This is a genomic window from Microtetraspora sp. AC03309 (genome assembly GCF_020826795.1).
Classification (GTDB): Bacteria; Actinomycetota; Actinomycetes; order Streptosporangiales; family Streptosporangiaceae; genus Microtetraspora; species Microtetraspora glauca.
The window spans coordinates 57,000-114,670 of record NZ_JADDIL010000007.1 but is presented as its reverse complement, the minus strand read 5'-3'; the positions used below and the strand labels follow the sequence as shown (position 1 = coordinate 114,670).

Genomic DNA, 57,671 nt, shown 5'->3' with positions numbered 1-57,671 from the left:
CGGCATTCCCGCCTGATCGTCGCCGTCGGGCGAACCGCGCGGGAAGCTCGGCGGTCGCGATCGAGCGGCCGTGGGGTCGCGCTTCATCTCCGTGGCACACGCCGTGGAACAGCGGGCCGGATTCTTTCCGGTTCCTTGTCGTGTCGCTGCTTGGCCGTTGGGCCGCCCCGCCCCGATTCTTGGGCTCGTGCGGCGCGTCGCGGCCCTGCTGCTGGGCCTTTCGATGACGGTCGCCTCCCTTACGGCCTGCGGGAGGGGCGGCGACCTCGTCATCGGCGTGCGCGTCGGATACCCCGGACTGGTCCTCCGGCTCCCGGGCGGGGAATACACCGGTTTCGACGTCGCGGTCGCCCAGTACGTCGCGCGCGAGCTCGGCTACCGCGACGGGCAGATCAGCTACACCGGTGACCTCGACCGGGCCGACATCGTCGTCGGCGCGAGCGGAGGCCGCGACACCGCCGGGCCCTACCTCGTCACAAGCTCGGACATCCTCGTCCGCGCGGGCGACCTCACGATCAGCAGGCCGAAGGACCTGCGCCGCAAGCGTGTGTGCGGCACCCGCGCGGACACGGCGCCTCTGGTCGGCAGGCTCGGCACCGCGTGGAAGGCCGCGTTCCTCGCGGAGGCGAACGTCCCCGCCGCGTGCGCTCCCCTGCTGGCCAAAGGAAGGATCGACGCCATCGTGGCCGACGCGCCGGTCCTCGTGGGGCTCGACACGCAGTACCCCGGGCGCTTCCGGCTCTGCGGCGCCTCGATCGCCGTCCACAGGTACGGCATCGACGCACGATCCGAGGGAGCGCGCGAGGAGATCGACGCCGCCCTCCGGAGGATGTTCGACGACGGCGCCTGGAACCGCGCCGTGATCCGCCACCTCGGCGTCCTGGCGGCCCGCTACACCGCTCCTCCCGCCCTGGGCATGACGTAGACGCGGCGCCGTAGCCCTGCTTCCGGCAGGATGGGAGGCATGTCCCCCCTGCCCGCGCCAGTGCCGTACGCCGTCTGGCCCTCGCCGATCTCCACCACCGACGTCGCCCGATCGGGGCTGTCCCTCGGCTTCCCCACGGTGCTGGACGACGACCTCTGGTGGGAGGAGGACCGCCCGACGGAGGGCGGGCGGCGCACCGTCGTCCATCGCGGCGCCGACGGGCTCCTCCGTGAGGTGCTTCCCTCGCCCTGGGACGCGCGCACCCGCGTCCACGAGTACGGCGGGCGCTCCTACGCGGTCGTCCCAGGCTGGGGGATCGTCTTCGCTCACCACCGTGACCAGCGGCTCTACCTCGCGGCCTCCGGGACGGAGCCATGGCCGCTCACGCCGGAGCCCGAGCGGCTTTGCGGGCTCCGCTATGCCGACCTCCTCGTGCACGACGGCCCGGACGGGCCCGAAGTGTGGTGCGTCCGCGAGCACCACCACGACGACGGTACGGTCACCCGCTCCATCGTCTCGATCTCCCTCAGGGACCATCTCTCCGGACCCGGCCCGGTCTCCGGCCTGAACGACCGTTCCTCCCGTGGCGGAGCCCTCCACTCCCCCGCCTCGTCCCCGATCGGCTCGCCCTCGTCGAGCGGGATCGTGGAGCGGGTGAGCGGGAGTGACTTCTACGCCTTCCCCACGATCTCCCCGGACGGACGGCACCTCGCCTACATCTGCTGGGACCACCCGCGCATGCCGTGGTCGGGAACCGAGCTGCGGGTGACCCGGATCGCCGACGGCCACACCTGGACCGTCGCCGGTGGCCTCGACGAATCGGTGCTCGCCCCGTGCTGGCGCGACGACCTGAACCTGTACTTCGTCTCCGACCGCTCCGGCTGGTGGAACCTCTACCAGGACGGCCTCCACGGCGGCTCCCCGCGCGCCCTCCACCCCGCGGAGGAGGAGTTCGCCGGACCACTGTGGCGGCTCGGCGGCCGGCCGTACCAACCGCTGGGCGATGGCCGGCTCGCGGTGCTGCACGGACGCGGCGACCTGCGCCTGGGCATCCTCGATCCGGAGACGGGGGCGCTCACCGACATCGAGGTGCCCTACTCCGGCTGGGACCCCGCGTTGGCCTCCGACGGGCGGACCGTCGGCGGGATCGCGTACGGCCCCCACCTCCCCCGGGCGGTCGTCCGGCTCGACGGCGGCGACGGCAGGGTCGAGTGGCTGTGCGGCGACACCGCCGAACTGCCCGAGACCGCCTACCTCCCCATGCCCCGGGCCGTCGAGATCGAGAGCGGCGCCGGTCGTGACGTCCACGCCTACCTGTACCCGCCGTCCGGTCCCGGTGCCGGAGACGCGGCGGCCACGCCGTACGTCGTGTTCGTGCACGGCGGGCCGACCGGGCACGCGACGACCGAGCTCAGCCTGGAGAAGGCGTTCTTCACCAGCCGGGGCATCGGCGTGCTCGACCTCAACTACGGCGGTTCCAGCGGGTACGGCCGGGCCTACCGCGAGCGCCTACGCGGACAGTGGGGCGTCGTCGACGTCGAGGACGCCGTGGCGGCGGCGCGGTGGCTCGCGGCCGAGAACCTGGCCGACCCGGCGCGCATCGCCATCAGGGGAGGCAGCGCGGGCGGCTGGACCGTCATGGCGGCCTGCTGCGCCTCCGACGTCTTCGCCGGAGGCGTGTCGATCGCCGGGGTCAGCGCCCTCGCCCCGCTCGCCGCCGCCACGCACGACTTCGAGTCGCGCTACATGGACTGGCTGGTCGGCCCGGAGACGTCGTACGCCTCCCGCGAACCGCTGGCCAGGGCCGGCGAGATCGACTGCCCCATGCTGCTGATGCAGGGGCTGGCCGATCCGGTGGTGCCCCCGGCCCAGTCGGAGGCGTTCGCCGACGAGCTCTCCGCGCGCGGCGTGCCCTGCACCTATCTCGCGTTCGAGGGCGAGTCGCACGGTTTCCGCCGCCACGAGACCAGAGCCACCGCCCTGGCCGCGGAGCTGTCCTTCTATCTGCAGATCTTTCACATCTCGGCCTGACCGTGCTGCTCTTGTGCGCGCGGCGGACGGGGTCGGCCGGACACGGCTCGCCGCCCGCAGGACGTCACCGGCACCAACGGGAGGTGTCAGACCCGGACCCCGAAAGCCGGGTCTGACACCTTGTGCCGAGACTCAGCCGCTGACGCGCAGCGTGCCGATCACAGCGGGTGAGGCCGCACCGGTGGGCTGGTTGTCATAGATCAACCTGCCCGTGGCGTCCCACACGCGCATGCGCAACTGATCGGCGCCGCCGGTGGTGGCGGCGTCGACCGCGGTGAGCTCGAAGGTCACCTTCGAGTTCCCCGCCTTCCCGGCGTCGCCGGCCTTGCCCACCTTCCCGGTCCCGCGCAGCGTGGCGGTGCCGTCCACCGCGACCAGCGTCTCGTAGGAGGCCCCGGTCAACTCGAACCCGGGAGCGGCGTAGCGCAACTCACCCTTCGGGCCGCCCTTCTTTCCGCTGTAACGGACGGCGACGGAGAAGGACCCCTCCCCGGCCTTGTCCTCACACGCGGTCTCCAGCAGGCAGGACCCGGCAGGTGACGTCACCGTCCCGGCGGCCGTCAGCGCACCGGACCGGTCATACACCCGCACGAACACCTTCCGCCCACCGGTGGTGTCGGCCTTCGCCGTCCCGCGGTCGTTGTCGGTGACGGTGACCGCGATCGGGTAGATGCCGGGCTCGGTGAAGACATACGGCAGGCTGACCGCACCCTTGCCCTTGTTCTCGCCCAGCGCCCCGGCCACCGTTCGAGTGCCGATGGTCCAGGTGGCGGTGTGGCTGTCGGCCGTACCGGGGTCGGTGAACGAGGCGTTCAACATGACCGGTTCGCCGACCTTCGCCACCACGGCCGGCTCCTTCAACGTCACCACCGGCGCCACGTTGGTCACCTGCACCTTCACGCCGGCTGTACCGGTCGCGCCCTTGTCATCGGTCACCGACAACACGACCGTGAACTCACCACTGCCGCTGAAGACGTGCGTCAGCTTCAACTGCCCGGCGGTCAGAGTCAGCGGCTGCGGACCCGTCCCGTCACCGTAGTCGGCGGTGAACGTCCAGCTGGTCGAGTCGGGATCGGTGAATGATCCCCGGCCGGTCCAGGTGGAGCCCTCGGTGACGGTGGCCGGACCGGTCAACGTCACCTTCGGAGCCTGGTTCGGCGTCTCGGCCGGAACCACGGTCGCGGTGAAGCTCGCCGTGCTCTCCAGGTCGCCGTCGTCCTTCACCTTCACCGTCACCGGATAGGTTCCGGCGGTGGCCCACTGGTGCTCCAGCACGATCTGCTGCCCGGTGACGGTTACCGGCTGCGGACCCGTGCCGTCGCCGTAGTCCACGCTCGCCGTCCACGACGTCGAGCCCGGGTCGGTGAACGTCACCGTCCGCTGCAGCGTCTCCCCGACGGTCACCGTGACATCCGGACCCGCCGACACCTGCGGCGCGGTGTTCGGCACCGCTTCCTCGATCACGAACGGGATCATCTGGCCGACGGGCGGATTCGTGCCGTCCTTCAGCAGCACGAGAAGGCTCCCCTGGACAGGCGCGGTGTACATCCTGCTCCACGTGATCGTCCCGCCACCGGGCTCGCGGGTCACCTCCGCCGGCGTCAGCTCCGCCGGCGACGGCGGCACGTTCACCACTACCTGCGCGGTGTGGTTGTCACCCGCGTCAGGATCGGTGAACGCCACCTTCAACTCAAACGGCTTGCCCACCGTCCCCTTCAGCGGAAGAGCGGGGGGCGTCTTGATCACCGGAGATGTGTTCGTCGTTCCGGTCCCCTTCAACGTCACCGTGAAGACCGGCGCGGCCTCGTTAGCCGTGGTGAAGGTCAGCTTCCCGTTGGCCTCACCCGCCTGCGTGGGCGAGAAGGTCACCTGAACCATGCACCAGGCGCCGACCTCCAGCTCCACCGGGCAGTCATTCGTCTGCGCGAACGGCCCCTCGGTCGCGATCGCCTTCAACGGCATCGGCTCGTTCGACCGGTTGGTCAACGACACCTGCTGCGGGTAGCTGGTCGTCCCCACCGGCACCGGATCCGACCAGGTGATCCCGCTGCTGCTCAGGAACGACGACACCTTCGCCGTGGTCGAAGCCACGTCGTTGGCCGGGACGGGATCACGCACCGACAGGCTGTACCCGTGGGCCTGTGTCTTGAGCTCGGTCCCGACCTCCGCATCCGCCGGCACGGTGACGGTCACCTCGACGGTGGCGCTCCAACCCGGCTCCAGGACCTTGGCCGTGTTGCGGAACCCTCCCTTGATCGCGGTGCAGATGCCCCGCCAGGTCTCACAGGTCGCGCCGGTGACGGTCTTGGGGATGAGCACGTCCAGCCGGACGTCGGTGGCGGCGTCGTCACCCTTGTTGGTCACCGTGGCCGTCCACGTGACCTTCGCGCCCGGCCCCGGCTCGGTCGGCGAGATCGTGTGGGTGACCTCCAGATCCGCCCGGGCGGTGGTGGGCGTCAGCAGGAACGCCCGGTTCTCCTGGGTGAAGCCACCCTCCTCCGCCGGCGCGGGTTCCCGAACGAAACCCTGCACCAGGATCTGGCCCGAGGAATTGACATCCTGCATCTCCGATGCGCCCACACATGGCCGGGTCGTCTTGCGTCCGTCCTCCGGGCACCACGGCCGGGACGACAGCACCTTCTCCAGCTGGTACTTCGTGCCGGCCATCCACATCACCGGCGGCTGATAAGCGTTGAGATAGGCCCCCGACTCGTGGCCGACGATCACCTCGTTGTCGTTGACCGCGGTCGCCTCACCCGCGCCCAGATCCGTCGGCCTGCCGTTCTTCCACACGTAGGCGCGCTTGGTCACCTTACCCTCGTCGCGGCCGCACCGCAGGGTGCCGACCACCAGGCCGGTGTTGTTGAGGTCCGAGGCGTAGCCGGCCGTCACGGCGCACCCCTCTACCGTGCCCGCGAGCCTGGTGAGCCTATCGTCGGCGTAGAGCGCCGGGGCGGAGTCTCGGGGACTGCCGTCGGTGTTCCGGCTGATTGTGTAGCCGCCCGTGATTGCGCCGCTGCCATTGATACGCGGAGCGGGGTGGGTGTAGTTCATCTCGTTGTCGTAGCCGGCGGGGGAGCTGACGTATTCGGAAGGCACCATGGTCGGGGCTCCCTGGCCCCACAGCACCGCACCGTTACCTGTACTGCCCAGCACATGACCGTAGTCGTTCAGGGCGGAGGCGCTGGTGCCCGACTGCGGCTCGGTGACCGAACCGTCGGCGCGCCAGACGACGGCGCGCCGTGAGTTGCCGCCGCTCGCCGACGCCACGGCCCAGCCGGCCACATCCCCGGCTTCGTTGACGCCCATGGCGCCGGCCTCGCACGTGACCGCACCATCGGTGCACGCCAGGCCGCCCAGCTCGGTGAACTCTCCGTCCTGCCAGCGCACCGCGCGCCGCTTGCCGTCCTTGTCGACGACGGTGGCCGCGACCTCACCGCGGTCGTTCAGCGTCTCGGCGTAGGTCTTCGACGCCTCCCCACCGGGCAGCGCGCCGATCTCGGTCACCTTGTAGGTCCCGAACCGTGCCTCCACCGTGTGTGGACCGTCCATGGTCAGCGTCAGCGCACCCGGACCACGCTCCTTGCCGTCGACCACCCACCCGATCGGGATGCCCCCGGCCTCGGGGGTGGCGGTCACCTTCACCTCCGTCCCGGCCCGGTACGTGGTCTGCGCCGGCGACGCCGACACCGAACCACCCGGCCCTGCCGACAACGTCAACGCGAACTCCCGCAGGTCCGGCTTGGCCACCTTCGCGGAGTTCAGCGTGGTCCGCACACCCTTGGCGGTCTCGGCCACGACCGTGACGGGATATACGCCGTCGGCCAGCGCCTCGGTCACACCGCCGTACTTCCCGTCATCGGCGGCGCCGTCCCCGCTGTTCCCGTCGTCCTTCAGCGTCACCTCCTGCTGGGTGCCGTCCCCCAGGGTCAGCACGGCCCGCACCGGCACGCCGGCGACCGGCTGCCCGCCATCGGTGACGGTGGCCTTCACCGCCACCTTGCCGTCTTCCGACGCCTCGGCCGTGGCCGCCACCCGCACCGGGTTGTCCAGGATCCAGGCACCCAGATCGGCCTTGACCGGCTCGGCGGCGGTGTTGGTGATCTCCAGCTTCCACGCCCCCGCCTGCGGAGCGGTGACGCTCAACCCCTGGACGACCTCCTTGGCCTCGTCGCTGCCCGCCGCGTAGGAGGCGGCCTCCTTGCCCGACGGATCCCGCAGCAGCAGCCCCACCGTCTCCGGCAACGTCCCGACGACCCCGAACCGGGTACCCGAGGGCACCTCCAGCGGCACGGCCGCCGTCGTGCCCGGCTCCACCGTGGCCTCGGGGAAGGCGAACAGCGAACTCGCGCCCCCGGCGTCATCGGCGTCGGCCGCAGCCTTCTCGTTCCCGGACGCGGGAGCCGCCTCCTTCTCGCCGGACGCGGGAGCCGCCTCCCGCAGTCCGGGCCCATCACCCGAGCCACCGGCCAGCAGCGACACAAGCCGCGGCTTGACATAGTCGTCGAAGGCCGCCTGCGAGCCGGTCATTTTCGTGTGCATGATGTGCATGGAGGGAGTGTCCGCGAGCATCCACCGGGCGCTCGACGGCGGAACAATCATGTCGGTGTCGGGGTGAGGAAGAGGAAGAGGTTCGGGAACCACGTCCCCCCCGACCTTGGTCCCGCAGAGCAACTCATAGCCCCTGCCCACGAGGTTGGAGACCCGTACGCCCTTCAGGTTCGTGGTCTTCTTGTTGAACTCCCCCTGCATGTACTCCTCGGAGTTCTCCCACGTGGCCGGATACCAGGGAGTCCTCCTGTTCCTCGCCTCCGCCCACTCCACGATTCTGTCGGCGCAGGGGCTTCCCTCGTTGGGGGTGCCCATCTGGATCAGCCGGTTCACCACCGGCTTTTCCTCGGGGGTCCACCCCATCTCCCAGGCTATGTACTCCCGGCTGATCGTCCCGCCCATGGAATGGACGACGAGCTGCACCCGCCAGGCGTCCTCGGACGTGCGTACGTCTTCGATCTCCAGCCCCAGCATCGCGGCGTTCAACGGCAGGGGGTGGGTCAATTGGCCTGGAGCCGAGAGCGAACCGGTGTTGAGCGTGGAGACCTTGCGCCACTTCCAAAGCGGATGCGCGGACTTCAGGAAGGCCCCGTACTTGTCCCATGTGGCCGCATTGCTGTTCCAGCCGTGTACCAGCACCACGGGCATCGGCCGGATGACGATCGGCTTGGTGTCCTGGCTCTCATCCCGGCCGTCGTTGAGCACCCGAACGGTCACCGAGCGGTCCGAATACGGTTGACCGTTACGCCAGGCGAGACCTTCGGTGTCGAAGGCCACCTGCTTCCTGACGGTCTCCCCCGCATCGAGGAGCAGCTCGAACCTCCCGTTGCGCACGACCTTCCCGGTCCCGTCCTCAACCACCTCCAGCGTCCGGCGCACCGGCATGACGTTGGGGTTGAAGAGGCTGACGGTGACGCGGACCTGATTGCCCTCGACCGTCCCCTTCTCCGGCACCGGAACCCAGTTCTTGGAGGGGAAGAGCCGCGTCTCGAGTTCGAACGATTCGATCTCGGGTTTGACGAAACCCAGATCCAGCAGGAAGGCATGGTCCGCGTCCGCCCCCTCGGGCCGCCCGAGGCCGACGATCTGACCGTTGTCGTTGATGCCGGTGGCCTCCCTCAGGGTCCAGCCCGAGTCCTGCGGCAGCACGAGGTTCAGATCGTTTCCCACGCCGCCTTGAAACAGAGCGGCATGCGCGTTGTACATTTTCTTGCCCGCGTCGGTGTACATCACACCCACGCCGATTCCGAACTCGTTGATCGCGTCTACCCGGCCGCCGTACGGGGTCCTCTGTATATGGTGAGTCCCTTCCTTGTCCCAGATTACGGGAATATCACCGCTGCCGTCCTGGGGGTGCCCGTCCACATGGCCTGCGACCACGCCTTCGCCATTGATGTCGTTGGCCTGAGTCCAGTCGGCGCCAGGGACCACCAGCTCGTCTCGGCTGGGGTCGATGGGCTGGTGGGGCCTACTCCGGAAGGCCCGAAAAGTGACGCCCGAACCAGGGCCGACGTCCATCCGACCGACCACCGAACCGGAGTTGTTCAGCGCCGTGGGCTCCATATAGAACTTATTTTTGGAACCCCACAGATTCAATGTGGAACCATCAGGGTTCTGTAAATAGCCCATGCCCGCGTATTGTCCGCGGTCGTTGATGGCGAAAGCCTCTTGGCGCGCGGGAGTTACATTGCCCTTTTTGACGAGGAAGGACTCCTTACCACTGGTGACAAGCACCGTGCCGTCGGCGCTGATCCCCCGAGGGACACTCGAGTTGATCTTGGGGTCAAGCCCGAGGAGTGCATGAAGATCCGTGACGATTCCACCGGAGGTCAGCCTGGCCTGAGGACGACCGAAATAGCCCTCCCATTTGGGGTCCCCGATCGCCCAGATGACCTCGCCGCCGTTGTTGATGTCACCGACGTCGACACCTCGCGTGTCCACGACAGAACCAAGATCGATGATCTTTGTCTCGGGCGCGGCGGCCATCGCTTTCAGGTCCGGAGACGATGCCGAGCCGGACGCGGCCAGTGCGGGTAAGGGGACGGCCAGGGAGCCGGTCAGCATGGCGGTCAAGCCGACCAGCCCGGCGATCAGAGGAGACGCGATCCGCCGAACGGAACCGCGATCGAATAACAGGTCCAAAAGGACGCCTCCACAACTACGGGTGCGCTTTCCTGCGCAGCGGTGAATGCTCTGACGCAGGGCTTGACGTCGGAAACGGGCCCCTCAACGTGAAACCGGACTCTCTCGAGGTCCGGGCAACTCAGCCACTTCTGCCCCGCTTCACCCGGCAGCGGGATGGGGATCGTCCTGGCAGCCGGATCACATCGCATGCCCGCCAAGGTCACAGGGCGGCGTCATGGCTTGAGTACGAGCACGTCGCGTGGATGCGACGCCGGTTTTCCTCCTACGGTCCGCCCGCCGTAAAGGCGAGATAAACGTGTAGCTCGGTGAGCCTCGCCAACGGGGCTTGCGGGTCACTTGTGGAGACTTGAAGCGGACCAGAGGGTTCTTGCGGACCAGCAGAGGGCGGTGGCGCCGGGCCACAGGCGTTGCCCGATGTCCCGTTCGCCGACGACGACCTCCGGCTGCGCCGCCTTCCTCCTCGCGCCGGAAGCGTCTGCCCGGCGGCGGTGTACAGGGCTGGGGAGGCGGTCTGGGACACGGCGATGCCGTGCGGGGCGGAGTCGGGCCGGTGGTCACGCCGATGGCCGGGTTCGGCCCGCCGGACAGGCGGGCCGCGCCGCCTCGGCCGACCGCCGAAGCCGACCGACGCCGAACTACTCACCCTCGCCGCGGCCCAGGTCCTGGTTCGGCATCCGCCTTGCGGCCCACCGGCTGCGCTCTGTCGCGCATAGCCCGCCCGGAAGCGTTCCCTACCTGCCCCGGCAATCGGGCCACGGAAAACGGCTCGACGCCGCTTCTACCCTGCTCAAGCAGGCGATCCGGGCCCTGGGCGCCGACAGCGACCTATGGACAGGTCCCGTCTGGATAGCCGACTCCGCCTCGGCAGAATGCGGCCGTCCCACTCCACCGGGCGACGCTCGAACCTGGCCGACTCCTTGGAGATCACCGGCTCCGACCCCTCAGGCTGGACACGTCATCCGATGCCCACGCCGACATGCCGCCGGGCCAAGCCGGCGCGCCACCTCGATATCTCGTGCGACTAGCGGGCGAACTCCGTCGCCCGGGACTCGCGTACGACCGTGATGCGGATCTGGCCGGGATAGGTCAGCTCCTCCTCGACCTGCTTGGCGACGTCCCGCGCGATCACCTGGGCCTGGATGTCGTCCACCGAGTCGGGGCGGACCATGACCCTGATCTCCCGCCCCGCCTGCATCGCGAAGACCTTGTCCACGCCGTCGTACGACTGGGCGATCTCCTCCAGCCGCTCCAGCCGCTTCACGTACGCCTCGAGCGACTCGCGCCGGGCTCCGGGACGGCTGCCGCTGATCGAGTCGGCCGCCTGGGTGAGGACCGCCTCGACCGTGCGCACCTCCACCTCGTTGTGGTGGGCCTCGATCGCGTGGACGACGTCCTCGTGCTCGCCGTACCGGCGGGCGATCTCCGCGCCGATCAGGGCGTGGCTGCCCTCGACCTCATGGGTCAGTGCCTTGCCGATGTCGTGGAGCAGCGCGCAGCGCTTCACCAGATCACGGTCGAGCCGCAGCTCGGACGCCATGATCCCGGCGATGTGCGCGGACTCGATCAGGTGCTTGAGCACGTTCTGCCCGTAGGAGGTGCGGTAGCGGAGCTGGCCGAGCAGCGTGATCAGCTCTGGGTGCATCTCGGTGATGCCGAGCTCGACCAGCGCGTCCTCGCCCGCGCGGACACACAGGTCACGCACCTCGGTCTTGCTGCGCTCGTACGCCTCCTCGATGCGCTGCGGATGGATGCGGCCGTCGAGGACGAGGCGTTCCAGCGTCAGCCGGGCGGTCTCCCGCCGGACCGGGTCGAAACACGACAGCAGCACCGCCTCGGGCGTGTCGTCGATGATCAGATTGACCCCGGTCGTGGACTCGAAGGCCCTGATGTTGCGGCCCTCGCGACCGATGATGCGGCCCTTCATGTCGTCGCCGGGCAGGTGCAGCACGCTGACCACGGACTCCGCGGTCTGCTCGGTGGCGACCCGCTGGACCGCGAGCGTCACGATCTTGCAGGCGCGCTTCTCGCCCTCTTTGCGCGCCTCACTCTCGATCTCCCGGACGATCAGCGCGGCCTCGCGCTTGGCCTGGTTCTCGATCTCCTTGACCAGCTCGCCCTTCGCCTGGTCGGCGGTGAGGCCCGCGACCCGCTCCAGGATCTTCCTGCGGTTGTCGGCGACGTGGTCGAGCTCGACCCGCCGGTCAGCGAGCTCCGTCTCGGTCTCGGCCAGCTTGCGCGCCCGCTCGGACTGCCTGCGCGCCTCCTCGTCGAGCCGCTGCTCCCGCTCGACCAGGCGGCTCTCCCGGCGTTCCAGGTCGGCGCGCAGTTCCTTGATCTCGCCCTTGAACGCGCGCGACTCCTCCTCGACCTCTTTGCGCATCAGGGCGGCGCTTTCGGCGAGGGACTCGGACTTTTTGACGATCTCGCCCGCGTCGCTCTCGGCCTTGCCCCGGATCTCATCGGCCTGGCGCCTGGCCTGCTCCAGCTCCGCGTTCACCTCGGCCTCGGCCGCGGCGAGCTGCTCCGGCGAAGGACCCTTGGGCCGGGGGATTCCCCCGGTGTGGCGCACGACCATGACGAGCGCGGCAATCGCTACGAGCGTCAGCAGCACCACCGCCAACGCCAGCACGATCACGATCGTATTCATGCGCGCCCACCCCTCCTCGCGTCGCAATGTCGAGCCAGCGAGGGGGTTACGCGCACAGCACGGCAGAACCCGGCGACGTCAGCGGAACGTCCTGAAATCCGGCAGCCCCGGAGGGCGGCCGACATGGCCGGCAAGCCGGTCAATCTTCCTCGTTCTGTCATCCACCGATATGGCAATCCGCACTGCGGAGTAACTCCTCACTGCGGTCGAGATTAAGCGTCAGCGAGGTAACGGGCAAGCAAAGGAGCAGCGTCAAATGGCTTTTCCTGGTCACATCTGACGGCGCGAAAAGTACACACCCCTCCACGCGGGACGTGTCGGCGCGCGCAGTCAGAACCACGCGCACGCGCCGTCCGGCCATCACCGCATGTCGCCGTCGGGGAGATCGTCGATCTCGGCGCCCTCGCTCTCCAACGCCTCGCGGACGACTCTGAAGGCGAGCCCGGGACCGTAGCCCTTGCGGGCGAGCATCCCGACCAGCCTGCGGGTGCGGGCCTGGGTTTCCACGCCCCGCGTGCCCGCGAGCTTGCGGGCGACCAGCCGCCGGGCGGTCTCCACCTCCTGCTCGGGGTCGAGCTGCTCGACGGCCTCCTTGACGGTGTCCTCGTCCACGCCACGATGGCGCAACTCCTGCGCGAGCGCCCGTCGTGCCAGGCCACGCCCGGCGTGCCGGGAACTGACCCACGCTGCGGCGAACGCCTCGTCGTCGATGAGGCCGACCTCGGAGAAGCGCTCCAGTACGGCCTGCGCCGCGTCCTCCGGAACCTCCCGCTTGCGCAGGGCTTCGGCGAGCTGGGCCCGGGTCTTCGGCGCCATGGTGAGCAACCGCAGGCAGATCGCCCTGGCCACCGCCTGGGGATCCGCCGCCGGCGCCTGAGCGGCCGGGGAGTCCTCATCCGGGCCGTCGGGCGACCAGTCCGATCGCCTCGACCGCCCCTTCTTCCGCCTGGCGCCGCCGGCACGGCCAGCACGATCGGCAGGGTCATCCCCGAAGCCACCGTCATCGTCGGCACCGAAAGTACCGAAGGCACCGAACGCTGGGCCTAGTCCGCCGAACGTGCCGTCAGCCCCAGAATCCCTCGCCCCACCGGCCCCGGAACCCCTCGCGCCACCGGCGCCGAGCCCTCTCGCCCCACCAGCGCCGGAACCCCTCGCCCCGCCGGCGCCGAAGCCACGAGCACGGCCCCTGACGGAGCCACCGGCATCGCCAACGCCATGGGATGGATCGGCGGAGTGCTCAGGGCCCCACGGACCGGAGTTCCAGTCGGCCGGGTTGAGCTCCCCCGTCGGCCCGGAGTTCCCGCTCCCACGGACCGCCTCATCCGCAGGACCGGAGCCCCGGCCCCGCCGCCTCAGGTCGCTTGCTGGATCGGAGCGTCGACCCGGCAGGTCCGACTCGCCCGCAGGAGCGGAATCCCGGCCCTGCCACCCCGCAACGCTCGAACAGCCTGGGTCCTCGTCCCCCGGGCCCGGCTCAGCGGAGGGGCCGGGGAACTCGTCACGCCTCATGGCTGCGCTCAGACGTCACCGGGCTTGGGCGTGGACGCCTTGGACCCGCGCCCTCCGGACGGAGCGGCCGCGGCCGGCACGGGGGCGGGAGCAGGAGCCTCCGCGGCGGCGTCCAGGCGCGGCCCGACACCGAGCTTCTCCTTGATCTTCTTCTCGATCTCGTTGGCGATGTCGGGGTTGTTCTTCAGGAAGTTGCGGGCGTTCTCCTTGCCCTGGCCGAGCTGATCGCCCTCATACGTGTACCAGGCGCCGGCCTTGCGCACGAACCCGTGCTCGACCCCCATGTCGATGAGGCCGCCCTCGCGGGAGATGCCGATGCCGTACAGGATGTCGAAGTCCGCCTGGCGGAAGGGGGGCGCCATCTTGTTCTTGACGACCTTCACCCGGGTGCGGTTGCCGACCGGCTCGGTGCCGTCCTTGAGGGTCTCGATCCGGCGGACGTCCAGCCGGACCGACGCGTAGAACTTCAGCGCCTTACCACCCGTGGTGGTCTCCGGCGAGCCGAACATGACGCCGATCTTCTCGCGGAGCTGGTTGATGAAGATGGCGGTGGTGCGGGTCTGGTTGAGGGCACCGGCGACCTTGCGGAGGGCCTGGGACATCAGGCGCGCCTGGAGGCCGACGTGGCTGTCGCCCATCTCACCCTCGATCTCGGCCTTGGGCACCAGGGCGGCCACCGAGTCGATGACGATGATGTCGACCGCGCCGGAGCGGATCAGCATGTCGGCGATCTCGAGGGCCTGCTCACCGGTGTCCGGCTGGGAGACGAGCAGCGCGTCGACGTCGACGCCGAGCTTCTTCGCGTACTCCGGGTCGAGGGCGTGCTCGGCGTCGATGAAGGCGGCGATGCCGCCGGCCCGCTGCGCGTTGGCCACGGCGTGCAGCGCGACGGTCGTCTTACCGCTGGACTCCGGCCCGTAGACCTCGACGATGCGGCCGCGCGGGAAGCCGCCGATGCCGAGAGCGACGTCGAGGGCGATCGCGCCGGTGGGGATCACTTCGACCGGGGCACGCGCGTCGTCGCCGAGGCGCATGACGGAGCCCTTGCCGAACTGCCGCTCGATCTGTGCGAGGGCGGTCTCAAGGGCCTTCTCGCGGTCGTTGATTGCCATTGGGTGCCCCCTGGAGGGTCGTGGTCTGTTCGGTCACCGGAAAGCTACGGGGTGCCACCGACAATTTCCGGAGTTCCGGAAGCCGTCCTCGGAAACCGGCACCGGACGCCCCGGGAAACCCGGAAGGCGCCTGCGGCTGCCCACCCGACGCGGCACACCCCTGCGGCGGCCGTTCAAATATAGCCGAACGACTGTTCGATCACATCGGGAACCGTGCGGCGCGTCGCTCCCTCTTCCGGCGCGGTCCACGATCTACGGCAGGCTCCGACCGGGCGAGCGGCGGGCGCCGAACCGGGCGAGAGGGATCCACCACCCCAACCGCGAAGTCACATTCCCGGGCATTCCGGCGCCGCTGTTGCCTGGCCGGTGACCTGCGGCGATCCTGGAGGAAAGCCGGTTCTTCCCCAAGGCGGCGATGTGACGAGCACCAGCACCTACGGACCGCAACGCCGTACGCACCTGGAGACACTCGCCGGGCAACTCCCTGAACGTGGAATCGTCGGCCGCATGCTGGGCGGTGACGACCCCGTTCTCTGGGTGTGGCATCCGCGCACCGGACATCAGACGATCGTCTTCGCCACACCGACGATCGACGGCTGGATGTTCCTGTGGTCTCCGGACGGCCAGGAGAGCGCCGAGGACCCGGCAAGGACCGCCGACGCCGTGACGAAGCTGCTCTCCCGCACCGGCTGAACGCCGCTCTCACGGCAGTCCCTGAGCGACTTCTCCGGACCGCCGCCGGACGAGCTCTCCACGCTGAGCTCGCCCAGCGGTTCTCCCAGCCGTCCCAGCCGTCTCCCGCCCGGAAGACGGCCGGGCTTCTTCCTCCCGGCGGGCCACATGGCCAGCCGTCTCGGCCGCTCGCCCTGCCGGCCGTACCGGATCTAGAGCCCCTGGTCCGGGCCGAACACCTCATAGTGGATGCGCTCGGCCGGGACGCCCCGGTCGAGCAGCCGCGCACGCACCTCGCGCATGAACGGAACCGGCCCGCACAAATAGGCGCGCGTGCCGTCGAGGACCTCGACGCCGGCCAGATCCACCAGACCCGTGCGCTCGGCGGGCCAGCCCTCCTCCGGCTCCTCGTACCAGACGTGCGTGACGGCCTGCGGGATCTTCTCGGTGAGCAGTTCGAGCTCGCCGCGGAAGGGGTGGCTGCGCGGGGTGCGGTCGCCGTGCACCACGGTCACCGGCCGCGTGGTCGCGCGCGCGGCGAGGTGGGCCAGCATGCTGATGATCGGGGTCGCGCCGACGCCCGCCGAGGCGAGCAGGATCGGGCAGTCCCCCTCGTCAAGCATGACGTCGCCGAAGGGCGCGCTCACACGGAGGACGTCTCCCTCGCGGACGTTGGCGTGCAGCCAGGTCGACACCTCGCCTTCCGGGTTGTCCGCGACCCGCTTCACCGAGATCCAGTAGTCGGATCCGCCCGGCGCACAGGACAGGCTGTACTGCCGGATCTGCCGGGCTCCGTCCGGGAGTTCCACCTGGACGGAGACGTACTGGCCCGGCCGGAAGGACGGCGTCGGGCCGCGGTCGGCGGGCCGAAGCATGAAGGTGGCGACGTCGGCGGTCTCCTCGACCCGGCCGACCACCCGCCAGGGGCGCCACACGTCACCGTCCGCGACGCCCGAATCGGCGTACAGCCGCGCCTCCAGCGCGATCAGCGCGCCGGCCATCAGCCAGTAGACCTCGTCCCACGCCGCCGCCACCTCCGGGGTGACCGCGTCTCCGAGGACCTCGGCGATCGCGGCGAACAGGTGGCGGTGCACGATGCCGTACTGCTCCGCGGTGATCCCGAGCGAGGCGTGCTTGTGCGCGATGCGCGCGAGCAACTGGTCGGGCCGGGTGTCCGGGTGCTCCAGCAGCGCGACGGCGAACGTGGCGATGGAGCCGGCGAGGGCTCGCCCCTGCGACCCGTTGGCCTGGTTGCCCCTGTTGAAGAGGTCACGGAGCAGCTCAGGGTGGGCGTCGAACATCTTGCGGTAGAAGATCGGCGTGATCTCCCCGATCGCCCCTCCGACCGCGGGCAGGGTGGCGCGGACGACGGCCGCGGACTTCTCTGAAAGCATGACCACTCCTAAATCTGATTGTCAGATACCAATTTCGGGCACGCGGCACCCACCGATGGCGTGCGACATCGACAGGGTTACGCGGGTGGGGAGGTGAGCAGTTGGAGAAGCATCGGCCTGGACGAATCGCCGACCAGATCTCGTACGGTCAGCGGGTCCAGCGAGGCGTAGAACGCCTCCTGCGCCTGACGCAGGGCCCCGCGCAGGCGGCACGCTCCACGCAGAGGACACGGCGGCTGGTCCTCACAGCCGACCACGTCGTCCGATCCCTCCAGTTGACGCACCAGCCAGCCGACGGAGGCGTTCCGACCGGCCGCGGTGATCTCCAGACCCCCTCCCCTCCCCCGGCGGGTCGAAAGGATGCCGAGGTGCTGGAGCCGGCTGACCACCTTGGCGACGTGGGTGTACGGCGCGGCGACGGAACCGGCCACCTCCCTCGAGGTGGGCAGCTCCTCCGCCCCGTCTATCACCGCCAGGCGCATGGTCACCCGGAGCGCGAGGTCGGTGAACTTCGTCAACCGCACGACATAAAGGTATCAAAGTGGCATTTCGGAGTCGTATTTGGGGCTCCGTGAAGCGTCCCTCCACACAGGATGCGGGGCGCTCCGGGCGTACGGCCTGCTAGCGCAGGCGGGAATCCACGTCGACGACCGTGCAGACGGCGTGCCAGACACGCTTGGCCGCCACGCCGTCGGCCAGGGCCTGCTCGACGGTCCGGCCGCCGAGATCGGCGATGACATAATCCTTCGCCCACGATTCGGCGTACACCTCGCCGAAGTGGCGGTGCATACGGCTCCAGAAATCCGTCAGGCGCATTCCCCAAGTATGGTCCCGCCCCGGAGGTGCCTCAAATGACGCGGGAGCCGTACATCTCCCCGAGCGGGTCGGCGAGCAGTTCGAGCCGGGCGCCGTCGGGATCGCGGAAGTAGATCGACGCGCCGCTCTCGACCTGGTACGGCACGCCCTCGGCCTCCAGCTTGCTCCGCAGCCGCTCCCAGGTGGCGGGCTCGACCGAGATGGCGATGTGATGCACCCCGCCGAGAACCTCCTGGTACGGCCCGAGATCGAGGCCGGGCAGATCGAAGAACGCCAGCAGGTTCCCGTTGCCGATGTCGAAGAAGAAGTGGTTGGACCCCTTGTAGTCGCGGTTCTCGAAGATCTCGGTGAGCGGGAACTCAAGGAGCTCCTGGTAGAACCGGATGGTGCGCTCGGGATCCGACGAGAGCAACGCGAAGTGGTGGAGACCTCTGGCGCTGCTCGGCGGACGGTTCTCGCGCAGGTAGCGCTCCCTGATCCGGGAGCGCTCCCGCTCGATGGCCTCGTAATCGATGTCCATAACCGTATGCTTGTCCTCTTTCCCGGATAATCAACGCTTCCCGGGCGATCGGGACTCGCGACACGGCTCTGTCTCCGGATGGTCAGCCGGTCACGGGGACCACAATCTCCGGGGCGACGCCCAGCGTTCTCGCTCCGACCTCAGCGTGTCGTACCACTCCGCCAGGCCGCGGTCGCCAGCCGGATCCCACACCCGCGCCCCGGTCCTTCTCGTACGCGTCCGAGCGCCCCACTTCGGGCTCGGGACCTTCGTCGTGCCGTCCTCGCTCATTTCGCGCTCCCTTCGTTCGGTCACGCGTCCAGGCTCCATGGGGCGACTTGCTCGCGGCTTGGTCCTCACATGGCCACAGCGAAGATCATGTCCGTTTCTGTCGGTCGGCGGATGCATGATGGCGAGGTGAGCGTGCTCGACTACTTCAGCCAGGTGACCAGGGAGTGGTTCACCGGTGCCTTCGCCGCCCCCACCGCCGCGCAGGAGGGCGCCTGGTCGTCGATCGCGCGTGGCGACAACACCCTGGTCGTCGCTCCCACCGGATCGGGAAAGACGCTCGCGGCCTTCCTGTGGTCGCTCGACCGCCTCGCCGCCGCACAGATCGGGACGCGGACGGCGACGATCCAACCCGGCGCCGCGCCCGACACCGCGCCCGACACCGCGCCCGACACCGCGCCCGACACCGGGGCCCGTGCCGCCGGTGGGTCCCGGGGAAAGGGACCCAAGCGGCTGTGCCGGGTGGTGTACGTGTCGCCGCTCAAGGCCCTCGCCGTGGACGTCGAGCGGAACCTGCGGGCGCCGCTCACCGGGATCAGGCAGACGGCCCACAGGCTGGGCGTTCCCGCGCCGGAGATCTCCGTGGCGATCCGGTCGGGCGACACCTCGGCCGAGGATCGCCGCCGGTTCGCGGCCCACCCGTCGGACATCCTGATCACCACTCCCGAGTCGCTCTTCCTCATCCTGACCTCACAGGCGCGCGAGGCGCTGCGCGGCGTCGAGACGGTCATCGTCGACGAGGTGCACGCGGTCGCCGCCACCAAGCGGGGCGCCCACCTCGCGCTGACCCTGGAGCGGCTCGACGCGCTGCTGCCCGAGCCGGCGCAGCGCATCGGCCTGTCCGCGACGGTCCGGCCGGTGTCGGAGGTCGCGACCTTCCTGGGCGGTGCCCGTCCCGCCACGGTGGTGCAACCGCCGTCGGACAAGGTCATCGAGGTCGACGTCGTCGTCCCCGTGGAGGACATGACGGAGCTGGCGCCTCCTCCGCCCGGGATAGACGGCGAGCCGGCCGAGCACCGGCGCAGCATCTGGCCCCACGTGGAGGAGCACCTGCTCGACCTGATCGAGGCGCACCGGTCCACGATCATCTTCGCCAATTCGCGCCGCCTGTCCGAGCGGCTCTGCACCCGGCTGAACGAACTCGCGGACGAACGCGCGTCCGCCGACCCGCCGGAGACATGGGCGGAGACACGGGCGGCGACGACGGCGCCGACCGCGACGGCACCACCAGGTGATCGCCCGCGCGGCTCAGTGGGCACTCCCGCCGAGATGATGGCGCAGGCCGGGGCGTCCCGTGGCGCGCCCGCGGAGATCGTCCGGGCACACCACGGCTCGGTGTCCAAGGAGGAGCGATCCCAGATCGAGGAGGCGCTGAAGTCGGGGCGGCTCCCCGCCGTGGTCGCCACCTCCAGCCTCGAGCTGGGCATCGACATGGGCTCGGTCGATCTCGTCGCGTGTGTGGAGGCGCCGCCGAGTGTGGCCAGCGGGCTGCAGCGCATCGGCCGGGCCGGGCACCAGGTCGGCGCCGTGTCCCGAGGGGTGATCTTCCCGAAATATCGCGGCGACCTCGTCCAGACCGCCGTCGTCGCCGAGCGCATGCGGAGCGGCCAGATCGAGGAGCTGCGCTACCCGCGCAACCCCCTCGACGTGCTGGCCCAGCACATCGTCGCGATGACCGCGCTCGACGAGTGGACGGTCGACTCGCTGGAGACCCTCGTGAGGAGGGCCGCGCCGTACGCCACGCTGCCGCGCAGCGCGCTGGAGGCGACGCTCGACATGCTCGCCGGGCGATACCCGAGCGAGGAGTTCGCCGAGTTGCGGCCACGCATCGTGTGGGACCGGGTGACCGGCACCCTGCGGGGCCGTCCGGGCGCGCAGCGGCTGGCCGTGACCAACGGCGGCACGATCCCCGACCGGGGCCTCTTCGGCGTGTTCCTCGTCGGCGAGCGGGCCTCCCGGGTCGGCGAGCTGGACGAGGAGATGGTCTACGAGTCACGCGTGGGCGACGTTTTCGTGCTCGGCGCGACGTCGTGGCGGATCGAGGACATCACCGCCGACCGGGTGCTCGTCTCCCCCGCTCCGGGCCAGCCGGGCAAGCTGCCGTTCTGGCACGGCGACGCCCCCGGCCGCCCGGCGGAGCTCGGCCGCGCCATCGGGGCGTTCATCCGGGAGCTGTCCGGCACGGGGCTCTCGTCCGAGCCCGGCCGTACGTCCGGGAAAGACCGGCCGTCCGGGAAGGACCAGCCGTCCGGGAAGGAGCGTCCGTCCAGGAAGGAGCGTCCGTCCGGGAAGGACCGGTCCTCACCGCAGGACGCGGCCGCCGTGGTCCGCATCCGTGACGCCGGGCTGGACGAGTTCGCCACCGGCAACCTGCTGGCCTACCTCGGCGAGCAGCGCGCCGCGACCGGCTACGTGCCGGACGACCGCACCCTGCTCGTCGAGCGCTTCCACGACGAGCTCGGCGACTGGCGGGTGGTGATCCACTCACCGTACGGCGCGCGCGTGCACGCCCCGTGGGCGCTCGCCATCGGACGCCGGCTGCGCGAGCGGTACGGCGTCGACGTGCAGGCGATCCACTCCGACGACGGCATCGTGCTCCGCATCCCGGACACGCTCGACGAGCCACCCGCCGACGTGGCGGCCTTCGACGCCGACGAGATCGAGCAGATCGTCACCGAGGAGCTCGGCGGCTCGGCGTTGTTCGCCGCCCGGTTCCGTGAGTGCGCCGGGCGTTCCCTCCTGCTGCCGCGCCGTACGCCCGGGAGGCGGACCCCGCTCTGGCAGCAGCGCCAGCGCGCGGCCCACCTGCTGGGCGTGGCGAGCAGATATTCGGGCTTTCCCGTGGTGCTCGAGACCATGCGCGAGTGCCTACAGGACGTCTTCGACGTGCCGGGCCTGGTCCAGCTGATGCGCGACCTCGCGGCCCGGCGGGTCCGGCTGGTCGAGGTGGAGACCGCGCAGGCGTCCCCGTTCGCCGCGTCGCTGCTGTTCAACTATGTCGGCGCGTTCATGTACGAGGGGGACGCTCCGCTGGCCGAGCGGCGCGCGCAGGCCCTCGCCCTCGACACCGCGCTGCTGGCCGAGTTGCTCGGCCAGGCGGACCTGCGCGAGTTGCTCGACCCCGACGTGATCGTCGAGGCCGAGCGAGAGCTGGCCCGCCTCGACCGGCCGCTTCGTGACCCGGAGGACCTGGCCGACCTGCTGCGCACCCACGGCCCGCTGCTCGCGGAGGACGTGTCGATCCGCGAAGGCGACCCCTCGTGGCTGGTCGGGCTGGAACAGACCCGCAGGGCCATCCGGGTGCGCGTCGCGGGCGAGGAGCAGTGGGCCGCGGTCGAGGACGCCTGGCGGCTGCGTGACGCCCTCGGCACCCCGCTTCCCGTCGGAGTGCCGCAGGAGTTCCTTGACGCCCCCGTCTCGGCCTCCGGAGCCGGGACCGCACGCCCTGATCCGCTCGCCGATCTGGTCGCACGCCATGCCCGCACGCGGGGGCCCTTCCACGCCGATACGGCCGCCGCCAGGTTCGGGGTGGGCGTCGCGGTGGTCGGCGACGCGCTGCGGCGGCTCGCCGCGACCGGCCGGGTCGTGTCCGGGGAGTTCCGTCCCGGAGGCCGTGGCGAGGAGTGGTGTGACGCGGAGGTGCTGCGGCTGCTGCGCCGCAGGTCACTGGCACGGCTCCGCAAGGAGGTCGAGCCCGTCCCGCCCGAGACGCTGGCCACGTTCCTGCCCGCCTGGCACGGCGTCGCACCCGTCCGGCCCGCGCACGAGTACGGCGACACCGGGCGGCGCGGCGGCCCGGCGCGGGCGATGGACGACCTGGTCAACGCGATCGAGCGGCTCCAGGGGGCCGCGGTGCCAGCGTCGGCGCTGGAGACGCTGGTCCTGCCCGGGCGGGTGCCGGGGTACTCCCCCGCGCTCCTCGACGAGCTGACCGCGTCCGGCGACGTCATCTGGACGGGTCAGGGCTCCCTGCCGGGCGGCGACGGCTGGGTCTCGCTCTACTTCGCCGACACGGCTCCGCTGCTGCTGCCCGAGCCCGCCGCGATCACGATGACGCCGCTGCACGAGGGCGTCCTGGCCGCGCTGGGCGGCGGGGGCGCGCTGTTCTTCCGCGAGCTGTCCAACCGGGTCGCGTCCCTGACGATCGACGCCTCCGGCCCCGGCGGAGCCGTTCCCGACGATCAGACCCTGGCCGCCGCGCTGTGGGACCTGGTCTGGTCGGGGCGGGTCACCGGTGACACGCTGGCACCGCTGCGCTCGGCCCTCGGCTCCGGGCGGCCCGCGCACCGGCCCCCGGCGAACCGGTCGCTCCGGCGCCGCCGGGCGGTGCTGCCGACGCGTGGCGGGCCGCCCACGGTGAGCGGCCGGTGGTGGCTGCTGCCTGATCCCTCCGACGACGGCACCCAGCGCGCGCACGCCCAGGCCGAGATCCTGCTCGAACGGCACGGCGTGCTGACCAGGGGCGGGGTCGGCGCGGAGCGGCTGCCCGGCGGGTTCTCCGCCGTCTACCAGGTCCTTCGGGCGTTCGAGGAGAGTGGCCGGTGCCGCCGGGGCTACTTCGTGGAGGGGCTCGGCGGCGCTCAGTTCGCGCTGCCCGGAGCCGTCGACCGGATGCGGGCCATGTCCCCGACCGCGTCTCCCCCACCGGCCGGGCCACCCGCGCTCGATGACCTGTGGACCACCCCGGCGCCGCGCGCGCCGCGGCGCGTGGTCGTGCTGGCCGCCGCCGACCCTGCCAACCCGTACGGCGCGGCCCTGCCCTGGCCCGACCGGACCGGTGAGGTCACCCACAAGCCGGGACGCAAGGCGGGCGCGCTGGTGGTCCTGGTCGAGGGCCGGCTCGTGCTCTACGTGGAGCGTGGCGGCAGGACGCTGCTCTCCTTCGGCGCCGGAGACGGCGGAGCCGACTGCACCGGGGACGATCTCCAGACGGCGGTCGACGCGCTGGCCCTGGCGGTGCGGGAGGGGGCGCTGGGGAAGCTCACCGTCGAGCGGGCGGACGGGACCGCGATCACGGATTCACCGCTCGCCGCGGCCCTGGAGGCGGCCGGCTTCCATCCGACGCCGAAGGGCCTGCGCATCCGCGCCTGAGCGGCGCGGGGGCTCTTTCGGACATGCCTGCCCAGACACATGCCTGCCCAGACAGCGGGCCCGGTTCTCACGATGACCGTCGGACGACCTCCTCCGGCGCCTCCAGCAGGGCCTTGAGCGCGCGGAGGAACAGCGCGGCGTCCCTGCCGTTGATCAGCCGGTGGTCATAGGCCAGGCCGATATCGGCGACGGTCCTGCTGACCACCTCACCCGCTTCGAGCCGGAGCACGGCCTGGGGCGCCGTCACCGCGAGTGCGCACACGTGCCCCGGGAAGATCAGCGGGATCGCGAGCGTGACATCCCCGTCGTGGTGCAGGGTCACGACGATGTTGGCCCCGGTCAGGTCGCTCTCGCGGAAGTCCCCTGTGACCGCGGCCAGGCGGTACTCCATCAGGCGATTCGCGACATCCCGCACCGATCGCCCGGCGGCGTCGTGGATGACGGGTACGTAGAGTCCCGCACCGGTGTCGATCGTGACGCCGATATGCGGGGCTTCCGCCATCATGGCCGAGTTCTCATCGACGATCGTGGCGTAGAACAGCGGGAACGTCGCGTGGAGCCGGGCCACCGCGCAGGTCACGAGTTCGGGCAGGCCGACGGGCCTCCGGATCTCCCTGGTCAGCTGGGCGGCCATCTCCAGCCCCGCTCCAACGTCGATCTTCATCACCGTGTACGCCGCCGGGATGGTCTCGTGTGACGAGCGCACCGCCCTCGCCACCGCCCGCTGCACACGCGAGAGCGCGTACGGCACGCCCGCCACGCCGGAGGCGGGATCGGAAGGTGCCACGCCGGAGGCGGGATCGGGAGGTGCCATGCGACCGGCCACCAGCCGTTCGACGTCCGCGGTGCGGACGACCGGAACGCCGAGAGCGCGCACCTCCTCCGGATCGATGCCGAGCTCGTCGATCAACTCCTGGGCGGGCACGGTGATCAGTGGTTCATGGGACGGCCCCCCACCGGACGCCGCTCCCGTCTCAGCCGCCCCCGTCTCAGCCGCCCCCGTTCCAGCCGTTTCTGTCGCAGCCACCCCGGTCGCAGCCGTCCCCGTCCGGGAGGCGGAACCCGCCCCGGAGGCCGAACCCGTCCCAGACGTGGAACTCACCTTGGATGCGGCACCCATACCGGGCGCGGAGCCGCAGTCGGCCGTACCTGGCGGCGTGGCTGAGGGCCGCTCCCCTCCTGTGGTGATACGGGCGATCAGAGCGCCAGGTGGGCAGTCGGCGTTCACCGGGAGTTCCCGCCACACGAAGCCGTCTTCCTCGGCGACGAGTTCCTCCGTGGCCTTGGACGTCTCCAGGAGCACGATGGGATCGCCCGCCTCGGCCCGCTGCCCGTCCGCGACGAGCCACTCGACGAGGACGTACGCGGTGTCGTTGCTGTTGAGCTTCGGCACCCGGATATCAGTCACGAAGCGCCTCCAGCACCGCGTCGTAGATAGTGGACTCACGAACGAGCACGCGGCTCTCCAGATGGGCGGCGGCGGGGATCACGCTGTCGGCGGAGCTGACCTGCCGCACCGGCCCCCGGAGATCCCGCCACATCAGCCGGTGGATCCGGTGCGCGACCTCGCTCCCCCATGTGCCACCCGCGGTCCCCTCCTCCACGACCAGTACGGCTCTCGCCCGCCGCAGCCCGGACAGGAGCGACTCGGTGCCGGAAGCCCCCGGAGAACCAGCGGAACCAGGCGGACCCGGCCGGTGGGACCCACCGGCCTCAGCGAACCCAGGGCCCCCACCTGAGCCGCCGGAACCACGGAGCGCGTCGAGGGAGCCGGCCGGGTCGGAGGAGTCGAAGAGGTCGAGGGGATACAGCCGCGAGGGCACGTACAGGCAGCAGGTCACCTCGCGTTCCAGCAGCAGGGCGCGCATGGCCCGGGTCACCCGGTCCACCATGCCGCCGGGCGCGATGATGACGCAGTCAGTCGCCTCTGGATCGTCGAGGAAGACCCGTGCGACGTCGACTCCCGCGGTCCCCGCCGTGACCATGTCGTACCGGAACGGTTCGCAGACGTCGTACATCGTCCGGGTGTAGAGCACCTTGTCCTCGAAGAACATGGACGGCTCGCCCGAGGCCAGCATGGCGTTCATGACCGCGCGGTTGTCGTGGAGCGGTGACATCTCGTAGACCGACAACCCCGGCACGCCGATGAAGTGCTTCTGCATGCTCTGGCTGTGGGTCGGCCCGTATCCCCGGCCGCCTCCGGTGGGGCACCGCACGATCATCCTCATCGGGACGCGGGAGCCGTACATCGAGCCGGATTTGGCGGCGAAGTTGACGATCGGGTCGAAGGCGAGCGCCACGAAGTCGCCGAACATGATCTCGACGATGGCCGTGTCCCCGCAAAGGGCGAGCCCGGCGGCCAGGCCGGTGATGCCGGCCTCGCTGATCGGCGTACCGAGCACGCGGCCCGGAAACCGGTTGGACAGCCCCTTCGTGACCTTGAACGCGCCCCCGTAGGGGTCGAGGATGTCCTCGCCGATCACGTACGCCGTCGGGTCGGCTTCCAGGACACCGTGCAGGGCCGCGTTGAGATTCTCCGCTACGCGCATGGATCCCACCTCGACAACGGACGCGCGGCGACCTCCTGGACGATCGCCGCGACGTGGGCCCGCCGGGCCTCGTCCGCGCGGGCGAACCGGCCGGGATCGGCTTCCGCGTATCGGCGATACCAGTCGTGGGCCTCTGCATCCCGTACGGCTTCGCGGGGACGGGTGTCGTCACCCTTGCTGTGCGGACCGAGCCGGTGGGTCGCGAACTCGACGACCAGCGGCCGGTTCTCCAGCCGCACCTCGGACAGGAGCGGCGCGAGATCGTCCCTGATCAGGTCGATGTCGGAGGTGTCGATGCCGTGGTGACGCACTCCGAACGCCCGGGCGCGGGCGCGGATGGTCCCGGCCATCTGGCGGGCGGTCGGGGTGGACTGCGCGATCCCGTTGTTCTCGACGACCACGAGCAACGGCAGCCGCCAGAGTGAGGCGATGTTGAGCGCCTCGTAGACCGCGCCCTCCCCCCACGTCCCGTCACCGATGTACACGCAGGCGAGGGCCCCGGGCGAGGTGTGCTTCAGGTGCAGCGCCACGCCGGTGGCCACCGGGAGGCTCTCCCCCTGCACACCCGTGGACATGTAGCGGTCGCGGAGTATGTGCTGGCTGCCTCCGACCCCGCGGCAGACCGCTCCCTCCCTGCCCAGGATCTCGGCGAGCAGCCCGGCCGGGTCCTCGAACCGCGCGAGGTAGTGGCCGTGCCCCCGATGGTTGCTGAAGACGAAATCCATCTCCCCGAGCAGCGGCCGGAGCGCGACCGGCACGTACTCCTGCCCGAGGCAGGTGTGCGTGGTGCCGTTGATCCGCCCCTGGCCGAACAGGTCGAGGAGGGCCAGCTCGAAGTGCCTGATCAGGAGCAGCAGGTCGAGATCGCCGTCGTCCGGCAACGGCGGGCGGGCGAGTACGGCGGAGGGCTCGGTCACCGGCTGCCGTCCATGTCGCCCGGCCCCCGCCCGGCGCGCGCGAGCGCCGTACCGGAATCACGCACGGACGCCGTACCGGACGCCGTACCGGACGCATTCGCGGGCGCCGCCCCGGAATCGCGCACGGGCACCGCCTCGGACGTACTCGCGGACGTGCTCGCGGACGTGCTCTCCGGGTGCTCGACGCTCTCCACCACCCCCGCGATCGTCGGCGTGTCGAAGAAGACGTCGAGGGGCACCTCGATGCCCAGGCGCTTGCGCATCCGGGCGATGATCTGGGTGATCGTGAGCGAGTGGCCGCCGAGGTCGAAGAGGTCCTCGTCGTCACCGATCTCGTCGATGCCGAGCACTTCCTGCCAGATGACTCTGATCTCGTCGGCGAGGCCGGCCGGTTCGGCACGACCGTCGCCCGACAAGATGTCCCCGAGCGCCGAGTCCGGATTTTTCATGATCGTTGTGAGGTCCTTCGCTATCTGGGTGACCCCCGAGAGGGTGCGCGGGTTGTACTGCAGGGTCACGTCGAGACCGTCGGGGCCGTCGACCGCCTGGATGTGCAGGACGCTGCGGACGGAGCGGTTGAAGAGCGCCCACTCGACCGTGGCCCGAAGCCCGGCGAACTCGGGCGCGGATCCCCGCCTGCGGTAACTCACCGAGACGGGCGCCATCGCCGTACGCGGCCGGAGACCGCGGACGGCCCGGGCGAGGGGTACCGGCCGGAACCGGTACATCCGCCGCAGTTCCGTGCGGAGCCAGGCGGCGAGTTCGGCGAGGGTCATGCGCGGCGACGGCGTCGACGCCACCGGCAGTTCGTTGACGAAAAGCCCGATGTGATCGCGGGTCTCGGGCGTCCGCGTCGACATGTCGACCGCGCACACCGGGTCCGCGTTGCCGTACGCGAACAGCAGAGCGTGCACGGACGCCAGGAACAGCTCGAAACGCGAAAATCCCGGCGCGCCGGGTGCGCCACCCGCATCCGGGACGTGCCGCAGGTCGCCGAGGAAGGCGTGAACCGCGCCCTCCTCCGCCCCTCGCGACCGTCCCGGCCGTACCGCCGGAGCGGACAGATCGCGCAGGATGACGTCCGCTGGTTCCCGCCAGCGGCTCCGCCAGAACTCGCACGCGTCGCCGAGGAGTCCCGCGACCCGCTCGCGCTCGGCCGCCGCGTGGTCGGCGTACGTCCCCTGGAGCGGCGTGACCGGGGATCCGTTGTAGAGCGCGGCGAGATCGCGGACCAGGATGTCCTTGGACTCGCCGTCGAAGACCAGGTGGTGGGCCACGATGATCAGGACGTGCCGGGCGGGGCCGACCCGGGCGAGCCGGAACCGGGCCAGCGGCCCTCTCCCGATGTCGAACGGCCGCAGGATCTCCTCGCGGACCAGATCGTCGACATCTCCCGCGAGGGTCACGTCCACGCTCGGAGGGGCTCCGGGCACCTCCACCGGAACGCCGTCGCGCTCCTCGATCGCGGTCGAGAGGACGGGATGACGCCTGATCAGCGCCTCGCACGCCCGGACCAGCCTGGGGGCGTCCAGGAGCCCGTCGAAGGTGACCAGCAGCGGCATGCGATACGCCGAACCGGCCCGGCCCATGCGCTCGGTGATCCACATCCCGACCTGGGCGGACGACGCCTGCGCCGGAGCGGTGCTCATGAGCGCGCCCGCAACGCCCGTTTGTCCACCTTGCCGCCATGGTTCCTGGGCAGCGCCTCCAGGGTCACGATCTCGGAGGGGATCTCGTGCCGAGCCAGCCGGTCGCCGAGGAAGGCCCGCAGCGCGGGCAACGACACCTCACCGCCCTCGACACCGCCCCTGCCACTTTCCCCTGTACCGCCCCCGCCACCGCTCTCGGCACCGCTCTCGGCGCTGCCCGCCGGGCCGCGTCCCCCGCCTCCCCGATCCGGTGGCTCGCCGGGAGCCCGCACCACGACGGCCGCCGCGACGGCCGTACCGAGGACGGGGTGGGGAACGCCGTACACGGCGGCCTCCCTCACGGCGGGATGCTCGTGAAGCGCCTCCTCGACCTTGAGCGTGGAGACCTTGAACGCGCCCGACTTGATCACGTCGCTCTCTCTGTCGACCAGGTAGAGGTAGCCGTCCTCGTCGATGTAGCCGAGATCGCCCATCCGGATCCAGCCGTCCTTGAAGACGTCGGAGGCGACCGGGGAATCGTTGTAGTACGAGCGGGGCGTGGCGGGCGAGCGCATCCACACCTCGCCGGTCTCTCCGGGAGGTAGCGCGTCACCGTGGGACGAGGTGATCCGGACGTCGCCGCCCGCGGCCGCCCTGCCGACGGAACCCGGCCGGTCCGGATCGACGATCATGATCGTCTGGGCCGGCGCCGCCTCGGTCGAGGTGTAGTAGTTCGTGATCGTCGCGTTGGGGAACATTCCGGCCAGCCCGGTGGCGACCGCCGCCGGCAGCGGCGCGGCGGCAGAGCCGAGCAGCAGCACGCTGGACAGGTCGTGGCTCTCCCGGTGGCCCAGCAGTTCGATGGCCATCGCGGGGACCACGAACACCGTCCCGGCGCGATATTCCGCGATGAGCCGCGCGAAGCGATCAGGTGTGAAGCGCGGCAGGGTCACCACGGCCGGATGCGCGTTGAGCGCGTTGACCAGCATCATCTGCCCCGCGTTCGTCCCGATCGGGAAGGCGTGCACCAGGTGCCGCGAATGGGCGAACATCCTCAGGGCCGGGCGGCGCGGCCGGAGGAGCGCGCCGAAGGCCAGGTTGGCGTGTGTGGCGGCGACGCCCTTGGCCGTCCCCGTGGTGCCCGAGGTGTAGAGGATCTGCGCGAGGGCGTCACGCCCGGTCCGCGCGTCGGGCGGCTCCGCCGCGCCCTCCGGTAGATCGCCCAGATCCCTGATGATCATGGATGCCGAACAGTGCGCCGCGATCCGTCCGACCTCCGCGGCCGGTGTCCGGTCCGGCAGAGGTACGGCCACCGCGCCCGCCTTGAGCACTCCAATGAATGCGATCGCATAGTCGATCCAGCGCGCGCCAGGAAAGATCAGTCCGATCCGTTCGCCGTTCCGCACGCCCAAGGAGAGCAACGCGTTGGCGACGGCGTTCGACCGCACCTCCCACTCCTCGAAGGTCAACTCACCGACCCCGTGAACGATCATCGCGACCGCGTGGGGTTCGGCCGCCGCCCTGGCCGCGAGCAAGCGGGGAAGCGTCGGGAATTCGATCGCAGTTCTCACTGGACAACCTCCGAAAGATCGGATGAATGAAGCTCATCCATCGACCGGAAATCATTATTGGAAGGATTGTTTCCAGTTACTCCGAGGGGAGAGTCTGGCACGACGCGGCAACGCGCGACAAGTGGGAGCGCCTATTCAACGCCCTATCTCGTCGGACTTTCCATGAGCAACAAGGGTTGTGGCCCCGGCCGCCGCGTGCCAGACTTGACCCCACACGATAACTGCAAAGAAACTTTCCTATTATTGCTCGCCGGCACCTTCCTCCGGCCATTTAGGGCTGCAGTCATCCGATCTATGGGAGGCGTACGCCTGGATGCTTGCCATCTCTGACATTCCGCTGTCCCTCGGCCAGGAACGGCTGTGGTTCCTGCACGAGCTGAACCCGGACGACGCCTCCTACAACATCTGCGTCACCGAGCGGCTTCGCGGACCACTCGACGCCGTCGCGCTGGAGCGCGCCCTCGGCGCGGTCGTACGGCGGCACGCGGTGCTGCGGACCCGCTACCCCTCCGTGGACGGCAGGCCCGTGCAGGTGATCGACGACGCCGTCCCCGTGCTCGAACGCGTCACCACGTCACGCGAGGACCGGGCCGCCGAACTGGTCGCCGAGCTGACCAACCGGCCGTTCGACCTCGCCCGCGGCCCGGTGATCCGGGCCCGTCTGATCACGCTCACCGGAGGCGACGGCGCCGACGGCAACATCGAAGACCATGCCGAAGACCATGCCGCCGACAACACCGCCGACAGCACGGCGAACGAGCAGGGCGGACCCCGCACCGAGCACATCCTGGTCGTCGTCCTGCACCACATCGCGGGCGACGGCTGGTCACTCGGAGTGCTGTTCCGCGAGCTGGCGGCCCATTACGAGGCCTTCCTGAACGGCACGCCGCCCCGCGTCCCCGACCTGCCCATGCGGTACGCCGATCACGCGATCCGCCAGCGTGCCCGGGACCACGCCCAGGAGCATGACCGCTCGCTGGACCACTGGAAGGAACGGCTGGCCGGGGTGCCCGTCCTCGCCCTGCCCACCGACCGGCCGCGCCCCCGGACGAGGAGTTCGCGGGGCGGCTGCGTCACACGCGCGCTGCCGGCCGCCCTGACGGACCGGCTCACGCGGCTGGCACGGGCCCAGCGGGTCACGCTGTTCATGCTGCTGCTCGCCGCCTTCCAGACAGAGCTGTCCCGCTACTCGGGTCAGATCGATTTCTGCGTGGGCTCCCCGGTGGCCGCCAGGGACGACGAGGACACCGAGCACCTGATCGGCTTCTTCCTCAACACGCTCGCCATCAGGACCGACCTGTCCGGCGATCCCTCCTTCAGGGAGGTGCTCCGCCGTACCCGCTCGACCGTGGTGGAGGCACTGGTCCACCAGGGCACGCCGTTCGACCGGCTGGTCACCGAGCTCGGCGTCGAACGCGACCTGAGCCGGACTCCGGTCTTCCAGACGCAGTTCAGCCTGCGTAGCGAGGCGAACGACGGCCCCGTCCTCGCCGGGGTCACCGCCGAGCGGTACGACCCGGGGTTCCGGCAGGCGAAGTTCGACCTGTCGCTGGAGATCCTCCCGTCCGGGGACGTCCTCAAGGCGTTCTTCGTCTACAGCGCCGACCTCTTCCACAGGGAGACCGTCGAACGGTTCGCCGCGAACTTCGAGACCCTCCTGTGGTCCGTCGTCACCGACCCGGACACGCGGATCTCCGAACTGGAGCTGATCGCGCCCGACGAACGGAAGGTCATCGCCGGTTGGAGCGCGTGCCCGACCGTTCCCGAACCACCCGCACCGACGCTTCCCGAGATGGTCGCCGCCACGGCTCGCCGCTCCCCCGGAACCGTGGCCGTGCGGTACGGCGACGCCGCGTTGACCTACGCCGAGCTGGACGCGCGCGCCGGAGGGCTGGCGGCGCGGCTCAGGGATCTCGGCGTCGGGCCCGACGTTCCCGTGGGCATCTGCCTGGAACAGTCGATCGACCAGGCGGTGGCCATCCTCGGCGTGCTGAAGGCGGGCGGGGCGTACGTGCCGCTCGATCCGGAACAGCCCGGGGAGCGGCTGCGGCACATGCTCGAAGGCGCGGCCGTACTGATCGCCAGGACCGGTGGTGACGGCGCCCGGGGCGCTCCGGGCTCCCATGGCTCCCCGGAGGGCGGAACAGCCGTTCCGCCGGGGCCGAACTTCGCGGGACCGGTGATCGACCCGGGCGCCCCGGGCATCCCGGGCATCCCGCGTGCGGGCACAGGGCAGGTGGGCACAGGGCAGGCGGGCACGGAGGAAGGAGGCATGGAGGAAGGAGGCACGGACGACAGGGGTGCCGACGCCGCCGTCCCGTGGCCGCCTCCGTCGCCCGACGACCTCGCCTACGTCATCTACACGTCCGGATCGACCGGGCGGCCCAAGGGCGTGTCCGTACAGCACAGGCAGGTCATGAACTACCTGGCGGACGTGCACGAGAGGTTCGGCGTCGCCGAGGGCCGGAGCTTCGCCCTGCTCCAGTCGCTCACGTTCGACTTCGGCATGACCGTGTTCTACCTGTCGCTGATGACCGGGGGCACGCTCCACCTGCTGCCCTCGCGCGTCTCCGCGCCCGAGCTGGCGGCGTCCATGCCGGGGATCGACTACCTCAAGATGACGCCCTCGCACCTCGGCGCGCTGGCGGCGGACGTGGACGTGCGTGCGCTCCTCCCGAGGCGGCTGCTGATCCTGGGCGGTGAGGGGTCGAGCTGGGAATGGGCGCGCGGGCTGGCCGCACTCGGCGCCTGCCAGGTGGTCAACCACTACGGCCCCACCGAGGCGACCATCGGCGTCACCACCTACCAGGTCGGAGCAGACGTCGAACCCACGGGGCCGATCACGCCGATCGGGCGGCCGCTCGGCCACGCACGGATCCTCGTCCTCGACGCGCACCTGCGGCCGGTGCCGGTCGGCGTGCCGGGCGAACTGTGCGTCGGCGGCGACCGGCTGGCCCGCGGATACCTCGGCAGGCCCGACCTCACCGCCGCCGCGTTCGTCGAGTCCGAACGACACGGCCGGATCTATCGGACCGGCGACCTGGCCCGATGGCTGCCGGACGGCACCCTCGAGTTCCTCGGCCGCCGCGACCTCCAGGTCAAGATCCGCGGATACCGGGTCGAGCTCGGCGAGGTGGACGAGGCCCTGCGGCTGTGTCCGGGCGTCGCCCACGCCGTGACCGACGCGCGAGGGGGCGAGCTGGTCGCGTACCTGGTGGCCGGCGACGTGGCCGGCGACGTGGCCGACAACGCGGCCGACAACGCAGCCGACAACGCGGCCGACAACGCGGCCACCGGGGCGGGTCGGCCCGGCGTCGCTGAGCTGCGCCGGGACCTCGGCACCCGGCTGCCCGACTATATGGTGCCGACCCGCTATGTCTGGCTGGACGAACTGCCGTTGAAGGGACACGGCAAGGTCGACCGGGCAGCGCTGCCCGACCCGGAGGGCGACCGTCCGGACCAGGAGGTGCCCTTCGAGCCGCCGGCGGACGAGGTCGAGGCGATCATCGCCGCGGCGTGGTGCGATGTGCTCGGCCTGCGCCAGGTGGGCGTGCTGGACGACTTCTTCGACCTCGGCGGTCACTCGCTGCTGGCCACCCGCGTGGTGGCCCGTCTGCGCCGCGAGTTGCCGCCCGGCGGCCATCCGATCGGCCTCATGGACCTCTTCCAGCGGACCACGGTCAGGGAGCTGGCCGAACTGGCGAGGAGCGGCGCCGGCCCGCGCGGCCTGCTGTACGAGCTGACCGCGCCGCGTTCGGGGCAGGTGACGTCCACCCTGGTCTGCGTGCCGTACGGCGGGGGAAGCGCGGTCGTCTACCAGCCGCTGGCCGACGCGCTTGAGGAGACGTGGACCCTGTTCTCGGTCGCCGTCCCGGGACACGATCTCGGGCTGGCCGAGGAGCCGCGCCCGCTTGAGGAGGTCGCGGAGCGGTGCGTCGAGGAGATCGCGGAGAAGGTGACCGGCCCGCTGGTGCTGTACGGCCACTGCGGAGTCGGAGGCGCGCTGACCGTCGAGATCGCCCGGCGGCTGGAGGCCAGGGGAAGGGCGGTGGAGGCCGTCTACATGGGCGGCGTGTTCCCCTTCGCCCGTCCGGTGAAGGGGCTGATGGGCCGGTGGGCCGCGCTCACCCGGCTGGAGCGGCTGCGCAGCGACCGGGCGGAGCTCAACTGGCTGACCGCGCTCGGGGCCGATCTGTCGGAGTTGGACGACGACCAGAAGGCGTTCGTCATCCGCAACATGCGGCACGACGCCCGGGAGGCCGAGGAGTATTTCACCCGGCTGATCGAGGAGGGCGCCGACCGGCTGTCCGCGCCGATCATCTCGGTCGTCGGCGAGTACGACCCGGCCACCGACTACTACGAGGAGCGCTATCGGGAGTGGGGGTTCCTGACCGGCACGACCGCTCTGGTCGTCCTGGAGGAAGGCGGCCACTATTTCCTGAAATATCGAGCGAACGAGTTGGCGGCCGTCGTCACCGGCACCCATCGGCGGCTCCCGGCCGTCCTCGGCGGTGCCGCCCAGACGGCGGACCCCGGTCAGCCGCCGGCACCGGATCACGCGGCGGACCCCGGTCAGACGGGGGAACCGGATCGCACGACAGGACCCGGCCGCACGACAGGACCCGGCCGTACGACAGGACCCGGCCACATGGCGGGACCCGAGCCGACGGTACGCCGATTCCTGACGGTCGCCCTGGGCCAGATGGCCTGCCTGATCGGCTCCACGCTGACCGAGTTCGCGATCCCGGTGTGGATGTACCTCAGGACCGGATCCATGACGCAGTACGCGGTGCTCCAGATCCTGGCCGTGATCCCGGGCATCCTGGCGGCCCCCCTCGCGGGCGCGATCGTGGACCGGTCGAACCGCCGCACGGTGATGATCACGGGCAACGCGGCCGCGCTGGCGATCCAGTCGACGGCCGCGCTGCTCCTGTGGGCCGGCCACCTCGGCACCTGGCCGCTGTACGGCCTGCTGACCGCGCTGTCCGTCGCGCTGACCTTCCAACGGCTGGCGTTCACCTCGGCCGTGCCGCAACTCGTGCCGAAGCGCTACCTCGGGCACGCGAACGGCGTCGCGCAGACGACCCTGGGCGTCGCGCAGTTCATCGCGCCGCTGGCCGCCGTGGGCCTCCTGTCGGCGGCGGGGCTCCAGGGCATCCTCGTACTCGACGTGGTCGGACACGTGTTCACGCTGCTCGTCCTGGCGCTCGTGGCCTTCCCCGCGACGATGGCGCACCGCCGGAGGGAGGCCGTCGGCCGGGAGATCGCGGAGGGGTTCCGGCTGTCGATGGGCGACCGGAACTTCCGCGCCATGGTGATCTTCTTCGCGCTGCTGTCGCTCGGCCTGTCGCCGGTCTTCATGATGTACTCGCCGCTGGTGCTGTCCTTCGGCACCCTGGCCGACGCGGGTGCGATCGCGCTCGTCGCGGGCGCGGGCGCGGTGGCCGGCGGCCTGACGATGGCCGTGTGGGGCGGTCCCGCACGCGGGCGGATGCGCGGGATGCTGCTCGCCACGTCGCTCATCGCCGCGTCCTGCCTGGTCGTGGGGCTCGACACCTCGCTGGTCCTGATCGGCGTGGGCGCCTTCGGGGTGTCGTACGGGCTGGCCCTGGTCAACGGCATCTACACGACGATCATCCAGGTGAAGGTGCCGCAGCGGTTCCACGGCCGGGTGTTCGCGCTCAACCAGATGGTCGCCTGGTCGACGATCCCGCTCGGGGTCGGCGTGATCGCCCCGCTGGGCACCCGGCTGCTCGGCGACATCGGCACGATGTACGTGGTGTTCGGCGGGTTCATCGCGGCCGTCGTGCTCGGCTCGCTCCGCGTCCGCGTCCTGGCCCGCTTCGACGACGAGGTCCCGGACGCCACCCCCGACGATCTCGTCGGACTCGAACGGCGATCTCGGAAGCCGGCATGAGAAGCACCGGGGACCCCGGCGCGGAAAGGGACCGAATGCTGAAGGAACGACTGGCGGAGCTGGTATCGGAATCGTGCGACGGCGAGATCACCACGGCCGAGGCCCTGGAGGCGACCGTCCCGCTGCCCTACCTCGGTGTCACCTCCCTGGCCCAGATGCGCCTGATCGACGCGCTCGAACGGGAATACGGCGTGGAGATCGACCTCGGCGGAGACGTCGCGTTCCTCGACAGCGTCGACGGGCTGGCCGCGTGGGTGTCGGCGGCGCGATGATCTCCTTCGCGGGCACGCGCTCCGGCAGGGCCCCGCTGACCTGGGGACAACGGGCGATCTGGGACGCCATCCGGCGGACGGCGCCCGACGACCGCTACTTCAACTTCGGCCGGGTGCTGGACGTGCCGAGGGGCGCGCGGCCCGCGTCGGTCGCGTACGTGTCGCGCGGGATCGGGCTGCTGGTCGAGCGGCACGAGGCGCTCCGCACGCTCGTCGGCCCGGGAGCGTGCCAGGACCTCCGCGACCGGGGCGTGCTCCCCGTCCGGATCGCGGCGGGCGCGGACCCCGACCTCGTCCTCGCGGAGCTGTCCGCGACCGCCTTCGACTACGCGGACGAGTGGCCGCTGCGGGTCGGGCTCGTGACCGGCGGCGGCCCCTTCCACGAGGACGAGGTCACCCACGTGGTGCTCGTCTTCTGCCACATGGCCGCGGACGGGCTCGGCGCGGAGCAGGTGGTCCGTGACCTGCGGCTGTTCCTCCTGCGCGGCGGGTTGCCCGGCGATCCGCCGCCGCAGCCGCTCGACCTGGCCCGATGGCAGGAGTCCGCGGCCGGCAGGAGACAGGCGGCGGCCGCGGCCACCCACTGGGAACGCGAGTACCGCCGGATCCCTGCCACGATGTTCGACCTGCCGACCGGCGCCGCCGAGCGGCCCCCCGTCCGGCGGGCCGCTCTCTCCTCCCCGGCGATCGACCTGGCCGCCCAGCGCCTGGCCGTACGGCACGGCACCAGCACCTCGACCGTGCTGCTCACGGCGGTGAGCGCGCTCGTCGCCGAGGTGACCGGTCATGAGACCGTCGCCGTCCTGCCGATCGTGAGCAACCGATTCGGCCGGGACACCCGGACCGCGGTGACCACCCTGTCGCAGGAGGGGCTGTTCGTCCTCGGGACCGGCGGCTCATCGGGCGGCTCATCGGGCGGCCCGGTGCGCACGCGGCCCGGGGCCGGGTTCGCCGACCTGCTCGCCGCTGCCCGCGCGGCAGTGCTGCGGGCCTATCGGAGCGGCTACCACGATCCGGGCGACCGGGAACGGATCGTCGCGGAGACGAGCCGGGAGCGCGGCGTCCCGATCCACCCGTACTGCTGTTTCAATGACATGCGCTTCACCGAGCGGGCGACCGACCACGACGACGAGCTCATCCGCAGAGCGCCGTCGGAGACATCCCTGACCTGGCCGCTGAGCCAGGACGAGCTCAACTGCCGGTTCTGTGTCCACGTGGACGACGCGACGCGGGTCTCGGTCACGGCCGACACCCGCTGGCTCTCGAAGGCGGACATCGAGCGCTACCTGCTCGGCCTGGAGAGGCTCCTCGTCGAGGCGGCCCTACGTTGACCGCGCCCGCGATGTCCGGAAGCGTGCGCGCCTACGCCACCGCCACCTCGTGCGCGCAGGGGGAGGCACTGGAGTTCCGCCTGGACGGCCCGGGCGAGATCGGCGTCGCCGTCCACGACGCGACCGGCGACCGGCTCATGCTGGCGGCCTCCGTACGCGGGCCGTCCTGGCGGCTGGAGGTGCCGCCCGACTGGCCCAGCTCGCTCTACCGGGCCCGGTTCGTCGCCGGCCCTCCCGAGCCCGATGTGCCCGTGTCCCGCGCCTCCGGCGACCTTCCCGGTTCGGGAGCCTCCCCGGACGACGAGGTCTACTTCGTCGTACGGCAGGCCGTGCCGGGGGCCACGTCACCGATCCTCGTGTCGATCCCGTTCGCCACGTGGCAGGCGTACAACCGGGCGGGCGTTCCCGGGGAGAGCGTGTACTGGACCGAGCAGCCGGACCGCGCCGCACGCGTGTCGTTCGACCGGCCAGGCGGCGGGCCGCCCCCGGAGCGCTGGGAGGACGGCATGCTCCGGTGGTTCGGCCCGGCCGGTTACGCCGTCGAGTACTGCTCCGGCCTGGACCTCGACCTCGATCTGCTGTCCGGCTACCGGCTGCTGGTGGTCAACGGGCACGACGAGTACTGGACGGCCGGGATGCGCGACGCCTGCGAGGAGTTCGCCCGGCGCGGCGGGAACATCGCCTTCTTCTCCGGAAACACCTGCTGGTGGCAGATCCGGATGGAGGGCCGGACCATGGTCTGCCATCGCGACCCGGTGACCGATCCCGTCGAGGACCCGCGCCTGACGACCGTCGAGTGGTCGAGCGCGCCGGTCTCCCGTCCGGAGAACTCCCTGACCGGCGTGAGTTTCCGCAACGGTGCCGGTACGTGGGGCACCTTCATGCCGTTGATGCGGGAGGAGTCGTACACCGCGAGGTTCGCCGGGCACTGGGTCTTCGAGGGCACCGGGCTGACCGACGGCGACAAGTTCGGCCAGGGAGCGCTCGGCTACGAGACCGACGCGGCCGAGTTCACCGAGATCATGGGCGTGCCCCGGGCCACCTGCCGGGATGGCACCCCGCCGTCGTTCGTCGTGCTCGCGACGGCCGACCTGCGGCACTGGGACTCCTGCGGGCAGGGCGGCTGGGCCACCATGGGCGTCTTCTCCCTCGGCCGCGGCACGGTCTTCAACGCGGCGACGGTCAACTGGGGCAACACCCTGCACGACCCGGTCGTCGACCGGATCACGCGGAACGTCCTCGACCGGCTCTCCCGGCCCTCCCGTCCGGGCTGGGAGGTCATCGGCCCGGCCGGCGACATCCACGCGCTCGCCGCCTGGCGCTCGGCGCTGTACGCGGTGAGCGCCGACGGCACGCTCCTGACCCGCGAGCTGTGCGGGCAGAACCTGCGCTGGCTGCCGATCGGTTCCGCGGGCGGGGTGCGCTGCCTCGACGCACCCCGTGAGGCCGCCGCCGGTCTCGGCACCGGCCTGTACGGCGTGACCTCCGGCGGCGTGCTCCGCTACCGCGAGGCGACCCCGGATCCGGTGGACTGGATCGACGTGGGACCGGCGCCGAGGGACACGGTCGCGCTGGCGGTGAGTGACGGCGCGTTCTTCGCCGCCACGTCGGCCGGCCGTCTGTGGACGGCGTCCTTCGGCGAGCTCGCCGCGGCCGCCGCGACCGCGCCGGTCTGGCGGGACGCCGGTGACTCGGGCGGCGCGGTCTGCCTGAGCGGGAGCAACGGCCGCCTCTACTCCCTCGGGGCGGACCAGCGCGTCCGGACCCGGCTGCCGGTGGCCGGACCGGCGCCCTGGTCCGACCTCGGCGAGGCGTTCGGGGCCACGGTGCTCACCGTCCACGCGGGCCGGTTCGTGTCGGCCGGAACCGGCCGGGAGTTGAGGTGGCGGATCGCTCAGAAGTCGACCGGCCCGTAGACGGCCGCCTCGGCGCCCGTCGTCATGGCCCAGTAGCGGTCGCCGTAGGACCAGTGCCACCACTCGGTGGGATAGTTGACCAGCCCGGCGGTCTCGAGCGCGGTCGAGAGGATCTTGCGGTTCTGCCGGGCGTCCGCGCTGATGTCGGGCGCGTCGGTGTAGCACGCGCCGTCGCTCTCCTCCGGGTTGTCGTTCACCGCGGTGCCCATGTCGAACTCGACGCCGTCGTCGTCGCACAGCGTGAGATCGACGGCCGCTCCGGCGGTGTGGGGCGCGACCTCGATCGGCGAGACGTACCGGCTGGCGGCGCTGTGCAGTTCCTCGGGCGACATTTCGGGAAATGTCGCCCGAAGCTCGTCCTTGTAGTCCTCGAAGTACTTCCGCTGCAACGCGAGCGGGCGGTACCCCTCCACGACCACGATGTGACACCCCGCCGGAAGCAGCGCCTGGGCGTCCTCCAGCCGGGCCAGCACGCCTTCCCGCAGGTGGGCGTAGGCCCCGGCGTCGTCGGCGAGCCGCCCGTCCACGCGGAGCCGGCCGCGGACGTCGCTGAGCGGCTCTCCGCACTCCGCGACGGGGAGGGAGGTCACGCGGGGATCGGAGATGAGGACGATGTCAGACATGGTCAAAAACTACCCGCTCGCTGGGAGCGCCCGGACTGACCCGTCACCGAAGTCCCTCAGGCGGCCCCGCGATGTCCCCGTCCCGCCCGGCCTGTCCGCCGCCCGGCTGACGACGACCGGAGCCGCACGTTCCCCGCCCCTGCCGCCGACCGGCTTCCGGATCGGATCCACGCGATCCCCCCGCCGACCCGCCGGCTTCCGGATCAGATCGTGGACGAGAAGACCTGCTCTCTCGCTTGGTCCAGTGCCGCCACCAGCGCACCGCGCAGTACGGGATTGCCCTCGACCTGGCTGACCGCGACCTTGGGACGGCTCGGGCAGACCCGGGCCACCGCCTCCTCCACCCGGCGCGCGAGCTCCCATCCTCCGGCCCGCCCGATGTCGCCGCTCAGGACGACGAGTCCGGGATCGAGCACCACCGCCACCGCCGCCACGCCCACGGCGAGCCGTCCGGCCAGCTCCTCCAGGAAACCGGAGTTGCCGGTGGCGACCGCCGTACGGACGAGATCGACGGCGGGCGCGGCGGCGAGGCCGTGCCCGGCCGCGACACCGGCCAGCGCGTCCGTTCCGACCAGGCGCTGGAACGAGCCGGACTGGGGCGCGGTGACGTCCGTCGGCAGCGGTTCGCCCGGTACGGGCAGCCAGCCGACCTCCCCCGCGCCCCCGGAGATGCCCCGGTGCAGCCGCCCGCCCAACATGACGCCGAGCCCCTGGCCCACACCGGTCCAGAGGATGACGAAGTCGTCCACCCCCTTGGCGACGCCGTACGCCTGCTCGGCGAGGGCGACGAGGTTGACGTCGTTCTCTATGACCACGGACTCCCCGAGGCCGGCCCGCAGCCCCGCGAGCACGCCGACATGCCAGGCGGGCAGGTCGAACGAGTAACGCACGTCACCGGTCGCGGGGTCCACCACGCCACGTGTCCCGATCACGAACGACCGCAGGCGGGACATGTCGACACTCGCCGTCGCGCACGCCCGGAGCACCGCGTTGCGGACGATCCCCACCGGGTCGGCCGCCTCGGTCGGATCGACGGTCACCTCGGCCACGACTTCGCCGGCGATGTCGGCCACGGCGGCGGTGACGCTGTCCGGCAACACCTCCAGAGCGGCCACGTACGCGCTGGTCGGGTCGACGGCGTAGAGCGCGGCGTTCGGGCCCCGCCCGCCCGGACGCTCGCCGGCCGTGGTCACCAGCCCGCGCTCCTCCAGCCGCGCCAGGAGCTGGCCGGAGGTGACCCTGGAGAGCCCCGTGAGTTCCCCCAGCTCGCCACGGGTCAGCGGGCCGTGCGCGACGAGCAGTTCGAGCGCGGCCCGGTCGTTCATCTGGCGCAGCAGCCGGGGGGTGCCCGGTCGTAGTGACACCGGCCGCGCCTCCTCTCTCTCGTCACGATCCGCTAACGGCATGTTTTTTTTAATAAAGTTTCTTGTTAGTTTAGCGACAGCCGCCCCGGAGGCAAGCGATCAGGCCACGGGACGCGCGCCGACCGAGCGCCACCCCCGACGTGAAGCCGGGAAGGGAGAAACCCAACGTGAAGATCGTGAAGATCGCGGCCGCCACCACCGCGACCGCAGCTTTGGCCCTGGGACTCACCGCTTGCGGAAGCAGCGAGGAGAAGCCCGCCGCACAGCAGTCCGCCGCCGAAACCGCGGCGGCGGCCGGGCCGAAGTACGCCGGACAGACCCTGACCGTGTGGCGCCTCGGCGCTCCCACGGAGGTGTCCGACAAGTACATGGCCGACCTGGGCGCCAAGTTCAAGGAGGTCACGGGCGCGGAGGCCAAGGTCCAGTACATCCCGTGGCCGGAGGCCCAGAAGAAGTGGACCACCGCGCTCGCCGGCGGCGAGGGCCCGGACGTCACCGAGTTCGGCAACGACCAGGTCGCCGCATGGGTGCAGCAGGAGGCGCTCGCCGACATCACCGACATGGCCAAGTCCGACCCGGACCTGCAGCAGATCCCGCAGAACCTGTGGAGCTACGAGACCATCGACGGCAAGATCTACGCGGCTCCCTGGGGCGGCGGCACCCGCGCCGTGCTGTACCGCAAGGACTGGTTCGACAAGCTCGGCCTGTCGGTGCCGACGACGTGGGACGAGCTCGTCACCACGGCCAAGACGATCGTCGAGAAGCAGGGCAAGGACGTGGACGGTTTCGCCTTCAACGGCGGATCTGACGCGAACATGTCGCTCTCACCGTTCGTCTGGTCGGCCGGTGGCGACTTCGCCGCCTTCGAAGGTGGCAAGTGGGTGGGCAAGCTCACTGAGCCCGCCTTCAAGGAGGGCTTCCAGTTCTACACCGACCTGGTCGCCAAGGACGGCGTCTCCGGGAAGGGCCGCCTGACCCAGAACTCCGTCGACATCGCCCAGCGCTTCGCCGCCGGCAAGGTCGGCATGTACGTCACCGGCGGCTGGGACATCGCCTCGATCAAGGAACAGAGCAAGGGCAAGGTCGACGAGTCGAAGATGGCGTTCTTCTCGCTTCCCGCGAAGGACGGCAGCGGCCCGGCCCCGGCCTTCCAGGGCGGCAACGACATCGCCATCTGGAAGGATTCCAAGAACCCCGAGCTCGCCGCCGAGTACCTCAAGCTCGCCGCGGGCAAGGAGTTCGGCGTCCGGTACGCCAAGGAGGGCGGCCTGCTCCCGCTCTTCCCGGACGCGCTCGCCGAGATGGGCAACGACCCGGCGCAGAAGCCGTTCACCGACACCTTCAAGGTCGCGAAGGGCTTCCCGGCCAGCCCGAACTGGGCTGAGGCCAACGACACCAAGGCCGTCCTGCAGAACGCGGCCCGCGCGGTGATCGACGGCAAGAAGAGCGTCGACGAGGCTCTGGCCGCGGCCAACACCGAGCTCGAGACGATTCTCAACCAGTAACGCCATGACGACTCACACGTCGACAGCGGCCCGGGGCGGAGGGGACTCCTCCGCCCCGGCGCGGCGCCTGCGACAGCCGCCACGCCGATCCAGCCGGCTTCCCGATTGGGTCGTTCCGTACGTCCTGCTTCTGCCCGGGTTCCTGGTCATCGGGGGGCTGCTGCTCTACCCGCTGTACCAGGTCATCGACATGTCCTTCCACAAGGTGGGCCTGGCGCAGCTAAAGGCGATCAATCCTCGTCCGGCGGAGTTCGTCGGACTGGACAACTACACGCACATCTTCGAGTCCGACCTCTTCTGGCCGTCGCTGCGCAACACCATCGTGTTCGCGGCCGTCACGGTCACCCTGACGCTGGTGGTCGGAACGCTCGTCGGCCTGCTGCTCAACAAGCTCGGCAAGAAGATGTCGATGCTCGTCATCGTCGGCATCATGGCCGCGTGGGCCACCCCGCCCGCCGCCCAGGCCATCGTGTGGAAGTGGCTGTTCGACTCGGACGCGGGCCTGGTCAACTGGATGCTGAACCTGCTCCCGGACTGGTTGTCCAACCTGGTCTTCGGCCGCTCCGACTGGAGCGGGCAGCCCTGGTTCAATGACACAGTCACGATCTACTTCGTGCTCGTCGTCGCCGTGGTCTGGGCGTCGTTCCCTTTCATCGCGGTGTCGGTCCTCGCGGGCCTGAAGAGCATCCCCTCGGAGATGTACGAGGCGGCGCAGATGGACGGATCCGGCCCGTTCACCACATTCTGGAAGATCACCTTCCCGCTGCTCAAGCCGGTGTTCTCGGTCCTGGTGGTGCTCTCCACCATCTGGGACTTCAAGGTCTTCACCCAGCTCTACCTGCTCAACGGCGGCACGGTGTACCGCGACGCGTTCAACCTTTCGCTGTGGAGCTACGCCGAGGCGTTCAGCAACCCACCGAAGATGGGCCTCGGCGCGGCCATCGCCGTCGTGCTGACCGGCATCCTGCTGGTGATCACCTTCTTCTACGTCCGGCAGATCGTGAAGACGGAGGACGTGCGATGAACGACGGCCTGACCCGCAAGAAACTCGGGCGCGTCGCGCTCAACGGCGCCGGGATCATCGTGTTCCTGTTCGCGGTCTTCCCGGTCTACTGGATGGTCGCCACCGCGTTCAAGCCGAACAACCAGATCCTCAGCACCGAGTTCATCCCGTTCCCCAGCCCGCCGTCGCTCGACCACATCTCCCGGGTGTTCACCAAGGGCGTGGCCGGGCACTTGATCTGGCAGTACCTGCTCAACAGCGCGATCGTGGCGGTCAGCGCCGTGGTCATCGGCGCGGTGTTCGCGCTGCTCGCCGCGACGGCGGTGGCCAGGTTCAGGTTCAGGTTCCGCACCTCGTTCCTGATCCTGCTGCTGATCGTGCAGATGGTGCCGGCCGAGGCGCTGCTGATCTCGCTGTTCACCATGGTCAAGCGGCTCGGCATGTTCGACCAGCTCATCGGCCTCGTCGTGGTCAACGTCGGGCTCACCCTGCCGTTCTCCGTCTGGATGCTGCGCACGTTCGTCGCCGCGGTGCCCAAGGAGGTCGAGGAGGCGGCCTGGATCGACGGCGCCGGCCGGTTCACGACCTTCTGGCGGGTGCTGTTCCCGCTGGTGGCCCCCGGCCTGGTCGCCACCAGCATCTTCTCGTTCATCACCACCTGGAACGAGTTCGTCTACGCGCTGACCCTGATCAGCGACCAGGGCACGTACACGATGCCGGTGGCTCTGCAGTTCTTCGTCGGCCAGCGGTCGACGGACTGGGGCGGCATCATGGCCGCCTCGACCCTGATGACCATTCCGGTCCTCATCTTCTTCCTGCTGGTGCAGCGGCGCATGGTCTCCGGCCTCGTCGCGGGCGCCGTCAAGGGCTGAACCCGCCCTCATGACTCCGCGCTGAACCACCAGCGCCGATCCACACCATCTCGTACGGCTCCGGCACGCCGCGGGAGCCGTACCACGACCATCTTGGAGCCGAAGACAGTCATGTCCGACTACTCCGCGAGCATCGGCAACCGGGGGCTCTACCGTCTCGCGGCCGGCACACTGCTCGTCGCCTTCCCCGGCACGACCGCCCCGGACTGGGTTCTCCACGAACTGGAGAACGGCCTCGGCGGTGTCACCCTCTTCGGATTCAACGTGGCGAGCCCCGAGCAGCTCGCCCGGCTCACCGGCCGGCTGAGCGGCACCGGCCGGCCGGTGATCTCGCTCGACGAGGAGGGCGGTGACGTCACCCGCATCGCCTACCACACCGGCAGCCCGTACCCGGGCAACGCCGCGCTGGGCGCCGTGGACGACGTCGAGCTGACCGAGCGGGTCTATCGCTCCATCGCCTCCGACCTCGCCAGGTCCGGCGTGAACCTCGACATGGGACCCGTGGCCGACGTCAACACCGCGGACGACAACCCGGTGATCGGCACCAGGTCCTTCGGCTCCTCCACCGACCTGGTCTCGCGGCACACGGTGGCCGCCGTGCGCGGGCTCCAGTCGCTCGGTATCGCCGCCTGCGTCAAGCACTTCCCCGGGCACGGGGCGACGAGGCAGGACTCCCACCTGGAGATCCCCCGGGTGGACGTCCCGCGCGACCTCCTCTGGGAGCGCGAGCTGGCGCCCTTCCGGGCCGCCATCGACGCCGACACCAAGTCGATCATGACGGCGCACGTGGCGGTCCCCCACCTCACCGGTACGGCTCCCGCCACGCTGTCCCCCGCCGCGCTGACCACGCTGCTCCGCCAGGAGATGGGCTACGACGGCGTGGTGATCTCCGACGCCCTCGACATGCACGCGATCACCAAGAGCGTCGGTCTGGGCGGCGGCGCCGTACTGTCCCTGGCGGCGGGCTCCGACCTGCTCTGTCTCGGGCCGCTGCCCACCCACGAGGAGATCCGCGGCATCCTGGAAGAGATCATCCGGGCGGTGGGCGACGGCCGGCTGCCGCTCGCCCGGCTTGAGGAGGCCGCCGATCGCGTGGCACTGCTGCGCGAGTGGTTCGCCGTGTCCCGTGATGAGGCCGCGGAGAGCAACGTCATCGGCCTGGACGCCGCCCGGCGCGCCGTCACCCTCTCCGGGTCGGCGGCCCCCCTGGTGGATCCGTTCGTGATCGAGGTGGACACCCCGCCGACGATCGCGGTCGGCGACGTGCCGTGGGGCGTGGCGCCGTGGCTGCCGGAGGCCGAGATCGTCCGGATCAAGCCGGACGAGGCCCAGCCCGCCACGCTGCTCAGCAGGGCCGAAGGCCGCTCGCTGGTCATCGTGCTCAAGGACGCGCACCGATACCCCCGGAGCCGCGACCTCGTCTCCGCCCTCCTGGCCGGCCGCCCCGACGGGGTGGTGGTCGAGATGGGGCTGCCCGTCTGGCGACCCGAGGCGGCGGCTTACATCGCGACGTACGGCGCCGCGCGGGCCAACACCCAGGCCGCCGTGGAGCTGCTGACGGCATAGACACCGTCCCGTACGCCCGGCCCGCGCTCACCAGGCGCCTCCCGTACGCCCGGCTCACGCTCACCAGCGCGGGCCGGGCGTTCCCGCGTTCGCATGCCCTCGCGTTCGCGTACCCGCGTTCACGTATCCGCGCGTTCGGGTTGTCCGGGCTTCGGGTTGTCCGGGCTTCGGGTTGTCCGGGCTCGATGCGTCGGCCACGCCTCTAGGACGCGAAGATCTCCTCACGGGCCTGCTCCAGCGCGGCCAGGACCGCACCGCGCAGCACCGGGTTGCCCTCGACCGCGGTGGTGACCACCTGCGGGCGGATCAGGCAGATCCGCGCGACGGCCTCCTCCACCCGCGTGGTCAGGCCTGCCCCTCCGGCTCGCCCGACCTCGCCCGCGAGGACCACCATGCCGGGGTCGAGCACCACGCACACCGACGCGACCCCCAGGGCCAGGCGGGAGGCGATCGCGTCCAGCAGGGGGGCGCCGCGCTCCCCCGCCTCCACCGCGGCGGTCACGCACTCGGCGGCGCTACCGCCCACGAAGCCGTACTCCCGCGCCAGCTCGGTGACCGCCTCGGCGCTGACCAGCGACTGCAGGCCGCCGGCGAGCGACGGCAGCCGCCCGGGCGTCGCCTTCACGGCCTCGGCCAGCGGAACGCCCGGCACCGGGAGATAGCCGATCTCGCCCGCGCTGCCGGACCTGCCCCGGTGCAACCGGCCGCCCAGGACGACGGCGAGACCGATGCCCCGGCCCACCCAGACGAGCACGAAATCCTCGACGTCCCGGGCCGCGCCGTTGGCACGTTCCGCGACCGCGACGAGGTTGACGTCGTTCTCGATGGTGACCTCACGGCGCAGGTCCCTGGCCAAGGCCTCGTGGATGCCCTCGTGCCAGTGCGGCAGGTCGAACGAGAACCGGACGTCGCCGGTCCGCGGGTCCACCACGCCGGGGGTGCCGATCACGACGCCGCGCAGCCGCGACAGCGCCACCTTGGCCGACCTGCACGCCTTCACGACGGCGTTGTGCACGGCGGAGACCGGGTCGTCGTGGGCGCTCGGCTCCGCGGTGACCTGCGCGACCACCTTGCCGTTGATGTCGGCGATGGCCGCCGTGACCAGGTCGGGGCCGACGTCGAGGCCCGCGACGTATCCGCACGACGGCACCACGCCGTACAGCGCGGCGTTGGGTCCCCTGTTGCCCGCCTGCTCTCCGACGACCTCGACGAGGCCGCGTTCCTCGAGCCGGGCCAGGGTCTGCGAGGCGGTGACCTTGGACAACCCGGTCAGCTCGCCGATCTGGCCCCGGGTCAGCGGCCCCGAGGCGAGCAGCAGTTCCAGCGCGGCCCGATCGTTGATCTCCCGCAGCAGTCTCGGGACGCCGGGCCGCCGCTCCACGGTCCTACTTTCCATGATCGCCCCCGAAGATCTATCACAAGGTGCGCCCGCGCCCGGTCAGCAAAGTTTCCTGCCAGCTTAGCGATCAGGCAATCCCCCCGCATCGGGCGGAACCACGAGACTCCCCGCTATTGCCCTCCCACCCGAGAAGTACGAGGATCGCTCATGTCTTCGGCAGAGGAGAGCGCATGGCGGCACCGGTCACCGAACACCGCGGCATCCCGGCCGTCCGGCGGATTCCCCCGGGGATCAGGACTCCGGCCGCCATCGCCCTGGGCGTCCTCCTGCTCGCCGACGCGCTGCGCGTCTTCCTGCCCTCGCTGATCACCCTGTACGGCAGGGCCGGCGACACCCCGCCGGAACAGATGGGGATGTTCGCCGCCCTGTGGTTCGTCCTTCCCTTCGCCGCCGTGCCGGTCGCGCGGCTCACCGGAGCCCGCCCGATCCAGGTCTGCGGCGCGGTCGTCCTCGTCGCGGCCCGGCTCGGCCTGCAGGCGGCCGACGGCGGCGACCTCCAGGTCTACGTCTCCGCGACCGGCGTGTGCGCCGGCCTGGTCTTCCTGTACGGCACCGCCCGCACGGCCGCCCGGGAGGCGGTCCCGGTGGGCGTGGCGGCCGGACTGGCGATCTCCACCGTCGCGCACCTGATGCTCGACCGGATGGACCTGGTCTGGCGGGACGGCCCGCTCCCCTGGCTCGCCGTCGTCGCCATCTGCGCCGCCTTCCTGGCCTTCGTACGGCTCTCGCCCCCGTCGGACGACCTCGCCCCCGCCGCCGTATGGTTCCTCGTCGGCCCCGTGCTCTTGATCGCGGGCATGACCTCGGGCGTCACCGCCTTCCCCGGCGGGATGTCGGAGCAGCATTCGGCGGAGTTCGGCGTCGTCGCCATGGTGCTCCACGTCGTCGTCCTGTGCTGGGGCGTCGTCATCGCACGGACCGCCCAATGGGGCTGGTGGACCGCGATCCTCCTGATCGCGACGTCGGCCTGGACCCTCGAGCCGTCCTCGCCGCTCTCCTTCGCCACCCCCCTTGCCCTGGGCGCGTGCCTGCGCTTCTCCGCGTGCGCCGCCACGCCCCCCGGCCGCCCTCCTCGCGGCGGCGTCGCCTTACTCGGCGGCATGGTGGTGTTCCTGGTCGCCACGTTCCTCTACTACGCGGCCTACGACACGAACCTCGGCTTCCCCAACATGGTGATCCCGATCGCGGTGGCCGTGCTGGTGGCGGGTACGAGCGCGAAGGTCTCCTGGCGTCGCCCCCTCCTTCCCGTCGTGTGGCCGTACAGGAAGTGGCTGCCGACCGCCTTGATCCTGGGGCTGATCACGGGGTTGTTCACCTGGCACCCGGTCCCCGGCCAGCGCGAAGCGGCCCAGCCCGAGTTCACCTTGATCACCTACAACATCCGGATGGGATTCGGCCTCAAGGGCACCCTCGACCTCGACCGGATCGCCGACTGGGCCCGCGCCCAGCACCCGGACGTCGTCCTGCTCAGCGAGGTGGACCGGGGGTGGCTCCTCAACGGCGGGCACGACGACCTGGCCCGGATCGCCGGGGGGCTCGGCATGCGCTACTACTTCGCCCCGGCGGCCGACCCGCTGTGGGGCGACGCGCTGCTCACGAATCTTCCGGTCAAGGAGATCACCTCGCACGCTCTGGGGCGGCACGACTACCCGACGGGTGCCCAGGCCCAGGCGATCGTGCTCACGGTCGGTGGCAAGGAGGTCGGGATCGTGAACAGCCACCTGCAGGCGCCGCCCGGCCAGGCCCCGGAGGTGGCGCAGATCGTATGGAACCTGGGCCGGCAGAACGGGACGGCGCGGCCGGTGCTCCTCGCGGGAGACCTCAACACCACGCCGGATGACCCCGAGATGCGCGTCCTTTCGGCGGCCGGGCTGACCGACCCACTGCTCGCGCTCGGGAACCCGCCCACGTCACCGGCCGACGATCCGGTCAAGCGCATCGACCACGTGCTGCTCACGCCGGGTCTGCGTGCGGTCGAGGCCCGGGTGCCGCGGGTCCCGTTCTCCGACCATCTCCCCATCGTCGTACGGCTCCGCCTCACCTGACGGCGGATGACATGAGGCGGCGTCGAACCACTGCCAACCAGGCGGGATAATCGACTACATGCGACTTTCTGCCCGTGTCGACTACGCCCTCCGTGCCGCCGCCGAGCTCGCCGCCGCGGGCGCGGGACCCACAACCGTGGGCGAGCTCGCCAAGGGTCAAGAGATGCCCCCCAAATACCTGGAGAACATTTTGCTCCAGATGCGCCGCGCGGGACTGGTTCGCGGTCAGCGCGGCCCGGAAGGTGGCTACGTCCTGGCGCGGCCCGCCGACCAGATCTCCCTCGCCGACGTGATCAGGGCCGTGGACGGGCCGTTGGCCAACGTCCGCGGTGAGCGGCCCGAACATGTGGGCTACACGGGCGCGGCCGAGGCGCTGCAGCAGGTGTGGATCGCGTTGCGCGCCAGCGAGCGGGCCATCCTCGAAGAGGTCACGCTGGAGCAGATCGCCAAGGGCGAGCTGCCGTCGAGGGTCACCGACCTCGCCTCCGACCCGTCCGCGTGGAACTCGCACACGCCGGTCTGACATGCCCGAGGGCGACGCGGTCTACCGGGCGGCCAAGCGGCTGCGCCAGGCGCTCGACGGCCGGGTGCTCACCCGATCGGACTTCCGGGTGCCCCGGCACGCCACGGCCGACCTGCGGGGCCGCGCCGTCCTCGAAACCGTCTCCCGCGGCAAGCACCTGCTCACCCGCGTGGAGGGCGATCTCACGATCCACACGCACCTGCGGATGGACGGCTCCTGGCGGGTCGTCCCCGCGAACCGGCCCGCCCCGCGCGGCGACGTCGTACGGCTGATCCTCGCCAACGCGCGATGGCAGGCCGTCGGGACGAGGCTGGGCGTCGTCGATCTGCTGCGCGGCGACCAGGAGGACCGCGTCGTCGGCCATCTCGGGCCCGACCTTCTCGGCCCCGACTGGGACGCGGCGGCGGCGGTACAAAATCTGCGCGAGGCGCCGGAGACCACCATCGGGGAGGCGCTGCTCGACCAGCGGAACCTGGCGGGGATCGGCACTATCTGGAGGGCCGAGACGCTGTTTCTCGCGCGTCTGTCGCCGTGGCGGGTGGTCGGATCCATGTCTGCGGACGAACTGGAAGGCGTGGTGACACTCGCTCACCGGCTCATGGAGGCGAGCAAGGACGCTCCGGCTCCGGTCACCACGGGCGACTCTCGGCCAGGACGGGCGTTCTTTGTGTACGGCAGGGCACGCCGCCCCTGCCGGCGTTGCGGGAACCCGGTCAGCGGTGGGGAACTCGGGCCGCAGCCCTATGAACGATTGATCTATTGGTGTCGCGCCTGCCAGGGAGGCTAGGCGGCGACCATGTCCTTGACCTCGGGAAAACCGTCGAACTCGGGACCGGGAAGGCCACCGGGAACGGTCTCCGGAATCGGCAGCCGCTCGTGCTCGGGCATGTCGGCAAGGACCGGGGCATGCTGGAGCTCGGCGAGCGCGAACTGGTCGGAAACCTCGCGCAGCACCTGCGACAGCGGAACACCGAGGGCGCCGCAAATCGAGGCGAGCAACTCCGAGGACGCCTCCTTCTGACCGCGCTCAACCTCGGACAGGTAGCCGAGTGAGACACGCGCCAGAGTGGAGACCTCACGCAGGGTGCGGTTCTGCCGCACCCGCAGCCGCCGCAGCACATCACCGAGCAGCTGACGCAGCAGGACCATCTGTCGCTCCCTCCCGAGCGCAGGCGTCTTCACGGCGCTCCGCGTGGTCGGTTCGTATCGCCCGTTCTTCGAACGCCCTTCGTACATAGTCCTCGCCGTCATCATTGGTTCGTTCGGCCCTTTCCCCGGCCGCTTTCCGGACTTGCTCCTCGCCGATGGCTCACGGACCTCACTCACAGCTCCACCGTACCCGTATCGAGCGACACCGCGGCAGACCGTGGCGAGCATGTTCGCTGGTGACGTAACGCGGTAATCACCCCGATTGTTCCCCCAAATTTGCCTCTAGCACACCTCTCAGCAGCTCCAAGGCCTCCTTGGCCGTGGCGTCGCGGATGTGCTCCCTGGACCCGGTCAACATCAGATCCCGGTGCCAGACGCGGGCTCGCGGACCGCAGACGGCGGCGTGGACGGTGCCGACCGGCTTGCCGTCCTGCGTGTCGGGACCGGCCACCCCCGTGACGGCCAGGCCGTAGTCGGCCTCCGCCAGTTCGCGGACTCCCTTGGCCATGGCGGCGGCGACATCCGCATGCACGGCGCCCTCCCGCTCCAGCAGGTCGGCGGGAACCCCGAGCAATTTGATCTTCAATTCGGTCGCATAGGCGATCACACCGCCGCGGAAGGCGGCGGAGGCGCCCATCGGGTCGGTCAGCGCGGCCCCGATCAGGCCGCCCGTCAGCGACTCGGCCACCGAGACGGTGGCCCCCTGCCGGACCAGCAGCGAGAGGATCTGCGCTGCGGCGGAGCCCTTCACTCGGCGCGCGACCTCCTCGCCACCTGGCGCAGCCGGACCGCCCGGACCACGTAGTCGACGCCCGTGCCGACCGTGACGGCGATCGCGAGCCCCATCAGCAGCCACCGGATCAGGTCGGGTGCCTGCGGCAGGATGTAGAGCGCGATGGCCACGATCTGCAGAACGGTCTTCACCTTCCCGCCATAGCTGGCCGGAATCACGCCGTGCCGGATGACCAAGAACCGCAGCAGGGTCACCCCCGCCTCCCTGGCGATGATCACGATGGTGACCCACCAGGGGATCTCACCGAGGATCGACAGGCTCACCAGCGCGGCCCCGATCAGGGCCTTGTCGGCGATCGGATCGGCGATCTTCCCGAAATCGGTGATCAAGCCGTACCTGCGGGCCAGCCACCCGTCGAGCTGGTCAGTGAGCGAGGCGATGAGGAAGACCGCGAGGGCGCCATACCTCCAGCCCTGGCCGTCCATGAAGAGGAACGCCGTGAAGACCGGGACGATCGCCAGCCGGACGATGGTCAGCGCGTTCGCGATGTTCCAGGTGCTGACAAGGCGAGCGGGAGCCTCGGCCGGCTCGGCGGTCCGGGACGCCGGCGGCTCCGGAACGATCTCCGGCGAGCTCGCCGCGGTCACCGGCGGCTCGCTGCGCTCGGTCATGGACCGGCCTTGATCCGGGCGATCAGGTCAACCCCCTCCGAATCGACGGCGACGGCCGGGACGATCTGCCCGGGCACCAGGCCGATGCCCTGGACGGTGACCGAACCGTCGACCTCCGGCCCCTGGTGGGCGGCGCGTCCCTCGTAGCCGCCGTCGCCCAGATCCTCCTCGATGAGGACCTCGAGGTCGGTGCCGATGCGCTCCTCCGCCCGCTGGGCGACGAGCTCCTCGGCCAGCTCGGACAGCGCGGCGACCCGCTCGTCCACGATCTCCTGGTCGAGCTTGCCGTCGAAGGACGCCGCCTCGGTGCCCTCCTCGTCGGAGTAGCCGAAGACGCCGATCACGTCGAGCCTGGCCTCCTCGAGGAAGGCGACCAGCTCGTCGAAGTGCTCCTGGGTCTCGCCGGGGAAGCCGACGATGAAGTTGGAGCGCACGCCCGCCTCGGGGGCGCGCTCGCGGATCTGCTCCAGCAGATCGAGGAACCGCCGGGGATCGCCGAACCGCCGCATCCGCCGCAACACCGGCCCGCTGGCGTGCTGGAACGACAGGTCGAAGTACGGCGCCACGCCCTCGGTCGAGGCGATCACGTCCAGGAGGCCGGGCCGCAGCTCGGCCGGCTGGAGGTAGCTGACCCGGACCCGCTCGATGCCGTCGGTCGCGGCCAGCTTGGGCAGCAGCGCCTCCAGCGCCCTCAGGTCGCCCAGGTCCTTGCCGTACGACGTGGAGTTCTCGCTGACCAGCACGAGCTCCCTGACGCCCTGCTCGGCCAGCCAGCGGGCCTCCGCGAGCAGGTCTTCGGGACTCCTGGAGACGTACGCGCCGCGGAAGGCGGGGATGGCGCAGAAGCTGCACCGCCGGTCGCAGCCGGAGGCGAGCTTCAGCGAGGCCACCGGGCCGTCGCTCAGCCGCTTGCGCAGCGTGCGCGGGCCGCTGGCGGGGGCCAGGCCCTCAGGCAGGTCACCGCCGTGCCCCGGGATCTGGGCCCGCGCCTGCTGCCGCTCGACAGGGCTGATCGGCAGCAGGAGCCGGCGGTCGCGCGGCGTGTGCGGCTTCAACGCACGACCGGCCACCACGTCGTCGAGCCGCTCCCCGATCGAGGCGTAGTCGTCGAAGGAGATCACCGCGGCGGCCTCGGGAAGCGCGTCGGCGAGCTGGTCGCCGTAGCGCTCGGCCATGCATCCGGCGGCCACGACCTTGGCGCCGGAGTCCGCGGCCGCCAGCAGCGTGTCGATCGAATCCTTCTTCGCCGAATCGATGAAGCCACAGGTGTTGACGACGATGACGTCGGGCGCGTCATCGCCCATCTGCCAGCCGGCGGCTTCGAGACGCGCGGCCAGCTCTTCCGAGTCGACCTCGTTGCGCGCGCAACCCAAGGTGACCAGCGATACGGTTCGGCGAGAAGACATGATGAAACTAAGGTATCGGGAGTCGGGCCCTAGCGGGGACCCGGGACTCCCGCCCCGTAGGTGCGCCGCAGCGTCTCCCCCTTCTTGCCGGGCGTGCCGAGGTCCTTGCCGTTGACTTCGAGGCGGACGGCGCCCGCGTCGCCGAAGACGACTTTGACCTGGTCACGAGCCTTCCAGGTGGAGGTTTCCCCCCGCCCCACGGTGCCCTGGAACAGCTGGCGCCCCGCCCCGTCCCTGACGGTGATCCAGGACGACCTCTTCCCGGTGACCTTGAGGACGACCAAGTCGCCCTTCGCCTTCGCGGCGTCGTGCTCGGCGGCCCGTCCCGCCGCGGGCGCGCGCCCGCTGTGGGCCGCCGTCTCCCGCACCGGGTCGCCGGAACCGCCGATCAGCCGGATGATCCCGAACACCGCGGCGACCACCAGCGCGATCGCGAGCGCCATGGTCCAGTTGGGCGCCTTGCGCCCGCGCCCCCCGAGTGAGCGTCCCGCCTTGAAGACGCTCGCGGCGCGTACCGGCATGACGGACCCGCCGCGGAGTTCGTCGTACTGCCGGACCGTCCCCTCGGGATCGAGCCCGACCGCCCTGGAGATCGCGCGCAGATGCCCGCGCACGTAGAAGTCGCCTCCGCAGAGCGAGAAGTCGTCCCGCTCCATTGCCTCGATTATGGTCTCGCGTATGCGCGTGCGCTGGCTGAGCTGACTCACCGTCATGCCCGCCCGCTCCCGCGCCTCCGCCAGAGCTTCGCCAATGCTCATAGCTCACGTCCCCCGAAACGGCTACGCCCGGAACTATCACCCGTCAGCGACGTTGCGTAGTTGGTCCCATTCAATCAGTAGCGGATCCGGGACGGCGAAGCAGGGGCACCCCCCACCGTAGTGTCGCGGCTACTCTCCGCGCAGATCGGCGAGCAGGCCGGGCAGGTCGTCCGGCTTGACCATGACCTCACGGGCCTTGGAACCCTCGCTCGGGCCGACGACGTTGCGGCTCTCCAGCAGGTCCATCAGCCGGCCGGCCTTCGCGAAGCCGACTCTCAGCTTGCGCTGGAGCATCGACGTGGAGCCGAACTGCGTCGAGACGATCAGCTCCGCCGCCTGGACCAGCAGGTCGAGGTCGTCGCCGATCTCCTCATCGATCTCGCGCTTGGCCGTCGCCGGGGCCGCCACGTCGTCGCGGTATTCGACCTGCATCTGGGTCTTGCAGTGGCCGACGACGTCGGCGATCTCCTTCTCGGAGACGAACGCGTTCTGCAGTCGCATGGGCTTGCTGGCGCCCATCGGCAGGAACAGCGCGTCACCCTGGCCGACCAGCTTCTCCGCGCCCGGCTGGTCGAGGATGACCCGGGAGTCTGCGAGCGAGGACGTGGCGAACGCCAGGCGGGACGGCACGTTGGCCTTGATGAGGCCGGTGACGACGTCCACGGACGGCCGCTGCGTGGCGATGACCAGGTGGATGCCGGCGGCGCGGGCGAGCTGCGTGATGCGGACGACGGAGTCCTCCACATCACGCGGCGCGACCATCATCAGGTCGGCCAGCTCGTCGACGATCACCAGGAGGTAGGGGTAGGGCTGGTAGACCCGCTCGCTGCCGGGCGGCGGCACGAGCTTGCCCGCGCGTACGGCGTTGTTGAAGTCGTCCACGTGACGGAAGCCGCTGGCCGCGAGGTCGTCGTAACGCCGGTCCATTTCGCCGACGACCCATTCGAGGGCCTCGGCGGCCTTCTTCGGGTTGGTGATGATCGGCGTGATGAGGTGCGGGATGCCCTCATAGGCGGACAGCTCCACGCGCTTGGGGTCGACGAGCACCATCCGGACCTCGTCCGGGGTCGACCGCATCAGGATCGAGGTGATCAGGCCGTTGATGCAGGTCGACTTGCCCGCGCCGGTGGCGCCCGCGATGAGGATGTGCGGCATCTTCGCGAGGTTGGCCACTATGGTCCGGCCCTCGACGTCCTTGCCGAGGCCCACGATCATCGGGTGATGGTCCGCCTGGGCCACCTGGGAGCGCAGCACGTCGCCGAGCGACACGAGGTCCTTGTCGGTGTTGGGGATCTCCACCCCGATCGCCGATTTGCCGGGGATCGGGGACAAGATCCTGACATCCGCGGACTTGACGGCGTAGGCGATGTTCTTGGTGAGCGCGGTGACCTTCTCGACCTTGACCGCGGGGCCCAGCTCGATCTCGTAGCGGGTGACCGTCGGCCCTCGCGTGAAACCGATCACCTGCGCGTCGATGGCGAACTGCTCCAGGACACTGCTCAGCGCGTTCACCACGATGGTGTTGGCCTTCGTCTGCGGCTTGGGCGCCGACCCCACCCGCAGCATCTGCGTGTCCGGCAGCGTGTACGGCCCGGTCTGCGGCGAGAGCACGAGCTGCTCGACCTTGCGCGGCGCCGGGGTGGGCAACGGCGGCTGGGAGGGCGCCTTGCCCGGAGCGGCGGCGGCCTCCGGCTCGTCGTCGACCAGCCCCGGGACGATCTCCGGCGCGTGGTCGGCGCGCCGCCCGCCCTCCTCCGAGAGCACGGGGGTGTCGTACGGCTTGACGTTGTCGCCGACCTCGCGTTCCTCGTCGGCGCCCGGCTTCTTTCGCGTGCGCTTCGGCCGGGGCTGCGGCTTCGTCCCCTTCGCCGGGGAGTCCTCGGGCCGCTGGAAGAGCATGTGCCTGATCTCGGCGAGGCGCTCGGGGACGCGGTGGACCGGGGTGGCGGTGATCACCAGGACGCCGAAGCCGGACAACATCAGGAGCAGCGGGATCGTGATGAACGCGGGCAGGATGCTCGACGGCGGGGCCGAGACAAGGAAGCCCAGCATCCCCCCGGCCGCCGAGACCTTGTCCATGCCGTCGTCCACGCCCCCGGAGGGGTACGGCGTGCCGTGGGTCACGTGGACGATCCCGAGGATGCCGGCGAGGAGCGCCGTCCATCCGATGCCCATCCGGCCCGTCTCGGCGTTCTGGTCGGGATGGCGCAGGAACCGCCAGGCGAGCAGACCGAGCAGGAACGGGACCGACCAGGTCAGCGCGCCGACGGTGC

Annotated in this window: 38 protein-coding genes (2 of these 38 cut by a window edge); 16 read left to right on the top strand and 22 right to left on the bottom strand. The window is 70.7% G+C overall.

Annotated elements, in window-relative coordinates; translation table 11 throughout:
- The 3 genes from IMZ11_RS05895 to IMZ11_RS05885 all read left to right on the top strand — a co-directional run.
- Window positions 1-16 carry the 3' portion of an amino acid ABC transporter permease gene (locus IMZ11_RS05895; protein WP_228638245.1) on the top strand. It extends 854 nt beyond the left edge of the window, so 16 of the gene's 870 nt are visible here — the last part of the coding sequence; its start codon lies beyond the left edge, outside the window; it ends in the stop codon at window positions 14-16.
- A 171-nt stretch (window positions 17-187) separates the two neighbouring features.
- Window positions 188-925, top strand: a complete 738-nt coding sequence (locus IMZ11_RS05890; RefSeq protein WP_228638243.1) for a transporter substrate-binding domain-containing protein — start codon at window positions 188-190, stop codon at window positions 923-925.
- 39 nt (window positions 926-964) lie between these two features.
- Window positions 965-2,956: a prolyl oligopeptidase family serine peptidase gene (locus IMZ11_RS05885; protein WP_228638241.1), complete on the top strand. Its 1,992-nt coding sequence runs from the start codon at window positions 965-967 to the stop codon at window positions 2,954-2,956.
- Between the two features lie 132 nt (window positions 2,957-3,088).
- Here the strand turns inward: IMZ11_RS05885 and IMZ11_RS05880 are convergent, their stop codons facing one another.
- The 4 genes from IMZ11_RS05880 to recA form a co-directional block, all read right to left on the bottom strand.
- Window positions 3,089-9,649, bottom strand: a complete 6,561-nt coding sequence (locus IMZ11_RS05880) for a PKD domain-containing protein (protein ID WP_228638239.1) — start codon at window positions 9,647-9,649, stop codon at window positions 3,089-3,091.
- 1,024 nt (window positions 9,650-10,673) lie between these two features.
- Window positions 10,674-12,299: a ribonuclease Y gene (gene rny / locus IMZ11_RS05875; RefSeq protein WP_228638237.1), complete on the bottom strand. Its 1,626-nt coding sequence runs from the start codon at window positions 12,297-12,299 to the stop codon at window positions 10,674-10,676.
- 360 nt (window positions 12,300-12,659) lie between these two features.
- Window positions 12,660-13,808 (bottom strand): recombination regulator RecX, encoded by a 1,149-nt coding sequence (gene recX / locus IMZ11_RS05870; RefSeq protein WP_228638235.1) that lies wholly within the window; start codon window positions 13,806-13,808, stop codon window positions 12,660-12,662.
- An 8-nt stretch (window positions 13,809-13,816) separates the two neighbouring features.
- Window positions 13,817-14,920: a recombinase RecA gene (recA, locus tag IMZ11_RS05865; protein ID WP_061257612.1), complete on the bottom strand. Its 1,104-nt coding sequence runs from the start codon at window positions 14,918-14,920 to the stop codon at window positions 13,817-13,819.
- 417 nt (window positions 14,921-15,337) lie between these two features.
- Here recA and IMZ11_RS05860 point away from each other — a divergent pair, with 417 nt between their 5' ends.
- Window positions 15,338-15,613, top strand: a complete 276-nt coding sequence (locus IMZ11_RS05860) for a hypothetical protein (protein WP_061257613.1) — start codon at window positions 15,338-15,340, stop codon at window positions 15,611-15,613.
- 191 nt (window positions 15,614-15,804) lie between these two features.
- On the opposite strand, the gene IMZ11_RS05855 is transcribed toward IMZ11_RS05860, so the two are convergent.
- The 4 genes from IMZ11_RS05855 to IMZ11_RS05840 all read right to left on the bottom strand — a co-directional run bounded on the left by IMZ11_RS05855 (window position 15,805) and on the right by IMZ11_RS05840 (window position 18,322).
- Window positions 15,805-16,986 carry a globin domain-containing protein gene (locus IMZ11_RS05855; protein WP_228638233.1) on the bottom strand — a complete coding sequence of 394 codons (1,182 nt, stop codon included), beginning with the start codon at window positions 16,984-16,986 and terminating at the stop codon, window positions 15,805-15,807.
- A 77-nt stretch (window positions 16,987-17,063) separates the two neighbouring features.
- A complete protein-coding gene (locus tag IMZ11_RS05850) occupies window positions 17,064-17,510 on the bottom strand; it encodes an Rrf2 family transcriptional regulator (protein WP_228638231.1) in 447 nt (148 codons plus the stop codon).
- Window positions 17,511-17,607: 97 nt separating this feature from the next.
- Window positions 17,608-17,802 carry a DUF3046 domain-containing protein gene (locus IMZ11_RS05845; protein ID WP_061257616.1) on the bottom strand — a complete coding sequence of 65 codons (195 nt, stop codon included), beginning with the start codon at window positions 17,800-17,802 and terminating at the stop codon, window positions 17,608-17,610.
- Window positions 17,803-17,833: 31 nt separating this feature from the next.
- Entirely contained in the window at window positions 17,834-18,322 is a 489-nt protein-coding gene (locus IMZ11_RS05840; protein ID WP_228638229.1) for a VOC family protein, read from the bottom strand.
- A 381-nt stretch (window positions 18,323-18,703) separates the two neighbouring features.
- Here IMZ11_RS05840 and IMZ11_RS05835 point away from each other — a divergent pair, with 381 nt between their 5' ends.
- Complete coding sequence (locus tag IMZ11_RS05835) at window positions 18,704-23,680, top strand: ATP-dependent helicase (RefSeq protein WP_228638317.1); 4,977 nt, start codon at window positions 18,704-18,706, stop codon at window positions 23,678-23,680.
- A gap of 67 nt (window positions 23,681-23,747) precedes the next feature.
- Here the strand turns inward: IMZ11_RS05835 and IMZ11_RS46085 are convergent, their stop codons facing one another.
- Genes IMZ11_RS46085 through IMZ11_RS05810 form a run of 5 tightly spaced genes read right to left on the bottom strand, consistent with a single transcriptional unit; the run spans window position 23,748 to window position 30,345 of the window.
- Window positions 23,748-25,088 (bottom strand): 2-oxo acid dehydrogenase subunit E2, encoded by a 1,341-nt coding sequence (locus IMZ11_RS46085; RefSeq protein ID WP_228638226.1) that lies wholly within the window; start codon window positions 25,086-25,088, stop codon window positions 23,748-23,750.
- Entirely contained in the window at window positions 25,081-26,229 is a 1,149-nt protein-coding gene (locus tag IMZ11_RS05825) for an alpha-ketoacid dehydrogenase subunit beta (protein WP_228638224.1), read from the bottom strand. The genes IMZ11_RS46085 and IMZ11_RS05825 overlap by 8 nt, the downstream gene beginning before the upstream one ends.
- A complete protein-coding gene (locus tag IMZ11_RS05820; RefSeq protein ID WP_228638222.1) occupies window positions 26,220-27,146 on the bottom strand; it encodes a thiamine pyrophosphate-dependent dehydrogenase E1 component subunit alpha in 927 nt (308 codons plus the stop codon). The genes IMZ11_RS05825 and IMZ11_RS05820 overlap by 10 nt, the downstream gene beginning before the upstream one ends.
- Window positions 27,143-28,795: a condensation domain-containing protein gene (locus IMZ11_RS05815; RefSeq protein WP_228638220.1), complete on the bottom strand. Its 1,653-nt coding sequence runs from the start codon at window positions 28,793-28,795 to the stop codon at window positions 27,143-27,145. The genes IMZ11_RS05820 and IMZ11_RS05815 overlap by 4 nt, the downstream gene beginning before the upstream one ends.
- Window positions 28,792-30,345, bottom strand: coding sequence for a class I adenylate-forming enzyme family protein (locus IMZ11_RS05810; RefSeq protein WP_228638218.1), 1,554 nt, complete (start codon window positions 30,343-30,345; stop codon window positions 28,792-28,794). The genes IMZ11_RS05815 and IMZ11_RS05810 overlap by 4 nt, the downstream gene beginning before the upstream one ends.
- Before the next feature lie 313 nt (window positions 30,346-30,658).
- On the opposite strand from IMZ11_RS05810, the gene IMZ11_RS05805 reads away from it, so the two are divergent.
- Genes IMZ11_RS05805 through IMZ11_RS05790 form a run of 4 tightly spaced genes read left to right on the top strand, consistent with a single transcriptional unit; the run spans window position 30,659 to window position 39,781 of the window.
- A complete protein-coding gene (locus IMZ11_RS05805) occupies window positions 30,659-36,262 on the top strand; it encodes a non-ribosomal peptide synthetase/MFS transporter (RefSeq protein WP_228638216.1) in 5,604 nt (1,867 codons plus the stop codon).
- Complete coding sequence (locus tag IMZ11_RS05800) at window positions 36,259-36,534, top strand: acyl carrier protein (RefSeq protein ID WP_228638214.1); 276 nt, start codon at window positions 36,259-36,261, stop codon at window positions 36,532-36,534. The genes IMZ11_RS05805 and IMZ11_RS05800 overlap by 4 nt, the downstream gene beginning before the upstream one ends.
- Window positions 36,531-37,865 (top strand): condensation domain-containing protein, encoded by a 1,335-nt coding sequence (locus IMZ11_RS05795; protein ID WP_228638212.1) that lies wholly within the window; start codon window positions 36,531-36,533, stop codon window positions 37,863-37,865. Before IMZ11_RS05800 ends, IMZ11_RS05795 begins: the two co-directional genes overlap by 4 nt.
- A gap of 11 nt (window positions 37,866-37,876) precedes the next feature.
- Window positions 37,877-39,781, top strand: a complete 1,905-nt coding sequence (locus IMZ11_RS05790) for a N,N-dimethylformamidase beta subunit family domain-containing protein (protein WP_228638210.1) — start codon at window positions 37,877-37,879, stop codon at window positions 39,779-39,781.
- Here the strand turns inward: IMZ11_RS05790 and IMZ11_RS05785 are convergent.
- Window positions 39,760-40,404 (bottom strand): M15 family metallopeptidase, encoded by a 645-nt coding sequence (locus IMZ11_RS05785; protein ID WP_228638208.1) that lies wholly within the window; start codon window positions 40,402-40,404, stop codon window positions 39,760-39,762. The genes IMZ11_RS05790 and IMZ11_RS05785 overlap by 22 nt on opposite strands.
- Before the next feature lie 203 nt (window positions 40,405-40,607).
- Complete coding sequence (locus tag IMZ11_RS05780; RefSeq protein WP_228638206.1) at window positions 40,608-41,768, bottom strand: ROK family protein; 1,161 nt, start codon at window positions 41,766-41,768, stop codon at window positions 40,608-40,610.
- Between the two features lie 167 nt (window positions 41,769-41,935).
- Between IMZ11_RS05780 and IMZ11_RS05775 the strand changes: the two genes are divergently transcribed.
- From IMZ11_RS05775 to IMZ11_RS05760, 4 genes are all read left to right on the top strand, one after another.
- Window positions 41,936-43,273 (top strand): extracellular solute-binding protein, encoded by a 1,338-nt coding sequence (locus IMZ11_RS05775; RefSeq protein ID WP_228638204.1) that lies wholly within the window; start codon window positions 41,936-41,938, stop codon window positions 43,271-43,273.
- Between the two features lie 4 nt (window positions 43,274-43,277).
- Entirely contained in the window at window positions 43,278-44,297 is a 1,020-nt protein-coding gene (locus tag IMZ11_RS05770; protein ID WP_228638202.1) for a carbohydrate ABC transporter permease, read from the top strand.
- Window positions 44,294-45,148, top strand: coding sequence for a carbohydrate ABC transporter permease (locus IMZ11_RS05765; protein WP_228638200.1), 855 nt, complete (start codon window positions 44,294-44,296; stop codon window positions 45,146-45,148). Before IMZ11_RS05770 ends, IMZ11_RS05765 begins: the two co-directional genes overlap by 4 nt.
- A gap of 111 nt (window positions 45,149-45,259) precedes the next feature.
- On the top strand, window positions 45,260-46,714 hold the full coding sequence (locus tag IMZ11_RS05760) for a glycoside hydrolase family 3 protein (RefSeq protein WP_228638315.1): 1,455 nt from the start codon (window positions 45,260-45,262) through the stop codon (window positions 46,712-46,714).
- 202 nt (window positions 46,715-46,916) lie between these two features.
- Here IMZ11_RS05760 and IMZ11_RS05755 read toward each other — a convergent pair whose 3' ends face one another.
- On the bottom strand, window positions 46,917-48,095 hold the full coding sequence (locus IMZ11_RS05755; RefSeq protein WP_228638313.1) for an ROK family transcriptional regulator: 1,179 nt from the start codon (window positions 48,093-48,095) through the stop codon (window positions 46,917-46,919).
- 188 nt (window positions 48,096-48,283) lie between these two features.
- Here IMZ11_RS05755 and IMZ11_RS05750 point away from each other — a divergent pair, with 188 nt between their 5' ends.
- The 3 genes from IMZ11_RS05750 to IMZ11_RS05740 are packed head-to-tail and all read left to right on the top strand — an operon-like array spanning window position 48,284 to window position 51,468.
- Window positions 48,284-50,158 carry an endonuclease/exonuclease/phosphatase family protein gene (locus tag IMZ11_RS05750; protein ID WP_228638198.1) on the top strand — a complete coding sequence of 625 codons (1,875 nt, stop codon included), beginning with the start codon at window positions 48,284-48,286 and terminating at the stop codon, window positions 50,156-50,158.
- A 58-nt stretch (window positions 50,159-50,216) separates the two neighbouring features.
- A complete protein-coding gene (locus IMZ11_RS05745) occupies window positions 50,217-50,681 on the top strand; it encodes an Rrf2 family transcriptional regulator (protein WP_228638196.1) in 465 nt (154 codons plus the stop codon).
- Window position 50,682: 1 nt separating this feature from the next.
- A complete protein-coding gene (locus tag IMZ11_RS05740) occupies window positions 50,683-51,468 on the top strand; it encodes a DNA-formamidopyrimidine glycosylase family protein (RefSeq protein ID WP_228638194.1) in 786 nt (261 codons plus the stop codon).
- On the opposite strand, the gene IMZ11_RS05735 is transcribed toward IMZ11_RS05740, so the two are convergent.
- From IMZ11_RS05735 to IMZ11_RS05710, 6 genes are all read right to left on the bottom strand, one after another.
- On the bottom strand, window positions 51,465-51,830 hold the full coding sequence (locus tag IMZ11_RS05735; RefSeq protein ID WP_066947508.1) for a helix-turn-helix domain-containing protein: 366 nt from the start codon (window positions 51,828-51,830) through the stop codon (window positions 51,465-51,467). The two genes, IMZ11_RS05740 and IMZ11_RS05735, sit on opposite strands and share 4 nt — an antisense overlap.
- A 253-nt stretch (window positions 51,831-52,083) precedes the next feature.
- Window positions 52,084-52,581 (bottom strand): CinA family protein, encoded by a 498-nt coding sequence (locus tag IMZ11_RS05730; RefSeq protein ID WP_228638192.1) that lies wholly within the window; start codon window positions 52,579-52,581, stop codon window positions 52,084-52,086.
- Window positions 52,578-53,234, bottom strand: a complete 657-nt coding sequence (gene pgsA, locus IMZ11_RS05725) for a CDP-diacylglycerol--glycerol-3-phosphate 3-phosphatidyltransferase (RefSeq protein WP_228638189.1) — start codon at window positions 53,232-53,234, stop codon at window positions 52,578-52,580. Before pgsA ends, IMZ11_RS05730 begins: the two co-directional genes overlap by 4 nt.
- Window positions 53,231-54,640, bottom strand: a complete 1,410-nt coding sequence (gene rimO, locus IMZ11_RS05720; RefSeq protein WP_228638187.1) for a 30S ribosomal protein S12 methylthiotransferase RimO — start codon at window positions 54,638-54,640, stop codon at window positions 53,231-53,233. The genes pgsA and rimO overlap by 4 nt, the downstream gene beginning before the upstream one ends.
- 29 nt (window positions 54,641-54,669) lie before the next feature.
- A complete protein-coding gene (locus IMZ11_RS05715) occupies window positions 54,670-55,398 on the bottom strand; it encodes a helix-turn-helix domain-containing protein (RefSeq protein WP_228638185.1) in 729 nt (242 codons plus the stop codon).
- A gap of 129 nt (window positions 55,399-55,527) precedes the next feature.
- Window positions 55,528-57,671: the 3' portion of a DNA translocase FtsK gene (locus tag IMZ11_RS05710; RefSeq protein WP_228638183.1), read on the bottom strand. The gene runs 397 nt beyond the window's last position; 2,144 of the gene's 2,541 nt are visible here — the last part of the coding sequence; its start codon lies off the right edge, out of view; it ends in the stop codon at window positions 55,528-55,530.

Excerpts from the sequence above, each read along its gene's own strand:
- rny (WP_228638237.1), bottom strand. The coding sequence starts at position 12,299 with ATGAATACGATCGTGATCGTGCTGGCGTTGGCGGTGGTGCTGCTGACG.
- IMZ11_RS05765 (WP_228638200.1), top strand. The coding sequence starts at position 44,294 with ATGAACGACGGCCTGACCCGCAAGAAACTCGGGCGCGTCGCGCTCAAC.
- recA (WP_061257612.1), bottom strand. The coding sequence starts at position 14,920 with ATGGCAATCAACGACCGCGAGAAGGCCCTTGAGACCGCCCTCGCACAG.
- IMZ11_RS05735 (WP_066947508.1), bottom strand. The coding sequence starts at position 51,830 with ATGGTCCTGCTGCGTCAGCTGCTCGGTGATGTGCTGCGGCGGCTGCGG.
- IMZ11_RS05855 (WP_228638233.1), bottom strand. The coding sequence starts at position 16,986 with ATGCTTTCAGAGAAGTCCGCGGCCGTCGTCCGCGCCACCCTGCCCGCG.
- IMZ11_RS05785 (WP_228638208.1), bottom strand. The coding sequence starts at position 40,404 with ATGTCTGACATCGTCCTCATCTCCGATCCCCGCGTGACCTCCCTCCCC.
- IMZ11_RS05825 (WP_228638224.1), bottom strand. The coding sequence starts at position 26,229 with ATGCGCGTAGCGGAGAATCTCAACGCGGCCCTGCACGGTGTCCTGGAA.
- rimO (WP_228638187.1), bottom strand. The coding sequence starts at position 54,640 with ATGTCTTCTCGCCGAACCGTATCGCTGGTCACCTTGGGTTGCGCGCGC.
- IMZ11_RS05815 (WP_228638220.1), bottom strand. The coding sequence starts at position 28,795 with ATGAGCACCGCTCCGGCGCAGGCGTCGTCCGCCCAGGTCGGGATGTGG.
- pgsA (WP_228638189.1), bottom strand. The coding sequence starts at position 53,234 with ATGACCGAGCGCAGCGAGCCGCCGGTGACCGCGGCGAGCTCGCCGGAG.
- IMZ11_RS05715 (WP_228638185.1), bottom strand. The coding sequence starts at position 55,398 with ATGAGCATTGGCGAAGCTCTGGCGGAGGCGCGGGAGCGGGCGGGCATG.
- IMZ11_RS05740 (WP_228638194.1), top strand. The coding sequence starts at position 50,683 with ATGCCCGAGGGCGACGCGGTCTACCGGGCGGCCAAGCGGCTGCGCCAG.
- IMZ11_RS05745 (WP_228638196.1), top strand. The coding sequence starts at position 50,217 with ATGCGACTTTCTGCCCGTGTCGACTACGCCCTCCGTGCCGCCGCCGAG.
- IMZ11_RS05795 (WP_228638212.1), top strand. The coding sequence starts at position 36,531 with ATGATCTCCTTCGCGGGCACGCGCTCCGGCAGGGCCCCGCTGACCTGG.
- IMZ11_RS05800 (WP_228638214.1), top strand. The coding sequence starts at position 36,259 with ATGAGAAGCACCGGGGACCCCGGCGCGGAAAGGGACCGAATGCTGAAG.
- IMZ11_RS05760 (WP_228638315.1), top strand. The coding sequence starts at position 45,260 with ATGTCCGACTACTCCGCGAGCATCGGCAACCGGGGGCTCTACCGTCTC.
- IMZ11_RS05805 (WP_228638216.1), top strand. The coding sequence starts at position 30,659 with ATGCTTGCCATCTCTGACATTCCGCTGTCCCTCGGCCAGGAACGGCTG.
- IMZ11_RS05885 (WP_228638241.1), top strand. The coding sequence starts at position 965 with ATGTCCCCCCTGCCCGCGCCAGTGCCGTACGCCGTCTGGCCCTCGCCG.
- IMZ11_RS05770 (WP_228638202.1), top strand. The coding sequence starts at position 43,278 with ATGACGACTCACACGTCGACAGCGGCCCGGGGCGGAGGGGACTCCTCC.
- IMZ11_RS05750 (WP_228638198.1), top strand. The coding sequence starts at position 48,284 with ATGGCGGCACCGGTCACCGAACACCGCGGCATCCCGGCCGTCCGGCGG.
- IMZ11_RS05840 (WP_228638229.1), bottom strand. The coding sequence starts at position 18,322 with ATGGACATCGATTACGAGGCCATCGAGCGGGAGCGCTCCCGGATCAGG.
- IMZ11_RS05845 (WP_061257616.1), bottom strand. The coding sequence starts at position 17,802 with ATGCGCCTGACGGATTTCTGGAGCCGTATGCACCGCCACTTCGGCGAG.
- IMZ11_RS05835 (WP_228638317.1), top strand. The coding sequence starts at position 18,704 with ATGCATGATGGCGAGGTGAGCGTGCTCGACTACTTCAGCCAGGTGACC.
- IMZ11_RS05790 (WP_228638210.1), top strand. The coding sequence starts at position 37,877 with ATGTCCGGAAGCGTGCGCGCCTACGCCACCGCCACCTCGTGCGCGCAG.
- recX (WP_228638235.1), bottom strand. The coding sequence starts at position 13,808 with ATGAGGCGTGACGAGTTCCCCGGCCCCTCCGCTGAGCCGGGCCCGGGG.